Raw genomic sequence first — 57671 nt, forward strand, 5'->3', positions numbered from 1 at the left:
TTGATCTGGCGCGCCTTCTGGGATCTTGTTCAGTGCTTTTAACCAGCGGCCAAAGTCACCGTGTTCGGCATTTTGCCAATCGGTCAACTGCTGTGGCAGAACATTCAGCCAAGGTTGCAGACGCGTGTCTTGAGCGATGAGTTGATAGAAATCGGCAAAATTAAACATGAAAACAAGGTCCTCGTTGATAAAGGCATGTCCCTAGATGTTTAAGGTTGCTCGCGGCCTCTAGGGACTCGGCGCGTGCAAATGTGAAAATGGGTGTCGTACAACACTATGCGTTGATGGACACCATATGCGCGTGATGACTACTTAATCGCGAACATAGAACCAAAGTTAAAACACTGAAACCAAACGTCAAAACTACTAAAGCCAATCTTGGCAAAGCGCTCTTTATGCGCTTTGATGGAATCAGGACGCATGACGTTTTCAATCGCGCTGCGCTTTTGGCTGATCTCGAGTTCGCTATAGCCATTGGCGCGTTTAAAGTCATGGTGCAAATCAATTAATAGCTCGTTGGCGCCGACATCATCAAAGACAAATTTCTCGGACAAAATGAGAATACCGCCAGGTCTTAAACCCGCGTAAATCTTCTCTAGCAAACTGTAGCGGTCTTGTGGTGAGAGAAATTGCAGCGTGAAGTTCAAGACCACCACAGACGCGTTGTCGATGTCGATGTGTCGAATATCGGCTTCAACCACCTCAACAGGCGTATCGCTGCGATAGGCGTTGACGTGCAGTTTGCATCGCTCAACCATGGCTTGCGAGTTATCGACAGCGACAATCTTGCAGCCTTCTTGCTGGATGTGGCGACGCATAGAGAGGGTCGCGGCACCCAATGAACAACCTAAATCGTAAATGTTGGAGTGAGGCTTAACGAAGCGCTCGGCCAACATGCCAATCGCTGAAATGATGTTGCTGTAGCCTGGTACCGAGCGCTGGATCATGTCAGGGAACACTTCTGCGACACGTTCATCAAACGTGAAGTCACCAATTTTGTCGATTGGCGCCGAAAAAATGGTATCTGGGTTGCTCTTAGGGTTCATCACACACTCTCGCTACGGCCGATGCAAACAGTCAAGCATGCCATCGTCAGATGTCAAAAAAGGCGCGTATTTTATGAGATCTTTGCGCGCTTGTCATGTGACTTAAAACATTGATATTTGCGCGTGGTCGCCTTGGCTTGGAAATGGCGCTAAATCGGGCAATGACACCTGCTGTTGCAAACGTCGATAGAGCTTCGCGGCTAGCTCGGGCGCAATCAGGTTGTCGGCGGTATGGATCATCAGGTAAGGCTGCTTTCCTTCACCTATCCACTGCGGCAATTTATCGAGCCAAGGAGTAAAAAAAGCGTCATTGAGTGGTTCATCAGGATGGCCAATAAAACGCACCATAGGATGCGCTCCGGTGGCAATGGCGTGCACGGGAACGCGCGGTTTCTTCTCTTGGGCATCAATTAGGGCAGCAAAAAAGGGGGAGCGCCTGTCTGGCTGAGTCGAAAAAACAGGGCGACTGTCCATAATGATGCGATCGCAATTGCGCTCCAGCAGCCACTGATTGAGTCGCTTTTCGGCGTCACCTTTGGCGAAAAAGGCGGGGTGGCGCACTTCAACACCGATGGGAAAGTCCGGTGGCAGCATGGCGCAGAAGGTCGTCAACTGTGAAAAGTGTTCCGGTCCAAAGGCAGCGGGGAGTTGAATAGTCCATTGCCCAATGCGCGGTATCAGTGGCGCCATAATGCGCATAAAGTCGGCGAGCAGTGCTTGGCAGCCTTGCAACTGATGCTGGTGGGTGATGGCTCTGGGAAGCTTAAAGGTAAAGCGAAAATCATCGTGCGTGGCGGCTTTCCAGTTGCTCACGGTCGATGGCGTTGGCGTGGCGTAAAACGTGGTGTTACCTTCAACGGTATGGAACACGTCAGCATACTTTTCAAGGCGTTGTGAGGCCTGCGTGCCACTACCATAAAACGCCTGCTGCCAGTGGTTGTTTGACCACATCGTCAAGCCTAATCTTAGCGGTAACTTGTCCATATTCCCCTCAATACGCATCGGATGTCTCTACTCTACGAGAGTTTTGAAGAAAAAGGTAATCTGGCGTTATAATCGGGTCAATTTGACGGCGAAATCGGCTTTTTTGGCCATTTGTTGGTGTAAAAATCATCAAAGCACGATAAAACGCAATAAATTGTCGCTGCAACAGTCGATTTAAAATGACTTTCAGCGTATAAATGGACCTTTGCTCTGGCGGCAGTCAGCTAGGGCGTCATCAACTTATTACTAGAGAGATTGGGAATTTCATTATGCGTACCCATTACTGTGGTCACCTGAACAAGTCCCTAGCAGGACAAACTGTAGAACTGTGCGGCTGGGTAAACCGTCGCCGTGATTTAGGCGGTCTTATTTTTATCGATATGCGAGATCGCGAAGGTATCGTACAGGTAGTGGTGGATCCAGACATGGCGGACGCGTACGAAGTGGCGAATACCCTTCGTAGTGAATTCTGTATCAAGCTAACGGGTGAAGTGCGTGTTCGTCCAGAAAGCCAAGTCAACAAAGACATGGCCACCGGTGAGGTTGAGGTCCTTGCGAAAGGTCTTGAGATCATCAACCGCAGCGACGTTCTGCCTCTAGACTTCAACCAAAAGAACTCGGAAGAACAACGTCTAAAATACCGTTACCTAGACCTGCGTCGCCCTGAAATGAGCGACCGCATCAAGCTGCGTGCGAAAGCGTCTAGCTTTGTTCGCCGTTTCCTAGACGACAACGGCTTCCTAGACATCGAAACACCTGTACTGACCAAAGCGACACCAGAAGGTGCGCGTGATTACCTAGTACCAAGCCGTGTTCACAAAGGCAGCTTCTACGCGCTTCCTCAGTCTCCACAGCTATTTAAACAGCTGCTGATGATGTCGGGTTTTGATCGTTACTACCAAATCGTTAAGTGTTTCCGTGATGAAGACTTGCGTGCTGACCGTCAACCTGAATTCACTCAGATCGATATCGAAACGTCATTCATGACCGCTGACGAAGTGCGTGCAACCACAGAGAAAATGGTTCGCGACATGTGGCTAGAGCTACTGAACGTTGACCTCGGTGAGTTCCCTGTCATGCCATTTAGCGAAGCGATTCGCCGTTTTGGCTCTGACAAGCCTGACCTACGTAACCCACTAGAGCTTGTTGATGTTGCTGACCTAGTGAAAGACGTTGAGTTCAAAGTCTTCTCTGGTCCAGCCAATGACGAGAAAGGCCGCGTTGCTGTGATTCGTGTACCGGGCGGTGCGTCACTCACTCGTAAGCAAATTGACGGCTACGGCGAGTTTGTTGGTATCTACGGTGCGAAAGGTTTGGCATGGATGAAGGTCAACGATCGCGCAGCGGGCATGGAAGGTATCCAATCTCCTGTGGCTAAATTCCTCAGCGAAGAGGTGATCAATGGCATCCTTGAGCGCACGCAAGCGGAATCTGGCGACATTATTTTGTTCGGCGCAGATAAAGCGAACATCGTGGCTGAAGCGCTGGGTGCACTGCGTCTGAAATTGGGCAAAGACCTAGAGCTGACAAAAGAAGGCACTTGGGCGCCTCTATGGGTTGTTGACTTCCCAATGTTTGAAGAAGACGACGAAGGCAACTTGCACGCGATGCACCACCCATTCACATCGCCTCTCGGTGTGACGGCAGAAGAGCTAAAAGCGAACCCTGCAGCGGCGAACTCTAACGCCTACGACATGGTACTCAACGGCTACGAAGTGGGCGGCGGTTCTGTTCGTATCCACAACGCGGAGATGCAAGCGGCGGTATTCGATATTCTTGGTATCGATGCGGATGAGCAACGTCTGAAGTTTGGCTTCCTATTGGACGCACTGAAATTTGGTACGCCGCCGCACGCGGGGCTTGCATTTGGTCTCGACCGTCTTGTTATGCTGTTGTGTGGTACCGAGAACATCCGTGATGTGATTGCGTTCCCGAAAACGACGGCAGCGGCTTGTCTATTGACCGACGCGCCTAGCCTTGCTAACCCTGCCGCGCTTGAAGAGCTAGCGATTGCAGTGACCGCAGCGAAAGATAAAGAGTAATCCCTTTACGGGTGACGAAACCAAAAATACCGCTCAATAGAGCGGTATTTTTTTATCCTAAGTTACTCTGAGAGGGTAACGAAGAATCATTTATAACAAGGGCAGTTACAAGTCGACGGTTTGCCACTCGCCTGGCTGCAAATCGCCTAAGGTGATGTCACCCATAGAGTAGCGCACAAGCCTAAGAGTCGGAAAGCCGATGTGCGCGGTCATGCGTCTGACTTGGCGATTACGACCTTCGATGATGGTGATGGCGAGCCAAGTCGTTGGAATCGAGGCGCGAAAACGCACCGGTGGGTTGCGCTCCCAAATATCAGGCGCGTCCATGCGTTCGATGGTGGCCGGCAGTGTCATGCCATCTTTTAATTCAACCCCTTGGCGAAGCTTATCGAGATCCGCGTCGCTCGGCTCACCTTCTACTTGTACCCAATAGGTTTTAGGGGCTTTCGATTTGGGCGAGGTCAGTTTGGCTTGGAAGATGCCGTCATTCGTCAGCACCATCAGCCCTTCACTGTCACGATCGAGTCTTCCAGCGGCGTACACATCTTTGACATCGATGAAGTCGGCTAGGGTTTTTCTTCCCTCCCCATCGGTGAACTGGCTCAAGGTGTCATAGGGTTTATTGAAGACGATCACCTTACGTTCTGATGGCGCGATCTTCGCTTTTTGACTTGGCTTTTTTCTGCGATGTTTAGACGAGCTGCGCTTGGCATCTTGCGCGCCAAACGGTCGTTTTAAACGTGTTTGACCGTTGCGTGGTGAAGCGGGCTGAGACTCGCGTCTTGAGCGTGGTGACATGTTAACTACCTTGCAAAAATGTAAACGAAGTGTGGGCGAAAGTTTCGATCTATCTCGAATTACGCTATGATGTGCGCGCCTCGAATCAGGATTGGCGCACAAGATAATAGACTATTTTGCCGATTTTGTTTAATTATAACGATTACGTTCTCATGGACGCCGAGTCAGCGAAACACAAAGTTTCAACGGCGATGGCCAAACAAAAAAAGAGACATCTAAATCGCAACAAGTGAGGGGATGACGATACCAAGGCAACTACATTCGTGTTGGTATTATCTACTTGTCGCGGACAGACCACAAAAGCCCATGCATCCAATGGGTTTGTCAGAACAAATAGGGAAATTTCATGCCTACAGAAAAGCCTACAATTATTTACACGATCACCGATGAAGCGCCAGCGCTAGCGACCTACTCACTACTGCCAATTATCCAGTCTTTCACTGCCTCCTCAGGCATTGACGTAGACACACGCGATATTTCACTCGCCGGTCGTATCATCGCGAGCTTCCCTGAGCACCTGACGCCAGAACAGCGTATCGGTGATGCGCTTGCTGAATTGGGCGAGTTGGCGAAAACACCTGACGCCAACATCATTAAACTGCCGAACATTTCGGCGTCTATCCCACAGTTAAAAGCCGCAATTAAAGAGCTGCAAGCCAAAGGCTACAACCTGCCGAACTACCCTGAAGAGCCAAGTACATACGAAGAGGAAGCGATCAAAGCGACCTACGACAAGATCAAAGGCAGTGCAGTGAACCCGGTGCTACGTGAAGGTAACTCTGACCGCCGTGCGCCGCTTTCAGTCAAGAACTACGCAAAGAAAAACCCACATTCAATGGGCGCGTGGTCAAAAGAGTCGAAGTCTCATGTCTCTAGTATGGATGACAAAGATTTCTTCGGTAGCGAGAAGTCGGTGACGGTCGAGCATGCGACCAAAGTGACCATCGAATTTGTCGCGAAAGACGGCAGCACAAAACAACTGAAAGCGCCGTTCGCCCTGCAAGATAAAGAGATCATTGATTGCGCGGTGATGAACAAAAACGCACTCGTGGCGTACTTTGAGCAAGAGATTGCAGACGCGAAGCAAAAAGATGTGCTGCTATCACTGCACATGAAAGCGACCATGATGAAAGTCTCTGACCCAGTGATTTTCGGTCATGCCGTGAAAGTCTACTACAAAGACGTGTTTGCTAAGTATGGTGAGCTGTTTGAGAAACTCGGCGTTGATGTCAAAAATGGTATCGGCGATGTGTACAGCAAGATTGAAGCCTTGCCGCAAGATCAAAAAGCCGAGATTGAAGCCGCGCTTCAAGCTGTGTATGAAACTCAACCACCATTAGCTATGGTCGATTCTGATCGCGGTATCACCAACCTTCACGTGCCAAGTGACATCATCGTTGATGCCTCGATGCCGGCCATGCTTCGTGCATCCGGTCAAATGTGGGGCCCTGATGGCAAACAGAAAGACACCAAAGCGATGATTCCAGATCGCAGCTACGCGGGTATCTACCAAGCGGTGATTGATTTCTGTAAAGAGCACGGCGCGTTTGATCCAACCACTATGGGTAGCGTGCCTAACGTGGGTTTGATGGCGCAGAAAGCGGAAGAGTACGGCTCACACGATAAGACCTTTATTCTCGACGCCGATGGTGCTGTCCGTGTTGTTGACAGCAACGGCCAGGTGCTGCTTGAGCAATCGGTGGAAGCGGGTGACATCTTCCGTATGTGCCAAGTGAAAGATGCACCGATTCAAGACTGGGTAAAACTTGCGGTGACACGTGCACGCGCAACCGGCGTCCCTGCGGTATTCTGGTTGGATGAAAATCGTGCTCATGATGCTCAGCTGATCAAAAAAGTGAATGCATACTTACCTGAGCACGACACCACTGGTCTAGAGATCAAGATCCTGGCACCACTTGAGGCGTGCAAATACTCGCTAGAGCGTATTAAAGAAGGTCTTGATACCATCTCTGTGACAGGTAACGTGCTGCGTGACTACTTGACGGACTTGTTCCCAATTCTTGAGTTGGGCACCTCGGCAAAAATGTTGTCTATCGTACCGCTAATGAACGGCGGTGGTCTGTTTGAAACAGGGGCGGGCGGCAGCGCGCCGAAGCACGTTCAACAGGTGGAAAAAGAGAACCATTTGCGTTGGGATTCCTTAGGTGAGTTTTTGGCATTAGCGGCGTCACTGGAACACCTCAGCGTCGTGACAGGCAATGCTAAAGCGCAAGTGCTGGCCGATGCCCTCGATAAGGCGACCGGTGAGTTCCTCGACAACAACAAGTCACCGTCTCGCCGAGTTGGCGAGCTTGATAACCGTGGCAGCCATTACTACCTTGCTAGCTACTGGGCAAAAGCGTTAGCAGAGCAGACCGCTGATGCGGATCTTGCGGCTGAATTTGCGCCGATTGCGAAGTCGTTACAAGACAACGAAGAGGCCATTATCGCTGAGCTCAATGGCGCTCAAGGTGTCACGGGCGATCTGGGTGGCTACTACGCACCAGCACTTGAGAAGGCCGCGACGCTAATGCGACCAAGCGCAACACTCAACAGCATCATTAATCGCTAATAGACTGGCGAACCGATAAACAAAAACCCGCTGACAAAGCGGGTTTTTTATTGCGTTTGATTTGCGGCGCCGAAGAATCGGGCGAAGTTTTTTGGCAGCGGTTATTTAGCTGGTTGAGCGTCCACTGGTGTCACCACGCTGGCGTGGTAGCCTTTGGGACCTTCTTCCACTTCAAAATTGACTTGTTGGCCTGCTTTCAGAGTACGATACCCATCCATTTGAATGGTTGAGTAGTGCGCAAACACATCACTCTCTTCACCTTCTGGACAGATAAAACCAAATCCCTTGGCATTGTTAAACCATTTTACTGTACCTGTAGCCATGCTATACATCCCTCATGCATTGTTTACTGACGTTGTTGGTGGTTACACGACCGATTTCAACTCCGCTCTATACTGCCGCCATTCCTGTTGCCATTTGATGACCGTCTAGCGCGGAATGTTGTCAAAATGTGACGTGTAAACAAAAAGTGAATTTCCATTCAGCCGCTGCCAAATTTTTACTCACTATTTGACCAATGTAGCCAATGATTGAACACAGTCAATAGAAAAAACGTATTACACTCTACATATTTGCAAACAAATCACTTTTGAGATTTACATTTTTGCAACGGTTTTCAATTTCTAGTCTACGGGGTGATTTTGACAATTTAGCGATTTTGCCTGCTTTTTAATCAATCAGATAGAGGGCTTGAGAGAATAAAAATCTTTTATTTGCAGGCTTGGAAATGGTGGATTAGTCTCTAAGTAAGCGTGAAATTTTTGTTGTGCTTAAATGGTCTAAATTACAAGAGCAAAATCTAAAACTTCTCTTCCATGAAGTGGTAAACTGAAACCAGATAAACCTAATTGTTGAAGAGTCATGAGCAAGCAGTTTGAATGGGTGACTCCAGATTCTGACTTACTGGAGCAAGAAAGAACAGAAATTAAGCCACCGTCCATGTATAACGTTGTATTGAACAATGATGATTACACCCCCATGGACTTTGTCATCGAAATCCTAGAGCGTTTTTTCTCTATGGATATTGATAAGGCAACTCAGGTGATGCTCAAAGTGCATTATGAAGGTAAAGCGGTCTGCGGCACCTACACCGCGGAAGTCGCTGAAACCAAAGTGGCGCAAGTCACAATGTATTCAAAGGAAAATGAGCATCCCCTGCTTTGTACAATGGAACAAGCGTAACGTTTGTTCGAGCAACCATCGTTGTTCTATTTAGGAGGTACTTATGCTGAACAAAGAATTAGAGTCGAGTCTAAACGGCGCGTTCTCACGTGCACGTGACAAACGACATGAGTTTATGACTGTCGAGCACCTCCTGCTAGCATTGTTAGAAAATGATGCTGCGCGAGAGGCATTGAAAGCCTGCCAGGCTGACATCGATGCACTTCGTGCCGAGTTGGACATTTTCATCGATCAAACCACCCCCCTGATTCCTGATAACGACGAAACCCGTGAAACGCAGCCAACGTTGAGCTTCCAGCGTGTGCTGCAGCGAGCCGTTTTTCACGTGCAATCGTCCGGTCGCAGCGAAGTGACTGGCGCGAATGTTCTCGTTGCTATCTTTAGCGAGCAAGAATCCCATGCTGCTTATCTGTTGAAGAAAAACGACATCAGCCGCTTGGACATCGTCAACTTTATCTCTCACGGCATTACTAAAGCGTCCAGTTCGGGTGATGAGTCCTCTTCATCGGATTCCTTTGGCAGTGACAGTGTCGAAGAGTCAGGCTCTGAAGAACGTCTAGAAAGTTTCGCGACCAACCTCAATCAAGTGGCGAAGCAAGGCCAAATTGACCCATTGATTGGGCGCGATAAAGAGTTAGAACGGACTATCCAAGTCCTGTGTCGCCGACGTAAAAATAACCCACTGTTGGTGGGTGAAGCGGGCGTTGGTAAAACGGCGATCGCGGAAGGCTTGGCGTGGAGAATCGTCGAAGGGCAAGTGCCTGAGATCATCGCCAACAGCGTGATCTACTCCCTCGATATCGGTTCGCTGCTGGCGGGCACCAAATACCGCGGTGACTTTGAAAAACGTTTCAAAACCATCTTAAAGCAGCTTGAAAAAGAGCAAGATGCCATCCTATTTATTGATGAGATTCACACCATCATCGGTGCGGGTGCGGCATCTGGTGGTCAAGTGGACGCCGCTAACCTCATCAAACCGCTCCTCAGCAGTGGCAAGTTACGCTGTATTGGCTCCACTACGTACCAAGAGTACAGCAACATCTTTGAAAAAGAGCGAGCGTTGTCTCGTCGCTTCCAAAAAATTGACGTGGTGGAACCTTCGCTTGATGACACCACTAAGATCTTGATGGGACTGAAACCCAAATATGAAGCGCACCACGAAGTGCGTTACACCAACAAAGCCTTGCGTGCGGCGGTTGAGTTGTCGGCAAAATACATTAACGAGCGTCATTTGCCAGACAAAGCGATTGACGTCATTGATGAAGCGGGTGCGCGCAGCCGTTTAGCCCCAGCCAGTCGACGTAAGAAAACCGTCGGTGTGGCTGACATCGAAGCTATGGTTGCCAAAATGGCGCGCATCCCAGAGAAATCGGTCTCCTCTTCTGACAAAGAAATTTTGCAGAACTTGGATGAGAAGATGAAGATGTTGGTGTTTGGTCAAGACGATGCCATCGATGCCTTGAGTGAGGCGATTAAGCTGACTCGCGCTGGGCTAGGTAACGACAACAAACCGGTCGGTTCTTTCTTGTTTGCGGGCCCAACCGGGGTGGGTAAAACCGAGGTCACTGTGCAGCTTTCTAAACTCATGGGTATCGAACTGCTTCGTTTTGATATGTCTGAGTATGGTGAGCGTCATTCGGTGAGCCGTTTAATCGGTGCGCCTCCAGGTTACGTTGGCTACGATCAAGGCGGTTTGTTGACCGATGCGGTTATTAAACATCCACACTCCGTTGTCTTGCTGGATGAGATTGAAAAAGCGCATCCAGATATCTTCAACTTGTTACTGCAAGTGATGGATAACGGCACACTGACGGACAACAATGGCCGTAAAGCGGATTTTCGTAACGTGATTCTTGTGATGACCACGAATGCGGGCGTGAAAGAAACCGAGAAGAAATCCATCGGTCTCATTCAGCAAGATCACAGCCATGATGCGATGGCAGAAATTAAGAAGGTCTTTACACCTGAGTTTCGAAATCGCTTGGATAACATCATCTGGTTTAACAGCCTGGATGAACATGTTATTCATCAGGTGGTTGATAAGTTCATCGTTGAATTGCAAGCACAGCTGGATGCACGCGGCGTTTCGTTGGAAGTCTCTGATGATGCTCGTCATTGGCTATCGCTCAAAGGTTACGATAAGGCGATGGGCGCACGTCCAATGGGTCGCGTGATCCAAGAGCAGTTGAAGAAACCTTTGGCGAACGAGCTGCTCTTTGGCTCCTTAGTTAACGGTGGCACAGTGAAAGTCGATCTTGATGGCGACGCGCTGACCTTCAAATACTTAGGCGAGCAAGAAGAAGCGGTCCACTAAATCCAAACACGAATAAGACCAAGGCCAGAACATCGCGATCTGGCCTTGTTGTTTTGCTATGAGGCTAAACTGTCGTTCAATCAAAGATGGCTTTGAGTGCACGATACGCCTGTTCGACGGAATCTGGCACCACTTGCTCGACCTGAAACCCAAGCTGTGGATAGGTTTTTATTCGCTCGAAATCGCCAAGCATTGCCCGCACTGTGGTATCAAGGTCAATCTCTTCATTGAAATAGTCCCAGATCGTTAATTCCGGCGAAGTGACGAACACCTGCCGATAGGGTAGAGGCCACTGTTTTAAAAACGCGGCATAGCAGCGCCGCTCCATATATGGTTTTTGTACCAATAGGATCGAATCGAGCTGAATGTTCAATCGTTGGAGCTTTTCAGCGCTAAACAGCAGGTTTTCGCCGGTATTCGTGGCTTGGCTTTCTATCACAATATCACGGCGTGGAACGCCCATATCGATGGCAATTTGAGCAAAGGTGTCGGCTTCACTGTCGGCAAAAAGACCCTGCGTCAAGCGCCCGGCACCGCCGCTGAAGATTACCGTCTTGGCCCAGCCGTCGAGGTAGAGCTTGGCGGCGTGCTCTGCAACACGCACATCATTACTGCCAAGAACCAACAAACCGTCACATTGCTCTAACGGTTGGTTGAGTCTCATATACGCCCATAGGTGCTCTAGATGTTGATACAGTCTCATGGTGTGACTCACAGCGCCTCTAGCGTATGTTGGAAATGAAAACGGTAACCGAGCTCTAGCAAACGGTCCGCCATAATCCGTTTATCTTCCACGTCGACAATCGGTGGTAGGGGCTCTGATAGCCCAGCTCTTTCTAACGCAGTTTGATAAAATTGCGCTTTGCTCACGGTATTTGGCGTTGTGGCATTGACCACCATATTGTTGTCATGCAGGGCTGCAAAGCTGACTGCACCTATGGCATCGAGTAGGTGAATCATATTAGCGGGCGCAAGGCGACTGACTTGGCGAAGCTTGGCTGCAAATCGAGAAGGGTGACGCTCAGGGCCAATAAGACCGCTGCAACGAACGATGGCAAAACGCAACCCAGAATCTTGAACGTGTTGCTCAGCACGGAGCATGATTTTGGCATTGTCAGAAAAGGTACTGTGCGTGTTGGCCAATGCTAACGTCGCGTCGTCCTCATACATCTCTTTCGCCACTGATGGGTAAACCGTGGTCGAACTGACCATTACCAGCTTGTTGACCCCGATATTGACACAGGCTGTGGCGAGTTTTTTCCACTGCTCGGCATATTCATCACCCTTACCTTTACGAAAACCTGGCGGAAAACAACCGATCACGATCGAAGGTTGAATCGCGCTGAGTGAGCGTTCCACCTCAGACTGCGGACTCTCGAGCTGGCAGATAAAGCCATCGAGGTGCGCTGCTTTGAGCTCATCTGCCCCCGCCTCACTAGTGCGGCTGACCGATACCTGATGGCCAATGGATTCCAAGTATTGAGCAAGTGGGCGACCTAACCATCCGCCGCCAATAACCGCTATATGACTCATGACATCCTTCCTTCATTTGTTTCCTTTACTCTATCTTGCGTTAGGTGTAATGGAAAGCATTGTGAAAGTGTTCGCAACCGTATCGCAAGGCCTCGTAGAGGTGTTGGCCAAAATGAATCTAGCGAATTGAGTCAATCACGCTAATATTAAAAGTGAGACAATGGGGGGGCAATGGGCACCAAACCTTGAATGTCACCCGCTTGAATAGCGATGGCTGCTAAGGCGTTGAATGCTAGGGCGTTGAAAAAGGAAGGTAAGATGATCAAGTGGTGGTTTGCTTTGTTTTTACTGACATGGCAGGTACAGGCTAATCAACGTGTCGTGATGACGTCACTCAACTGGCCACCGTATTCAGGTGAAGAGCTGATTGAGCAGGGTATCTCCGTCGCCATTGCCAAGGAAGCGTTTGCCGCCATGGGCTACCAGTTAGTGGTTGAGTTCAAGCCTTGGGTCAGAACGGTGACGACGGCCAGTCGCAAAGCGCAGTACATCGGTTACTTCCCCGAATATTATTTTGATACACGAGAGTTTGTGTTTTCAGAACCGATTGGTCGCGGACCGCTAGGGTTGGTGGAAAACACCCAATCCCCCATTCGTTGGAGCACACTCAGCGATCTCACTCAATACCGCGTTGGAACCGTGAAAGGGTATGTCAACACACCAGAATTTGATCAAATGGTCGCTTCCGGCTCCCTAACAGTGGAAGAGACGCTCGATGATTTACGTAATGTTTATAAAGTGGCAAAAGGGCGATTGGATGCGGCGGTGATTGATGCCAATGTGCTCGATTTTTTGATTCGGCGTGATTCACGCTCCGCTTTATTGTCAAAGCGATTGCGAATGAACCCCACCTTATTGGCGGAAAAAGATCTCTTTTTGGCGTTTAACAACAGTGAAGAGGGGCGAAAGTGGCGAGACATCTTTAATCAAGGCCTCGCCAAAGTCGATCCACTGGCGATCGCGGCCAGTGTTCAGAAAAGACAACAAGAACCGGGTAACGTGACTCAGTTACCCGTGGCGGATAATTAGCTGCACAGCACGCGAAGAATCTTATCAGCGTGCTCGGCCACTTCAATGCCTTCGTCCGTCAGGTAGCCACCATCAGGTAGCGTACAAAGCCCCTTTTGATACAGACGAGCCACCGCGGATTGCATCTCTTGCGACGCCTCGTGGTGCACTTTGATGCCAGTCGCTGCGCTGCTGATATCGAACTGAAGTAAGAGATTCAGTTCAGAAAGGTGCTCGCTGGAGTATTTCATAGACGGTTTCCTTCTGTTTCTATCGTCGATCTCACCATAAGCGCCCAGCCCCGTTAGAACAACGCCTTGCGGCGAGTTTTGTTAGCTCAACCACTCTTTTTTAGTGGCCAATGATCACTTCTGAAAGCTAAATCTTATTTCCTTATTTTTAGTGCTTGAGTTTGATCACATTTAGAAACACCGTCTGGATGTTTAGTTGAGTCAAAAAACCTAGCTCGCGCTAGGTTTTTTCGTATCGTCTCTGATTAATCGAGGCTTTGATGATAGGGCTCATCAAATGGCAGCAGCTCTTTGGGCAAAGAGACCAACCAATCGCGCAGCTCTTCACTGCCTACCTCTTCTTGATCGCACGTTTGGTGTAATGGATTCACTATCATAACAACACTCCTTTGCAGTTACCGATTGCATCCTATGGTCATTTTGTGACCTGTTTATTACAGTTATCGAGATAAATCATACTCGGATGAAAGTAAAGGAATTTTTCTATAATCGTTAAAATTTACGTTTTGCGTCTCGACCAAGGCTAGGTATCACCACGGTTATCCACAGAATCTGTGGATAAGATCTATTCTTGTTCAGGCTCGATCCTTTTGACCCGTGTTTGACCCGATTGGCTAAAGTTGACCGCAATATTCAGCCGAAGCGTGGTGGTAATGGAGATGGTCATCATGACAAATATCGCCACCATGATCATCACTTGGTATTTGATCGCAATAATAGGGCTTGCTCCGCCTAAAATTTGACCAGTCATCATTCCTGGTAACGTGACCAATCCGCTGGTGGTCATTGAGGCTAATGTGGGTGCCACGGATTTTTGAATCGCTTCGCGAACAAAAGGCAGGGTAGCAAAGCTGGGTGGCGCGCCCAGTGAGATAGCCGCTTGGTACTCTGAATTGCGTTGCTCAAAGGCGGTGTAAAAATGTTGCAGCGCGACGATATTGCCGCTCAAACTGTTGCCCAGAAGCATGCCAGCGAGGGGAATTAAGTACTGAGCGTGATAAAACGGCGTGGGTCTCACGACCAAAGCGGTGATAATCAGCAACACTGGCGTCAGGCCGACGATGAGGCTTGTGGTGACGACCGCCATCAATGGGCGGCGAGGTAAACGTGCTTTGTTGATGATGGAACTGGCGCCAATCAAAATCATCACGGCGAGCCAGAGCACATTGACCAGCGCGCTATTGAGCTCAAACAGATATTCGAGATAGATCCCAACCAGGGCCAGTTGCAGCGTCATTCTCGCGACGCCTATGAGCGCATCTTTGCCAATGTTCAGTTGATAGTAGCGACTGATAGAGAGCGGAACGCTCAAAGTAAGAAAAAACAGCCCAAGAATGGGCCAAGGAATATCCACCACACTGCTCATTATTCATCTCCATATTCGCGCTTATTCTACACCATTGCGTTCATTGTGACAGATTGGCCGCTGCGCTCGGATTGAGCCCATCATTCCCGTTTCTTATTAATAATAATTTAACAATTTGTTGGGAAGTTGAGTGCTTAGACTTGCGTTTTTTAAGCCAATTTGAAAGTGAAATGTTATGTGAGTAACCATTTTTTAACTCTTTCTTCTTGTTCATATTTCTTCACAAATGCACCTTATTTAACACATAAAATCGCAATCCATCACATCTCTGTATCAGCTCAAAAAAGTGTCGAATAGTCGCTGTGATGGGCTTGAATTCGATTGAACCCCACAGAATGTGTGGTCTACCATTACGTGTATCAGTTGTATGAAATTTGTGCGTATCGATCAGCGCTCAAAGTGAGCATCAGTGACAGGGCAGGCAAATGTATGAGTAATGTTAACAAAATAGAGAGTGGCGAAAAGCGCTCCTTGGAGTGGAAATCGTTCCTCTTCATCACAGTGATTCTTTTCCCCGTGTTGAGTGTCGTACTGGTGGGTGGATACGGATTCATCGTCTGGATGCTACAGGTCTTTTTCATGGGACCACCGGGAACGCACGGTTAATGACGCACGGTTAAACCAAGAACCGTCACTGACGTTAAGAATAAGATGAAAGAGAAAGAATGATGAAAGCACTAATTGTTAAGCTGTGGCGAACCATGACTCGCCCTGCAGTTCATATCAGCCTAGGTGTGCTCACCATGGGTGGCTTTATTGCTGGGGTGATTTTCTGGGGTGGATTCAACACAGCGCTAGAAGCGACCAACACCGAAGAGTTCTGTATTAGTTGTCACACCATGCGTGACAACGTCTATGTTGAGCTGCAAGAAACCGTGCACTGGAAAAACCATTCAGGGGTTCGCGCAACCTGTCCTGACTGTCACGTACCTCACAACTGGACGGATAAAATTGCACGTAAAATGCAGGCCTCCAAAGAGGTGTTTGCGCAGGTGTTTGGTGATCTCGATACGCCTGAGAAATTTGAAGCGCGCCGTCTTGAGTTAGCGCGTCACGAATGGGACCGTTTCTCGGCCAATGGATCACTGGAGTGTAAAAACTGTCACAACTACGAGTCGATGGATTTTGATTTGATGTCACCCACTGCGCGCATTCAAATGCAATCCGCGGCTGAGCGCGATCAAAGCTGTGTGGATTGTCACAAAGGCATTGCGCACCACTTACCGAATAACATGGAAGCGGCGAGCGGCATTGTGGGGGATCTTGAACAGGTCGCCAACGGCACCTCATACAATGTGGGCAACTCTGTGGTTTCGATTCGTCACTTGCCTCTCTATACCGACGAAAGCGCGGCCACCGAAGCGGGCCTACTTAGCCCAGCAAGCCAAGTGGCAATTGTGGAAACGAAGGGCGACATGATCAAAGTAGAGATCGACGGCTGGCGCAAGGCGAAAGGCTTTGGACGTGTCATTCAAGAAGACTTTGGTATGAACATCTCAACGGCCATTTTGACGCGCGATGTTTCTCAAGGTGACCAAGTGGTGACAGGGGAAAGCAAAGAAGACGAACTCACGGGTTTGCCATGGGAAAAAGTGGCCGTGGACTTGTGGATGAAAAAAGAGTCGATGGTCTCGGATTTCGAGCCGATTTGGAGCGCTGCCGGCCAAGCGTATCAAACCAACTGCTCGACGTGTCATACGCAGCCTGATGAGGCGCACTTTAGTGCCAATGGGTGGGTGGGGATGCTCGATGGCATGATTGCCTTCGTCAACTTTGACACTGATACCGAAGCCTTGGTGCTCAAATACCTGCAAAAACACTCTTCTGATTTCTCAGATGGTCACCACTAATTCGCGGCAATGGAGTAACAAATAATGGCAATCACAAGAAGAAGTTTTCTAAAAGGTGTCGCGGGAACCAGTGCTGCCTCCTTGATTGGGCCGAGCTTATTGACGTCGGCTGCGGCGAACGCCGGAGAAGTGGAGGGTACCTGGAAGGTATCTGGCTCACACTGGGGCGCATTTCGCGCCCGTATCTGGGGCGGGAAAGTACAAGAAATCAAGCCGCTTGAAGTCGATAAATACCCAACCGATATGCTGAATGGCATCAAAGGGATCATCTACAGTCCCTCTCGTGTACGCTACCCTATGGTACGTTTGGATTGGTTGAAAAAGCATAAGTACTCGACCGATACACGCGGCAACAATCGTTTTGTTCGAGTCACTTGGGATGAGGCTCTGGATCTTTTCTATCGTGAGTTGGAACGCGTGCAAAAAGAGTATGGCCCTTGGGCTTTGCACACTGGACAAACTGGTTGGCGTCAAACCGGTCAGATGCACAGTTGTAACAACCATATGCAGCGTGCGATGGGTTTGCATGGTTACTCCGTGAAAAAGGTCGGCGACTATTCAACCGGCGCAGGGCAAACTATTTTGCCTTATGTGTTGGGTTCCACCGAGGTGTACGCGCAAGGCACATCATGGGAGCTGATCCTCGAAAACAGCGACAACATCGTGTTGTGGGGTAACGATCCGGTCAAAAACCTACAAGTGGGCTGGACATGTGAAACACACGAGTCGTTTGCCTATCTTGAGCAGTTGAAAGAAAAAGTCGCGCAGAAGCGCGTCAATGTCATCTCCGTTGATCCAGTACGCAACAAAACTGCGCGCTATCTAGGTAATGAGTTGCAATACATCCACCCGCAAACGGATGTGCCTTTTATGCTTGCAATCGCGCACGTGCTGTACAACGAAGATCTGTACGACAAAGACTTCATTGATACCTACTGTCTTGGTTTTGAAGAGTTTATTGACTACGTGCAAGGTAAGACCAAAGACAAGGTCGAAAAAACACCCGAGTGGGCGGCAGAGATTTGCGGCGCATCCGCCGACGAGATTCGCCAATTTGCGCGTATGCTTGTGAATGGCCGCACTCAGATTTTGGTCGGTTGGAGTATCCAACGTCAGGAGCACGGTGAGCAGCCATATTGGATGTGCGCCGTGATTGCTGCAATGGTGGGGCAGATTGGTTTGCCTGGTGGCGGTATCTCTTACGGTCACCATTACTCGGGCATCGGTGTATCCTCGACGGGATTTGCCGCGCCAGGATCGTTTCCGCTCAACATCGATCAAGGTCAAGAGCCGAAACATACTAATCAAGATTTCAACGGCTATAGCCGCGTGATTCCAGTGGCGCGTTGGGTGGATGCCTTGCTTGAGCCGGGTAAGAAGATCAACGCCAATGGCGCTGTGGTTACCTTGCCAGACATCAAAATGATGGTGTTCAGTGGCAACAACCCTTGGCATCACCATCAAGACCGCAACAAAATGCGCCAAGCGTTCAAAACGCTGCAAACCGTGGTCGCGATTGATTTTGCTTGGACGGCCACTTGCCGTCACGCTGACATCGTCTTGCCCGCCTGTACTCAGTTTGAGCGTAACGATATTGATGGTTACGGTGCGTACTCTGGCCGTGGCTTAATCGCTATGCATAAGTTGGTTGATCCGCTGTTCCAGTCGAAAACCGACTTTGACATCATGACGGAACTGACGCGCCGTTGGGGTCGTTCTGAGGATTACACGCGTGGTATGAGCGAGATGGAGTGGGTAAAATCGCTCTATGATAACTGCCGCGACGCCAACAAAGGCAAGTTTGATATGCCTGAATTTGACGTGTTCTGGCAGCAAGGTTTCCTCGATTTTGGTCAAGGTCAACCTTGGGTTCGTCACGCTTCTTTCCGTGAAGACCCGGAAATCAACGCGCTGGGCACGCCATCGGGCTTTATTGAAATCACCAGCCGCACCATCGGCAATATGGGCTATGAGTTCTGCCAAGAACACCCAATGTGGTTTGAAAAATCCGAGCGCTCGCACGGCGGCCCAGGTTCAGAGCAGTACCCGTACTGGCTACAATCGTGCCACCCGGACAAGCGCCTGCACTCACAGATGTGTGAATCTGAAGCGTTTCGTGCGACCTACGCGGTGCAAGGGCGTGAGCCTATCTACATCAACCCAACTGATGCTAAACGCAAAGGCATCAAAGAGGGCGATGTGGTCCGAGTGTTCAACGGCCGAGGTCAGCTACTTGCTGGCGCCGTGTTGACCGATAGCTATGCCCCAGGCGTGGTACGTATCGAAGAGGGCGCATGGTATGGGCCACTCAACGAAAAAGTGGGCGCGTTGGATACCTACGGCGATCCGAATACGCTGACTCAAGACATCCCGTCCTCTGAGCTAGCGCAAGCGACCTCTGCCAACACTTGTCTGGTGGACTTCGAAAAATACACCGGCACATTACCGCCAGTGACCGCCTTCGGTGGGCCTATTGAGGTCATGTAGCACCCATGTAGCCAGCAAAGACCAGCATCGCGCTGGTCTTTTTCTATTTTAGTGATCTGATCACTCCCTGTTTTGGGAATAATGGTTATTCCTATCAGTTCGAGCACGATAACCGCATAATTCGCCACGTTTAATTCCAATAATCAGTGAAAGGGACATCGCTGAACAACTTTGTGGAGATGGCGATGAGCAACAAACCTCTATTCGCACTGAGCGCGTTGGCGTTGGTGCACTTTAATGCAGTAGCCAATGAAGATGTGCAGGACATGTCGGATCCGTTGGCGGTCTATACCCAGGCGGGTGTGGGTTATACCGACAAAGGTCTGAACCTGAAACTCGGTCAAGCGTACGACACCGGTAATCCAACCACGATGGCGATGCACATCGCAGAGGTGAAAGGCTTCCTTGGTGAAGATCTTGGCTGGAATGGCGGCACACGTTCAGACAACGACAACAGCATCGATAGTTTACGCTACCGCCACTTCAGCGTGGATATGACTAACGGTCGTGGCTCGCAGGTGGACGTGAATCTTGGATTCCAAAACACAACGCCAAACGGCGAGGCAAAGGGTACTCAAGGCAGCGTCTCTTACAGTTTTATTCAAGCGTTGCCTAAAATGGGCCCCGTAAACTTCTACCCATTGGCAGGAGCGGGCGTCGCATTTGGTGAAGATCGCCAAGCTGCGACAGACAACCAAGCGCAAGATCGCTGGGACATTCACGGCACATTCTATGTTGTGGGTATGTACAGCAAAATCGAAGTGACTGAGAGCATCTGGATCAACTACAACCCAATGTACCTAGGCACCATGTCTGGCTCAAGCTTCTACAAAGACAATGCTTTTGGTGCAGGTGAAGATACCCTGTACGCGCACGAAGCGGCGGTCTCTTACCAAATCAACCCACGCGCCAACGTTCGTTACTTTGCCAACTGGAACGAGAACGTCAACTACGCGAAAGGCGATCACCGCATCGAATTTAACTACCAGTTCTAACGTTAAATACGTTTTGTATGGTCAATGCCGCTTCCTGTGAAGCGGCATTTTTCGTTGCGTCGAATTTGGCGAAAACAAAAACCATCACATATAGTGATAAAAGTGTGATTTGTAATAGATTTGTTGGTTAGACAGGCACGGTGAGCAGTGCTGTAATGTCAATCGTTGTGGTGAGAGGTAACGAGATGGGCCAAGTGATTCGATTAGATAACGAGCAGGTGCTGTATGTGCCGAGTCGCGATCTTGATGCGGTGGTAGAGGGCAACGAAGTCCACTTTCGCTTCCAAGGCTTAAGTAATGATCCATTCGGCTCACACTACGCACTGTTCTCAACGGATTTTCAGTTTGAGCGTCAGGCAATGGTACTTGGCGATGGCTTTCAAATGCTCGCTCAAACCACCGGCACCATCGACAAGCCGGTGGATATCGGTCGCTGCCCCGACAACAGCGCGAGCTATCGGCTCTATGGCTCCAACGAACCTAAGCGCTATTACAACTATTTGGTGGTCGAAGACTCGCTGGGCTACACCTTGTTTGGCTTTACCTCTTGTCGGCGTTTCGCCGGCTATTTTGAGGTGAGAGAGCAGAAGGGTACGCGCACCCTCACGGCTTACATTGATGGTGAAAATACCCACCCTAGTGATTGGAGTCATAGCGAACTTGAATCGGTTGTTGTGCTGAAAGGCTCGTCACTTTCCGGACTGTATGAAACCTTCAGTGACTGCATTGCCAAACATCATCCAAGGCGTGCAGGTGTTGATGGTGTCGCGCCGCTGGGTTGGTGCTCTTGGTATGCCTATTATGCACAAGTCAAAGAGCAGCAGATTCGCGACAATGTGCGCTGCATGAAAGAGAACATTAAGCCGCTCGAGTACGTGTTAATTGATGATGGCTATCAAGCGTTTATGGGCGATTGGCTCTCGCCATCTGCGCAGTTTCCGTCTGGGCTTGCGTCCTTGATTGAGGAGATAAAGCGCAGCGGCAAAAAGCCCGCGATTTGGGTCGCGCCTTTTATTGCCGAGGGCAACTCAACCATTTTTCGCCAGCATCCAGATTGGTTTGTCACCCATGACAATGGCCAGATCATGAAAGCAGAAGACGTCACCTATGCGGGCTGGCGATGCACGCCTTGGTATCTGCTCGATACGACTCACTCGGATGTGCAAGATCATCTCACCCATGTGTTTAAGACCATGCGTGAAGAGTGGGGGATTGAGCTATTTAAGCTTGATGCTAACTATTGGGGAGCGTTAAAAGGTCGCCGTTGGCAGTCAGGCATTACTGGGGTGGAAGCCTACCGAATGGGGATGGATGCCATTGCTCAAGGGGCAGGCGATGCGTGGTTACTGGGCTGCAATGCTCCAATGTGGCCGTCGCTAGGCATGGTAGATGCGATGCGCGTGTCAGATGATGTCGAGCGAGACCCAAGGCGATTTGAGCAAATCGCCAAAGAGACCTTCTACCGCAGTTGGCAGCATCGCAAACTGTGGCAAATCGATCCCGATTGCGCGACGTTGGTCTCGTTGCCCAATCAAGCTGCGGAACGTCAAGCGTATGAATTCCATCGTGATGTACTACTCGCCAGTGGCGGATTACTGCTCTCTGGTGACCCGTTACCGGATCTCACCACATTCGCGAAAAAGACCCTAGCGAAACTGGTGATGCGACACAACCACAATCAAGACGCCGCCAAGTTTACCGCGTTTAACCTGCATCATGGGTTTTTGAAACTGACTGAGCGTAACGACTTACACTGCTTATTTAACTACCACCAAACCGGCCGAGAAGTCACGCTGACCTCCGATTACCCGGTGTATTGGTTTGATTATTGGAGTGGCGAGAAGCTGACCGCTGAGCCTGAGCAAGTGATTGAAGTGACGCTTGAGGCGGGCTTATCGAGCCGCGCGATCATTACCGCCCCGTCATGATGCTTTGCGCTACATATTCCCCCATCGATTGGGTAGAATGACGTTTTTGCCAATCTAGGATCTCAATGTCGATAATTTTAGGAATCGATCCGGGCTCAAGAATTACCGGATATGGCGTGATTCGCCAAACAGGTCGACATCTTCACTACCTCGGCAGCGGTTGTATACGCACGTCAGAATCGGAATTACCCGGTAGGCTCAAGCAAATTTACGCGGGCGTTTCGGAGATCATCACCCAGTTTCAGCCCGATGTGTTCGCTATTGAACAGGTCTTTATGGCGCGCAATGCCGACTCCGCACTTAAATTAGGTCAAGCCCGCGGTAGCGCTATTGTGGCGGCGGTGAATGCTGAGTTGCCGGTGTACGAATACGCTGCGCGTCTGATTAAACAAGCTGTGGTGGGTAATGGCGGCGCGGATAAAGAGCAAGTGCAGCACATGGTTCAGTCGATGCTCAAACTGCCAGCCAAACCACAGGCGGACGCCGCCGATGCGCTGGGTGTGGCGATTTGTCATGCCAATACCAACAAAACCTTAGTGGCGCTTGCAGGAAAAGCGACCAGCGCACGACGAGGACGCTACCGCTAGTTTTTTACTGGCTATACATCCAGTTCTTTATTATCATCAAACCACTTTTATACAGCGAATAGGACGAACCAGTGATTGGACGATTGCGCGGCATTTTAATTGAGAAACAACCCCCAGAACTGCTGATTGAAGTCAGCGGGATAGGCTACGAAGTTCAAATGCCCATGAGCTGCTTTTATGAATTGCCCAACATTGGTGAAGAAGCGATCATCTACACACACTTTGTGGTTCGTGAAGATGCGCAGTTGTTGTACGGCTTTAATACCGTTAAAGAGAGAGCGCTGTTTCGTGAAGTGATCAAAGCCAATGGCGTAGGGCCAAAACTGGGGCTTGGCATTTTATCGGGTATGACGGCGAGTCAGTTTGTCGCCTGTGTCGAGCGAGAAGATGTCTCTACCTTGGTCAAGTTGCCTGGAGTAGGCAAAAAAACCGCAGAACGATTGGTGGTTGAGATGAAGGATCGCCTCAAAGGCTGGGGGGCGGGCGACTTGTTCACGCCACATACGGATGCCGCGCCGATGGATTCGGCGACACACTCAAGCCAATCGAACGCGGAAGAAGAGGCGATCAGTGCGCTGCTTGCGCTTGGCTATAAGCCAACCCAGGCGTCTAAAGTGGTATCGCAGGTGAAAACGGCAGAGATGAGCAGCGAAGAATTGATTCGTGAAGCGCTCAAATCTATGGTCTAGCCCATTGAAAGGTAAACAGTCATGATTGAAGCGGATCGCCTGATTGCCCCAGACAATGCTGTCTACAAAGAAGAAGACGTCATTGACCGTGCAATACGCCCGAAAAAGCTCGAAGATTACCAAGGGCAGGATCATGTCCGTGATCAAATGGAAATTTTCATCAAAGCCGCTAATTTGCGTAGCGAAGCCCTTGATCACTTGTTGATCTTTGGTCCTCCGGGTCTGGGTAAAACCACGCTGGCGAACATTGTGGCTAACGAGATGGGCGTTAACATTCGTACCACCTCGGGGCCGGTACTTGAAAAAGCGGGCGATTTGGCCGCCTTGTTAACCAATCTCGAAGAAAATGATGTGTTGTTTATTGATGAGATACACCGCTTGAGCCCAATGGTTGAAGAGGTGCTCTATCCTGCAATGGAAGACTATCAGCTTGATATCATGATTGGTGAAGGCCCGGCGGCGCGGTCGATTAAAATTGATTTGCCTCCGTTCACCCTGATTGGCGCTACCACGAGAGCCGGGTCGTTGACGTCGCCACTGCGCGATCGTTTTGGTATTACTCAGCGTTTGGAGTATTACAAAATCGCCGATTTGCAGCACATTGTCCAGCGAAGTGCTGATTGTCTAGGGCTGTCGATGGATGCGGAAGGGGCGCTTGAAGTCGCGCGCCGTGCGCGAGGCACGCCTCGTATCGCCAACCGACTGCTACGCCGCGTACGTGACTACGCTGAAGTAAAAGGCAATGGCCATATTTGCGCTGACACCGCAGACAAAGCGCTCAATATGCTTGATGTTGATGCCAAAGGCTTCGATTACATGGATAGGAAATTACTGCTCGCCATTATGGAGAAATTTGGTGGCGGACCGGTTGGCCTCGACAACATGGCGGCAGCGATAGGTGAAGAGAAAGACACCATCGAAGACGTTCTTGAACCTTACCTCATTCAACAGGGGTATCTGCAACGCACACCAAGAGGTCGTATTGCGACCGATCGAGCTTATCTCCATTTTGGTATCGACAAGTCTTAGCGAGTCAATGCCCAATCGTGAATGAAAACTAAGTTTGCATAACCAGCTCCGATGAGCTGGTTTTCTATTTTTGGTGATCAATGTCACAAATGTAAATTCTTTACTACCCCTTTATGGTTAATGAAATAAGGTGTTTTGTTAATCGCTTGTTCTGCATAAAAATGAATTCGACCAGTCTAATTACGCCCCATTAACATCCGCGCTGATTTTCTTTTGATACAGATCAATTTGATGGAAAATTAATCAAAAATGCGGCACTAAAGTTGATACAAATCAAAGCGGACAGTTTCTATAAACCTTTTGAAACGCAGAATTTTTAGCAGTAATATTAGTTCCAGCTATATTAGCTGATGCTTAACAATTAACTAACTGTTACGGTACATTTTTGCAACAGTAAGCCGCTATCTGATAACAACCTTTAAGATTGGGTAACGAATAATCATGCTGCATCAATGGAAGTAAAGTGTCTTCAGCCGGCACAAAAGGAGTAATCAATGTTCGATATTGACGTAGTGGATCTGTCGCGGTTGCAGTTTGCATTAACCGCGATGTATCACTTCCTCTTCGTACCGTTGACTCTCGGAATGGCGTTCTTACTCGCCATCATGGAGTCTCTGTACGTGATGACCGATAAGCAAATCTACAAGGACATGACCAAGTTCTGGGGTAAGCTGTTTGGTATTAACTTCGCCCTAGGTGTAGCAACGGGCCTGACCATGGAATTCCAATTCGGAACCAACTGGTCTTACTATTCTCACTACGTAGGTGACATCTTTGGTGCGCCTTTGGCCATCGAAGCACTGGTTGCCTTTTTCCTCGAATCCACCTTTGTCGGCTTATTCTTCTTTGGCTGGGACAGGCTCTCTAAGCGTCAACACTTAGCCGTCACTTGGCTCGTTGCGCTTGGCTCCAACTTTTCGGCGTTGTGGATCTTGGTGGCCAACGGTTGGATGCAAAACCCAGTCGGCGCAGAGTTCAACTTCGAAACCATGCGTATGGAAATGGTGAGCTTTGCCGAAGTGGTGCTCAACCCAGTGGCGCAAGTCAAATTCGTTCACACGGTCGCTTCAGGTTACACGACGGGCGCGATGTTCGTGCTAGGCATCAGCTCTTACTACCTATTGAAAGGTCGTGACATTGCGTTTGCGCGTCGTTCGTTTGCGATTGCGGCTTCTTTCGGTATGGCGGCGATTTTGTCGACTATCGTCCTTGGCGATGAGTCAGGTTACGAATTGGGTGAAGTGCAGAAAGTGAAACTTGCGGCAGTTGAAGCTGAGTGGCACACAGAGCCAGCCCCTGCGGCCTTTACTTTGTTTGGTGTCCCGAACCAAGAGACCATGCACACCGATTACGCGATTAAGATCCCTTACGTCATGGGCATCATCGCGACACGTTCGTTTGATGAGGAAGTGACGGGTCTTCGTGATTTACGTGATCAGCACGTCGAGCGTATCCGCACGGGTATGCTTGCTTATGAGCTGTTAGAGAAGCTGCGCGCTGGTGACAAATCTGCTGAAAACGTCGCGGCGTTTGATGAAGTGAAGGGCGACCTTGGCTACGGTTTGCTGCTCAAGCGTTACACTGACAACGTTGTCGATGCGTCAGAAGAGCAAATTCAAGCGGCGGCGGATGACTCCATTCCTACTGTTTGGCCTCTATTCTGGTCGTTCCGTATCATGGTGGCGTGTGGTTTCATCATGTTGTTTGTCTTTGGCGCGGCGTTTATCCAGACCTGTCGTCAGAAAATCGAACAGAAAGCGTGGATCCACAAAGCGGCGCTATTTAGCATCCCACTGCCTTGGATTGCGGTTGAAGCGGGTTGGTTTGTCGCCGAGTTTGGTCGTCAGCCTTGGGCCGTTGGTGAAATCCTACCGGTTCACGTTGCTGCATCCGCGTTGACTGCGGGTGAAATCTGGACGTCGCTGTTTGCCATTTTGGCGCTTTACACCGTGTTCTTGATTGCAGAGGTCTACCTGATGGTGAAATTTGCACGCAAGGGACCGAGCAGCCTGAAAACAGGTCGCTACCACTTCGAGCAAGATGCTAACTCTGTTGAAGACAAAGTTAGTCGCCAAGTAGAAGCTTAAGGCAAGGAGAAACACAGATGTTTGAATACGAAATCTTGCGATTGATTTGGTGGGTACTGATTGGTGTTCTACTAATAGGCTTCGCCATTACTGACGGTTTCGATATGGGGGTCGGTGCGCTGGTCCCTGTTATCGGCAAAAATGATAACGAGCGCCGTGTCATGATCAACTCGATCGCCCCGCACTGGGACGGTAACCAAGTGTGGTTGATCACCGCGGGTGGCGCGCTGTTTGCCGCTTGGCCACTGGTGTACGCGACCTCGTTCTCCGGTTTCTATCTGGCGATGATCGTGACGTTGGCAGCACTCTGGTTGCGTCCGATTGGTCTCGATTACCGCTCTAAAATTGAAGATCCTAAATGGCGTAACACTTGGGATATCTGTATCTCAATCAGCGGCTTTGTCCCACCGATTATCTTTGGTGTGGCGTTTGGTAACTTGCTGCAAGGGGTTCCGTTCCAGCTCAATGAGTTCTTGATGCCGACCTATCACGGTTCCTTCTTTGGCTTGTTGAACCCATTTGCTCTGCTGTGTGGCCTAGTGAGCTTGTTTATGATCATCTTGCAAGGCGCAACCTGGCTACAGATGAAAACCACCGATGACGTGCACGCTCGTGCTCGTGGCGTGGCTCAACTGATGGGTCTACTGACAGCAGCCGCCTTTGTGGGCGCGGGCTTTTGGGTACAAAGTATTGATGGTTATGTGATCACTAGCGTCATCGATGGCAATGCGGCGTCAAACCCACTCAACAAAGAAGTGGTGCGTGAAGCTGGCGCATGGATGAGTAACTTTGAAACCTACCCACTGATGTGGCTAGCGCCAGCACTGGGTGTGGCGATGCCTCTGTTGGCGGTAGTGGCGTCTCGATTTGAAAAAGGCGGCTTTGCCTTCTTGGCATCGAGCCTTGGTAATGCGGGCGTCATCTTGACCGCAGGTTTTGCGATGTTCCCATTCGTAATGCCATCGGACTTAATGCCAAGTCACAGCCTAACCATGTGGGATGCGACGTCATCTGAGCTCACACTGAACCTAATGACCGCGGTTGCGGCCGTGATGGTACCTGTGATTTTGGGTTACACATCGTGGACCTACTACAAAATGTTTGGCCGTCTCGATAATAAATACATCGAAGACAACAAAAACTCACTCTACTAAGGAGCAACAATTATGTGGTATTTCGCATGGATTCTGGGTGTACTCTTAGCGTGTGCGTTCGGCATCATTAACGCGCTTTGGTTAGAGCACTCAGAAATGATGGACAAAGACAGTGAGTAATCTCACTGCGCGTGTCACTAAGTGGCATGCGCCAATGGATAAGACCCTATTTCGGGTTTTATCTTTGTTGTTGGGTTTTTACCATGTCGCTATGGTGATGTGGGATCCAGAACGCTACGCTGCCTCCATTGGCGGTTTTAATGCCGTGATCTCACCGCTGATGATTTGGGCCATTTGCTCAAGCATGGTGTATGGCATTGGCTTTAAGCCGCACAAATGGGTTTGGCAGTGTCTGTTTAGCCCCTATTTCTGTTTGAGCATTTTGGGCTACCTCACCGCAGTGAGATTGCTCTAAACGCGATCCCCTCACCGCAGGAGAACCCGTATGCTCATTCCATGAGCGAAATAGCACTACCGATTGAAAGGTAGTGCTATTTTTTTGTTTCAATCTTTGAAAAGCGCTGATAAGCCCTTGCGTAAACCCCAATGAGTTGCGTTATAGTAACAAACCGTTTGTGATGGGCTTGCGCCCTTTCTCCGCTGGGAGCAATAGGCACAAGGAGCCGAGATGACATTTGAATGGCCAGTGACGGTCTACTACGAAGATACCGATGCCGGTGGCGTGGTATATCACTCCAACTACTTAAAGTACTTTGAACGCGCGCGAACCGAGCTACTTCGCACTATCGGCGTATCGCAACAGCGTTTACTGGAACAAAAGTTGGGTTTTGTAGTCCGACACATGGATATCGACTTTTTACACGGCGCGCGTCTAGACGACCACCTCAAGGTGCTGACGCGCGTCGAAGAAATCAAAAAAGCATCGCTCACATTCTGTCAGGAAATCGTTAATCCTGAAGGAAGGTCATTGTGTAAAACAATGGTTAAGGTAGCATGTATTGATAATGAGAAAATGAGGCCAACGGCGATACCTCAGTCAATAATTACGGAGTTTACACACGGTGACCGCTGATATTTCCATGCTGGATCTGTTCCTGCAAGCAAGCTTGCTGGTAAAAATGGTCATGCTGATTCTTTTGGGCATGTCGATAGCCTCTTGGGCGATGATCATCAAGCGCAGCAAAGTGCTCTCAAAAGCCGCGAAAGAAGCGGAGACGTTTGAAGATAAGTTCTGGTCGGGCACCGATCTTTCTGTCCTTTATCAAGCGGCCCATAAGCGCAAAGATGAACTGGCCGGTACGGAAGAGATTTTCTACTCGGGCTTCACCGAGTTTGCTCGCCTACGCAAATCCAACGCTGATTCGCCAGACTACATTATGGAAGGCACGGGGCGCTCGATGCGCGTCGCAGTCGCTCGCGAAGTCGATGAGCTAGAAACACATCTGCCGTTTCTGGCGACCGTTGGCTCAATCAGCCCTTATATTGGTTTGTTTGGCACGGTTTGGGGCATCATGCACGCCTTCATTGCGCTGGGTGAAGTGAAGCAAGCGTCGTTAGCCATGGTGGCGCCAGGTATCGCCGAAGCATTGGTGGCGACTGCGATGGGTCTGTTTGCTGCTATTCCTGCGGTAATGGCTTACAACCGCCTGAGCAACAAAGTGGGCAAGCTTGAGCACAACTACGCCACCTTCTCTGAAGAATTCCACAGTATCTTGCATCGTCAAGCGATGGCCGGAAGAGACAAAGCGTCCAAGGAATAAGCGCGATGGCAGGCTATCAACCGAAAAAGCGTAAGATGACCGCAGAGATCAACGTCGTGCCCTACATTGACGTGATGTTGGTACTGCTGATCATCTTTATGGTGACTTCACCGTTTGTGACGCAAGGGGTCGATGTCGAGTTACCTAAGACCTCCACCGCCAAACCTGCCTCAGAAATGGCGGGAGACAGCGACGCGAGCTTCATCATTGTCGAAATCGACAGAGATGGAAACTTGGGGCTAAGTGTCAACGACGAAGACGTGGTGCGCGGCTTATCACTGCAAGACATTATCGTGCGAGTTAAAGCGGAGCTCTCGCTTAAGCCAGACTCACCGGTTGCGGTGGGCGGCGACGCGGCCACCCCTTATGCCGAAGTTGTCTTGGTGCTGGATGAGCTCAGCCGCGCGGGCATTCCTAAAGTCGGCCTCCTGACAGACATCAAAGAGTAAGTGCTCCTAATCTATGAAAGAAAAGAAGTCTCTATTTCGTGAATACAAAAAGCCCATACTGATTTCAGTTGGGCTTCATGCGGCTTTGGTGGTGGCACTGATTTGGGGAACGGATTTCACCATGTCGACGCCAAAACCAACGGGCCAGCTCGTGCAAGCGGTGGTCATAGACCCCAGTGCGGTGCGCGCGCAAGCACAGCAAATTCGCAGCCAGCGTGAAGAGGCCGCGAAAAAAGAGCAAGAGCGTCTCGATAAGCTGCGCCGAGAAAGTGAAAAGCTTGAGCAGAACCGTAAAGCGGAAGAAGAGCGCATTCGCAAGCTAAAAGAGCAGCAAGCGCAAGAAGCCAAAGCGGCGCGCGAAGCAGAAAAACGCCGTGTTGAGAAAGAAAAGCAGCGCGAAGCGGAAGAGCAGCGCGTAGCCAAACTTGAGGCGGAGCGCAAAGCGAAAGAAGAAGCGGTGAAGAAAGCAGAGCAAGAACGCTTAGCCAAAGAGGCGGCGATTGCTAAAGCAGAACAAGAGCGTGTCGCTCGTGAGAAAGCCGCGCAAGAGGCGCAAGAAAAGGCGCGTCGTGAACGTGAAGCGGCGGAAAAAGCGGAACAAGAACGCATAGCGAAACAAGAAGCAGCGAAGAAGGCTGAGCAAGAGCGGATTGAAAAAGAGCGTGCAGCCAAAGAAGCCGCAGAAAAAGCGCGTCAAGAGCAGGAGCGTTTGCAGCGACTGGAACGTGAGCGCAAAGAGCAAGAGGCGGCGCTTAACGATATCTTCGCTGGCCTGGAGTCAGAGTCACAGAGTAACAGCAGTGCGCGTTCACGCCATGTAGCCAGTGAAGCGGACCGCTACGGAGCGATTTACACCCAGCTGATCCAGCAGAATTTATTGCTTGAGGACAGTTTTCGGGGAAAGTCTTGTTTGGTTAACCTGCGCTTGATACCCACTGGATCGGGCGCGATTGTTGGTAATTTGAGCGTTCGAGAGGGTGATAGCCGTTTGTGCGCCGCGACCAAGAGTGCGGTCGCCAAAGTCGGCACCTTTCCGCTACCAACCGATCAAGACATAGTGAACAAGTTAAAAGACATCAACTTACGAGTAATTCCTGAGTAATTCAGGATTGAGTAAAAGGAAATGCTTGTGTTAAAGCGATTAGTATTAGGATGGGTGCTCACCACTATGAGCCTGTTTCAAGTGGCCAACGCGGCCTTGGAACTTGTTATTACCGACGGTATTGATTCTGCGCGTCCCATCGCGATTGTGCCTTTCCAATGGGAAGGGGCAGGTAAGTTACCTGAAGATGTATCGAATGTGATTGCATCTGACTTGCAGCGCAGCGGTAAATTTAGCCCAGTTGCCACCAGTAAAATGCCACAAACGCCGTACAACGAATCTGACGTCAACTTTGATGCTTGGACGAGCATCGGCGTGGATGCTCTCGTCACCGGTAGCATTAGCCAAAATGCGGAAGGCAATTACGTGATTAACTACCAGCTAGTGGATGTGGTTCGTGGTCAGTTGACACAAGGGCAGAGCAAAGCGCTCAGCGACGATGGTCAACTGGTTCTATCAAAAGATCACGTGCTGTTTAACAAGCGTGCCACCGTGCCGGGCGATCGCATGCGTGAGTACGCGCACCGCATTGCCGACCTTGTCTACCAAGAGCTAACCGGTGAACGCGGCGCCTTTCTGACCCGTATTGCCTATGTGGTTGTCAATGACAAAGAGACGTTCCCTTATCAGCTTCGCGTCGCCGATTATGATGGCTACAACGAGCGTTTAGTGCTGCGCTCTAAACAACCATTGATGTCACCAGCTTGGTCACCGGACGGTCAGCAGCTTGCCTATGTGAGCTTCCAAAACGGCCAAGCAGAAATCTACATCATGAACATTTACACCGGCAAGCGTGAAAAAGTGACCTCTTATCCGCGTCACAATGGGGCGCCACGATTCTCACCAGACGGCAGTAAGCTGGCTTTGGTGCTGTCAAAAACCGGTAACTTGCATGTGTATACTCTGGACCTAAACAGTCGCAAGTTAACTCAGGTGACGACGGGCCGCTCGAATAATACGGAGCCGTTTTGGCACCCAGATGGTAAATCTCTGATCTTTACCTCGGATCGGGGTGGAAAACCTCAGATTTATCAAGTAGATTTGGCAAACGGTTCATCCAGCCGAATCACTTGGCAAGGAAGTCAAAATTTAGGTGGACAAATCACGCCTGATGGTCGTTTTCTTGTGATGGTTAACCAAAGCAACACCGGTTTTAACCTTGCAAAACAAGACCTAGAAACAGGGGCGGTACAAATCCTAACGAAAACACTGCTCGATGAATCTCCGAGCATAGCGCCAAACGGTGGCATGGTGATTTATAGTTCGATCTATAACAAAGCCAATGTGCTGTCCATGGTCTCCATCGATGGGCGTTTTAAAGCGAGATTACCAGCGACAAACGGACGTGTTCGTGCACCTGCATGGTCACCATTTTTGTAGCAAGTAAATACCTAAAATAAGGAAAATCAACAATGCAACTTAATAAAGTGTTTAAGGGGCTTCTAATTGCGCTTCCTGTCCTTGCAGTTACAGCATGTAGCTCAAGCGACGACGCAGCTAACGCTTCTGGTTCTGAAACTAACCAATCAGTTCAAGGTTCAGCGAACGGTACAGATACCACTATGGTCTCTCCTATCGATCAAAACGCTCAACTGTCTGAGCAAGAACTAAAAGAGCAAGCGCTACGTGAAACGCAAACTATCTACTTTGCTTTCGACAATGCAACTATCGCAGCAGATTACGAAGAGATGCTAGCAGCACACGCGGCATACCTAAGCAAAGATCCTGCGCTTAAAGTGACTATCGAAGGCCATGCGGATGAGCGCGGTACGCCTGAGTACAACATTGCCCTAGGTGAGCGCCGTGCGGAAGCCGTAGCGAAATACCTACAAGCACTTGGTGTTCAAGCTGATCAAATCGCTATCGTAAGCTACGGTGAAGAGAAACCTCTTCTTCTTGGTCAGTCAGAAGATGTTTACGCTAAGAACCGCCGCGCTGTTCTAGTGTACTAATTCGAGGATTGCCTCATGTTCAGTAACTTAAAGCGAGCGTTTACGCTGACGTTACTGGCAAGTGCAGCGAGCTCTGTGCTCGCTGCACCAGCCCCAGTATCTGATCTCGCCAGTAGTGGCAACGGCGCTGCGTCGACATCCGCTGTGCGTAGTAACGAGTCAGACGTAGAGCGTCTTGAACGCTTATTAGAAAACCGCAACCGTGTGCAGCTACAAATGCAGCAGCAACTTGATGGTATGGCGCTAGAAATCAGCGACCTTCGCGGACAAATCGAAAAGAATAATTACGACATGCAGCAAATGCTGCAACGTCAACGTGAGCTGTTTATCGAACTCGATAAGCTGCGCGCTCAAGCCAGCGCCGCCCCTGCTGTGGTCCCTGTGGATGCCGCAGACAACCAGCCGACCGGCACCTTCAGCTCCGATGCGAGCGAGCAAGAAGCCTATCAAAACGCCGCCGATCTCGTGCTGAAAAAGCGCGATTACACCGGCGCTATCGCTGCATTTAAACAGTTCCAGCAAGACTACCCAGATTCTAGTTTTGCGCCTAATGCCCACTACTGGTTAGGACAGCTCTATTTCGCGAAGAAAGAAGACAAAGAAGCCGTGAAAAGCTTTGCCGCTGTGATTGCCTATCCAGAGTCCAACAAGCGCGCAGACGCGCTGCTCAAATTGGGTGACATTGCCAAGCGCAACAACAATGAAGCGCAGGCGAACAAGTACTACCAACAGGTGGTCGATGAGTACCCTACCAGCGCATCCGCCAATATGGCAAAGGAACGCATGTAGACTCAGTCTCGCTACGTGTCTCGTCGCCCTGGGGCAATACATCATCAACAAGAAGGAGCGCGTGTCGCTCCTTCTTCATTTTGGATTCGATAGCCTTTGTCTCTTACGCATAAGCAGCGGTTCTAAGGATGAGGTGGAATCTACAACACACTTGGGGTTACAATATTCGGACTACTGGAAGTTGCGTAGAGCAAGAGCAATGAGCCACATACTCGATAAAATTGAAACCGTTTACCCATTCCCTCCTAAGCCCGTTCCGCTGACGGATGCAGAAAAGCAGGCCCACGTGGCCAATATTAAAGCGCTGCTGAAAGAAAAAGACGCGGTACTGATTGCCCACTACTACACTGATCCTGAAATTCAGGCGTTGGCAGAAGAAACCGGCGGCTTCGTGGGTGATTCGCTTGAGATGGCGAAGTTTGGTAACCGTCACCCAGCCAGCACTTTGATCATTGCGGGCGTTCGCTTTATGGGTGAGTCTGCAAAAATCCTCACACCTGAAAAGCGCATCTTAATGCCAACCCTAGAGGCGGAATGCTCTCTCGATTTAGGCTGCCCAGCGGATAAGTTCAGTGAGTTCTGTGATGCGCACCCCGATCATACGGTGGTGGTGTACGCCAACACGTCTGCTGCGGTAAAAGCGCGCGCTGATTGGGTGGTGACGTCGAGTATTGCACTCGAAATCGTCGAGCACTTAGACGAGCAAGATAAGCCGATCATCTGGGGCCCAGATCGTCACTTAGGCTCTTACATTGCCAACAAAACAGGCGCAGATATGTTGCTTTGGCAAGGGGAGTGCGTGGTGCATGACGAATTCTCCGCAGATGCACTGCGTAAGATGAAAGCCGTCTACCCTGATGCGGCGATTTTGGTCCACCCGGAATCTCCTGCTAGTGTGGTCGAATTGGCCGATGCGGTTGGCTCGACCAGCCAGCTGATTAAAGCCGCTAAGGCTCTGCCGCATAAGCAGATGATCGTCGCGACGGATAAAGGCATCTTCTTCAAAATGCAGCAATTGGTGCCAGAGAAAGAGCTGATTGAAGCTCCAACCGCTGGTGCGGGTGCAACGTGTCGCAGCTGTGCACACTGCCCTTGGATGGCGATGAATGGCCTTAAAGCGATTGAAACGGCCCTGCGTGATGGCGGCAAAGAACACGAAATCTTTGTGGATGAAGTGCTACGAGTGAAATCACTCATCCCGCTCAACCGCATGCTTGATTTTGCGGAGCAGCTTAACCTGCAAGTGAAAGGCAACGCCTAATCTTTGATGCGTTAAACGCCTACTGAGAGAACCAGCCATTGTGTTAGCGCATTGGCTGGTTTTTTTCGTTGTAGGGATCCGCTAGTATGAAAGCCATAGACGCCAATATCACAACAGTAGAGACTCAGCATGACATTGTGGCTCACCTTTAGAAAGTGGATGATGACGCACTTGTTCAAACTCAGTGCACGCAATGTGCTGATTTTGTTTTTTCTCTACGTGTTGATTGCATGGATCTTACTTGATGCCAGTGGTGAGCAAGCACTTACACAAGATCTTTCAACCTATTTTTATTTTTTGATGGTGACCGCCTCGACCGTGGGTTATGGCGATCACTCACCGCAGACTGCCGCAGGAAAATGGGTTGTGATGTTGTTTGTCATCCCTGGTGGATTAACCTTGTTCGCGGCCTTAATTGGACGACTGGCGGGCAGTGCGGTGGACTATTGGCGAGCCGGTGTATTAGGAAAACGGAGAGTGGGTGTGGAGAATCATATAGTACTGTTGGGGTGGAACGGGCAGCGCACGATGCATTTGATTCGGATGCTACAGCATGAGGAAGCGGGCAAACGCCCGATTGTACTGTGTAGCCGCTCAGACATCGAAAACCCATTGCCTGGTGAGATTGGCTTTGTGCGAGTGACCAGTTATACCGACCAGCAAGAGATGGCGAAAGCCTCCATCACCGAGGCGAGCTGTATCGTGGTCGACAATCTAGAAGATGACATCACGCTCTCTGCGGCTCTCTACGCGGCGAACGTGAACCCCAAGGCCCATCTACTCGCGTACTTTAAAGATGAGGCGCTCAGCCAGCTTCTTAGCCAACACTGCCCGAATGCCGAGTGTATACCCGCAGTAGGCGCAGAAATGCTCGCCAAAGCGGCCGTTGACCCGGGCTCTAGCGCTTTGCATCAAGAGTTGCTTGCTTCGACGCGGGGTATGACGCAGTACTCCACCACGTTACCAACTGGCTTTATTCAGCGCGATATCGCGCCTATTTTTGATTACATGAAGCGAACTCAACAAGCGACATTGATCGCGATTGATGTTGGTGAGGGGATTGAGCTGAACCCGGATTTAGATCGGCAAGTCAAAGCGGGCGATAAGCTGTTCTATATTTCAGATGAACGAATCGAGTCGTTCCAGTGGCAAAAGTTGGATTAAAAAACGCGGCGTGATGCCGCGTTGTTCGTTTCCATTCAGGAATTAATCTTGCTCCGCCAACATTGAGCCACGCATGGTAAGGCCGCATAGCATGGTAGGTACGGCGTTGAAAATCTCTTCAAACTGCTCTAAACCCTCAATACCTTGATCGGCTAAGGTGGCGATGGAGGTCTCGGGATCGTACAACATGCTGATAGAAAGCAGTACCCCGCCCAATAGCGCATTATCTTCGCTCTCTTCTGGCATGATGGTTTCCCAATCATCGCGCGCGAGTTGCCAGCCTTGCAGTAAGCCTTCGCAGAAATCGCGAGTCGCTTCGTTGACGATCTCTTCTTCATCAATCTGACAGCTCTCTGGCCATTGCCATTCATTGTTTAACAGGGCAGGACGGTACTCATTCCACATCGCGATCACCGCTTCAATGTAGGACTCAAGCTGCTCACCATCGGAAAACGGAGCGACGTCTTCACCGCCCCATAAGAATGGAAGCCACTCTTCCGGTGCCAGCACGTTGGGAGCCGCGGCCATGGAAGTCACAAAACCGCGAGTTTTGTTTTCGTTAATAAGTCGGCCTTCTAGTTCTGGCAGAGCAAGGATCTCTTGTAGCGTCAAAATGGGTTCCATTGAGTGTTTGAGTTGTGATGGAGCAATGTTAACAGTCTCTTTCTGAGAGAAAAAGGTTGAACCCTAGTGATATCCGCTATAATTTTTTAGAAACAGTAAAAATTCAGACGTTTATGAAAATTCGTTCTTCCCTCAAGCGCAAAAGTAGTTATGCGCTGGCGCTCTATTTGGCGCTGGCGGTGACGCTCATTGGTACCGTCAGCTACTTGGTGGTTGAGCCACCGATACGCGATCAGTTGGAAGCGAATTTGGATCTGCGCACTGAGCTCCTGTCGGCGCAAATCGAAGAACCGATCAATAGCTCGCTGGGCATTTTGCAAAGCATTGTCGCCATCGGCAGCAACAACGAGCCGCAAGATCATCAAGAACGGATTTTGTACAAACTGTTTGAAACGCTGCAGGGCATCACTGTCAGTGGTGGACTGTGGCCGGCCTCGAACCAAGAGGGCGCTCAAGATACGCGTGAGACACAGCTCCAAAGCCTGTTTTTTACCCGAGCCAGTGATGGCCTGATAGATAGAATACGCTCATGGGATAACCCTGCTTTAGGGGGTTATCAGCAAGAACCATGGTTTATAGCGGCGGTGGAAAAGCCTGCCGGTTACGTCGCATGGTCTGAAGTCTATATTGACCCGTTCACCCACATTCAGATGATCACCGCTTCCTCGCCATACTATGTGGACGGGCGCTTTGCCGGTGTTGCGACCGTCGATATTTCATTATCCAGCTTGGTGAAATTTGTTCGCCAACATGCCGAGCAGTACGATCTCGGCGTCATCTTGCGCGATGCCTACGGGGACTTGGTGACCGAGCACAATTTTCAAGTCGTCAGAGGGATGTACATCAGTCGCTTCCAATTTGGTGAGTTTAATTGGAGCGTGGATGTCATCAACGCCAAGCGCCTCGTGACCGAACAAGTCTATGAAGTCGTCTACAAAGTGGAGGCGGGAATTGTCCCCATCATGCTGATCTGCGTACTGATTGGGTACTTTTTGATTAACCGCTACCTCATTTCTCCCATCGTCTATATCGCCAAAAAAGTGGACGATTCTCGCGAAGGTGGCGTGATAGACATTACCTACAACAGCCAAGATGAAATTCGCCACCTTATCGACACGTTTAACCAAAAGACCGTGTATCTCGATGCGGAAAAACGCAAGGCGCAGGCATCCACCGAAGCGAAAAGTGCATTTTTAGCCTCGCTATCTCACGAAATACGCACACCGATGAATGGCGTCTTAGGTACGGCGCAGATTCTACTCAAAACCGATTTAGATGATGAGCAGCGCAAACACATGAAAACCCTCTATGACTCTGGGGATCACATGATGACGCTGCTCAATGAAATCCTCGATTTCTCCAAAATTGAGCAAGGTCGTCTAGAGCTCTCCAATCATCCTTTCCCGCTTGAATCTATCATCGGCAGCGTAAACAGCGTCTACTACACCCTATGTAATGAAAAGGGCCTCAAGTTTACTGTGCACAGTGATGTACCGGATGGGCGTTGGTACTGCGCCGACAAAGCGCGTCTAAGGCAGATCCTATTTAACTTGCTCAATAACGCGGTGAAGTTTACATCTCGCGGCTACGTGGAAGTGCATTTGAGTGAACAAAAATGTGATGGAAAGAACTACCTCAACGTCGAGGTCAGAGACTCGGGAATCGGCATCGCCAAAGAAGCGCAAGGGAAGATTTTTAATCCTTTTGAGCAAGCAGAGTCTTCAACGACACGACGTTACGGTGGAACAGGGCTTGGTCTCTCAATCGTTAAACAGATTTGTGAACTGATGAACGGCGAAGTAAGCGTAACCAGTGAGGTCGGGATTGGCTCGAGTTTTCACATCAGCATCGAAATGGCCATAAGTGATATTCAACCTGTCGAAATGGCTCAGCGGCGCAAAGTGGACTACAAAGGGCTCAAGGCGTTGATTGTGGAAGACAACCGCACCAACTCCGTCATCATGAGCACGTTTTTGGCCAACAAAGGCTTTACGTGTGATTGTGTCGATAATGGTCAAAAAGCCATTGATGCGATTGGCTCAACGCACTATGACTTGGTGCTGATGGACAACCACATGCCCGTAATGGATGGGATCGAGTCCACCACGGCGATTCGAGCGCTACCCGATGGCCATGCCAGCACCTTGATTTTTGGCTGCACGGCCGACTTGTTCAAAGAGACACAAGACAGAATGTACGCCGCAGGTGTGGACGCTATTATCTCCAAACCCATCGATGAAACTGAGCTTGACGACACACTGTTCCAGTTTACTCATCGTCTGTACGGTTCAATGAGCGCAGTCATTTCAAACGAAGAAGAGTTAGAGAAAGCACTGGTGAGTCTGTTCGTAGCGATTGAAAATCAACAGTTTGAAGAAGCACTGAACTACGTTAAAGCGATTCAAGCAAGTGTCGACTCATCGAAAAGTGCCAACTTACGTCAAGCCATCGACAACCTTCACGGTGACATAGAAGCCAAGCGTACGCCAAGCCAAATCGATTTGGATACTCTCGCCGTTGAGGCGAGTCAAAACCTCTAGGATTGGCTGCCACATTCACCTCAACACCACCTGAATGTTCGTTTTGCTCAGAAAACACACAAAGGTCAAAAAGGCAGTGAAAAATGCTACCTTGCTCACACTATTTGGTGGGTTATTGACCAAGCTCACTTAAATTCGAGATCTAAAACTGCAAATTTACTGCTCTAATAGCGCCATCAACTGGGTGGTGTTTTTATCTTGGTTGTATGTGTTGTTGTTTGTGTGTTGTCTTAGTTTATTATTTGGTGAGTAAAATGAGGCCTAGAGCGCCGTTTTGTATTCGTCATGCCGCTGCAGATACCTTTGCAATGGTCGTGTTTTGCTTTATTTCTGGAATGATCATTGAGATCTTTATCTCTGGTATGACATTCGAGCAGTCTCTTGCGTCAAGAACGCTGTCTATTCCCGTCAACATCGCCATCGCATGGCCTTATGGCGTGTTTCGTGACTTTGTGTTGCGTCAAGGGCGACGACTATCGCCATCAGGTGCAATGAAAAGCGTCTCAGACTTGCTGGCTTACGTGCTGTTTCAATCCCCAGTCTATGCCGGCATTCTTCTGGCCGTGGGGGCATCCACCGAGCAGATCATGACGGCCGTTGCCTCGAACGCTGTCATCTCATGTGGTATGGGTGTGTTGTACGGCTATTTTCTCGACCTATGCCGCAAGTGGTTCCGCGTTCCGGGTTACTACCAACGCGCGTAATTGCATGAACCTTAACCACTTAACCCAATAAGTAGTCAAACAAACCCAATGACTTGGCTTTTTTTGGGAATGGGTCTTGACCTAAGGTAATAGAATCATTAAATTAGCGCCTCGTTGGTGAGCAACACCAACCACAATTTGATTCGGTGAGTTGTCCGAGTGGCTGAAGGAGCACGCCTGGAAAGTGTGTATACGGCAACGTATCGAGAGTTCGAATCTCTCACTCACCGCCACATTCTATAAGCCCTTGTAGTGTAAGAACTTCTTATAATACAGGGGTTTGGTGTTTTAATGTAAGCTGCCTACTGGTACAAAGAGTAGGTACAATGTCGAACATCATGGCAAGTCCTTATAAGCATCCCCAAACTGGTGTTTACTACTTTAGAATGGCTGTCCCAAAAAAGCTGGTTCCTATAATCGGTAAGACAGTCTTCAAGAAATCTCTTCAAACGAAAAACCTTTCTGAAGCAAAGCAGCGCTTTCCTCAGCATCTTGATGATGCGCTCAAGCAAATCGACTTCGCTAATTTAAAGCTATCTAATTCATCTGATATTGAGCTTAATGTCCGTGATTGCGCGATCATTGCCGAGCGTTGGTATCTACGTGTCAAAGATGAGGTTGATGGTAATGGTAACTATGATTGCTATCTTCGGTATGAATGGTATGGCGTTGAGGGCGATAAGCGTCTCCACGTATTCGGCTTGTCTGACACATTTGAGTTTAGTGGTCTAGATGCATCAAAAGCTACGGAAGTAGAATACCAAGAGCTTTTGGAAGGCTTGAAAGATTTCATTGAAGAACAGCTAAAAATAGAAGGTTTAGTTGTATGTGAGACAAGCGCTTCATATAGACGTTTGGTTTACGCTTTTTACGATTACGCCCGTCGAGTTGAGTCTCTCTGTTTGGCTCGTCACAAGCGAGACTTTGGGTATGAGCCAGTGACCACTCCAATCGCTAGTGAGTCCCTTTCAGTACTTAAGCCTGATAAGATACCGTCTAGGGCTTTGAAACCATCTCAGAACTCCATTTCGAGCCTATTGAAGCGTTACCTTGAGTCTGCATCTATTAATGGCAAAGCTTCTCAATCCTTGGCAGAGGTTGAGTCTCAGATAGAGCGTCTTATAGAGATAATAGGGGATCTAGACGTTGCTGATGTAACGAGAGGTCATATCTCAAAATACAAAGATACCCTGTTACAATTGCCTAAGTCTAAAGCCAAAGAGATTAGAAACAAATCAGTACCTGAGCAGCTTGAGCTTGTTAAAACAAAAGGGCTTGAAACAATCGCTCCTTCAACCGTTAAGACTATTCTCAGAAAGACTTCTCCTGTATTTGGCTATGCTGTTGAGCTTGGTTTGATAAACGTCAACCCATACAAAGGCGTAACACTTCCTAAAGTACAGAATAAGTCTGCGGTAGCTGAAGCTAAAGGGTTTACGCCTAGCGAGATCAATCAGTTATTTAAGCTAGATATATTCACTGATGTTACTGCTAGTAAGCCTTATGGCATGGCTTGTTATTGGGTGCCTCTTCTATGCAGATATACGGGTTCTCGGATTGAAGAAATGGTTCAACTTAGAAGTTCAGATATACAACGATCAGACGAAGGTATTCACTTTATTTATGTTCGTGAGGGTGAAGAGCAGAACGTAAAAAACGTTAAGTCAGTTCGACAAGTGCCGATTCATGATCATCTCATTGATTTAGGTTTTTTGGATTATGTGGCGTCCTGTGGAGAGTTTCTATTCCCTGAGCACAAGCCAAACAAACACGGTAAAAGGTCTGGTGCTATTGGTAAGTGGTGGAGTAAACAGGTCAAGAGGTTAGGCATAACCAAGCAGCCATCACACTCGTTTAGGCACTCTTTGAGAACAGCTTTGCGTGGTCTAGGAGTAGTTGATTCTGTTAGTGATGCTATCACTGGTCACGCTCCGGCTAATATCGGAGCAGCATACGGTACGGTTGATATGAAGGCTAAGAAGAAAGCAATAGACTGTTTGCCTAGGCTGGCTGTCCCACGTCTTTGGTAGTTTTTCGTTAATGTCTTTACACTGTTGTGTACACCTAAAGTCTCCCCACTGTACACACGTGTACACTTTGGTTTGAATTAGCCCGTAGGCCTTGTGGTATAAGGCTTACGAGCTCACAATGTCATTTCTATAACTCGTAGTTTTCTGTTACGTTAGGGGCTTTATTTCCACTATTTTTATCTTGAATACTTCCTTCGATAGTCCCAGCTTTTTCCAGCCACTTACTCCGTTGAGATATCGAGATACCTAGTTGAGAGCCCCTAGTGAACTTCCTTAAGCCTTCCCTGAAGATGTCCTCTCCAAAGAACTCAACGAGGCGGCTGATGCTCTTTGAGACGTCTTTAATTTGCTTTTGCTCCCACTGTTCATCATCTTTGTCAGGCACATACTCCTTACCCTTAAAAGCATCTGAGAGTCGTCTAATCTTCGGGAAACCCTTAGAGTCCCAACAGCTTTGGGGTAGGTAATAACGTGACTCCAAGCCAAACTTGAGGTTTTCAACAAAGCTCTCTAAGTCGTTCATCTCGATGTCATTCCCTAATGCTTCTTTGCAAGCTTTTAAGCCGTTAGCGATGTGTCCAGCCTGACCACGGCTACACCCAACAAGCTCCTCTATTTGAGAGACGCTTAGGTCAAACTCTCGGTTAACAATTAGCTTGCGAAACTTAGCTTGCGTTGCTTCATCTTTAGTAACTCCAACCCCATGTGCTTGGTTGACATCTTGCGCTGCTGAGAATGCCTCAGCGTAGGTACGGTTTTCTATGATCAACGAGTTAATCATCAATTCAGCATCGGGTTTTTCTTCAAGGTACTTCAGACAAGCTCCAGTGCGGTGAAAACCATCCACTACGTAATACTTGTCATCAATCACAAAAACAGTGATAGGTTGCCTTATAGGCTGTCCATTACGAAGGTCTTCAAGAATCTCCTTACTTTGGCTCTCTTGCTTAATCTCTTGCGCTGAACGTTCTCGTTTGTCTTTTATGAGTTCAACGTCACGGGCTTGCATCGCGGGATCGAGTATGAGAGTTCGAGGGTCTAAATACGCAAATCTGCTATCTGCCATGAATTGGTTCATAGTGTGTTATGTACCTGTAGGTATATGATTAATTATTAATGTTTCTCTTTTTGGTTTGATTGGAACCCTAGGAGGGGGAGGGTTCGGAGTAATACATATCGAATACGATTGCGGCGTACCGTTACGCACACACAAAACGGGATTTATAAAACTTCATTTTTTTGGTAATTACGGTGTACTAAGTCTTTGCTAAGGCTCTTTGGACTGTGGATAAGGAGACTCCTATTTCGGAGGCAATCTTTCTCAAGGAAAAACCTTGTGAACGTAGCTCAGCGATACGCTGGTGGTTAGTTGTGTTAGTTGGTCTACCTTTATATTTCCCTGCTGCTTTAGCTTTCTCAATGCCTTCCTGACGTCTTTCCTGAATCATTGCTAACTCGAATTGAGCTACAGCTCCTAGCATGTTCAGCATGAGCTCAGACATATGATCACTTCCACCAGCATTAAAGCTTAGGTTTTCCTTGTGGAATCTCACGCTAACACCTTGGCTAGTCCAGTCGTTTATTAGTTGCTTCAAATCAACCAAATTACGAGCTAGGCGGTCGATGCTATGAACGTGGATTGTATCTCCTTCTCGAACGTAGTCTTTAAGAGCTTCTAATGCTGGTCGTTTAGTTGAGCCACCACTGCATTTATCTGTAAAGCTCTTATCAAAGGTGATACCAGAATCTGTAAGTTGACGGTCTGTATTTTGGTCTGTGGTCGAAACACGCAGATAAGCTATGTGTGCCATTAGGTGTACCCGTTTAACTCTAAGATGTTAGAAATTTTATTGTGGTCACAATGCAAATTCAACCCTATTGGGTACTGTTTGATCAAGGTTTGACCGTAGTCGTTTGGGTATACCTAATGGGTACTCCTGAATACATGGTGTTTATCCTTTGTACGACGACTTCTAATTTATATCAGTGTGTAGATCACACTTACTAGTAAACATGTTGAATATTTTGTTGAATGAGCAATGCTTACTTACGTTAGTAAACAAACATAAGGAAACGATAATGTCTTTCAGTAAAGGTGATGTTGTAAAACTCAAATCAGGAGGTCCTGAAATGACGGTCGTAGAAGTTGATGACGAAGAGTGCTTTTGTAGGTGGTTTGATAGTAAAGGGCAACAGATGTCTGATAATTTTGAACAGGTAGGCTTAGAGAAAGTAGAGCGCAATAAGCGAGAGTGTCCTGAATTCTGTGTAACTGTCTAGACTTAAGCCTTAAAGGCTAAGGATGGACAATATGGATAAGAAAGCACTCGAAGCTTTTGCTCGTGAAGCAGCAAAGTCAATTAAGACTGAATCTGATCTTGATGACTTCCGAAAAATGTTAACCAAGGTGACCGTTGAAACGGCGTTAAACGCTGAACTCGATGAGCACCTTGGGTATCAAAAACACCAACCTAGAACTAGCTCCAACTCCCGCAATGGCTACTCGGGTAAATCAATCATCACCGATGATGGAGAAGTCGATATCGACGTCCCTCGCGACCGTGAAGCTAGCTTTGAACCTCAACTCGTCCGCAAGCACCAAACTCGATTCCAATCCATGGACGACAAGATATTAAGCCTATATGCGAAAGGCATGACCACACGTGAAATCGTCGCAACGTTCAAGGAAATGTATGATGCAGACGTCTCACCAACGCTGATATCAAAGGTGACCGACTCGGTACTCGAGCAAGTGATTGAATGGCAGTCGCGACCTCTCGACGAAATTTACCCTATCGTCTATCTCGATTGCATCGTGGTTAAGGTGCGTCAAGACAAGCAAGTCATCAACAAAGCGGTCTATCTTGCGTTAGGCGTCAACATGGAAGGCCAGAAAGAACTGCTCGGCATGTGGCTCTCTGAAACGGAAGGCGCCAAGTTCTGGCTTAACGTGCTGACAGAGCTTCAAAACCGTGGGGTAAAAGACATCCTTATCGCTTGCGTTGACGGACTAAAAGGTTTTCCTGACGCCATCAATACTGCGTTCCCAGAGACGCAAATACAGCTCTGTATCGTCCACATGGTGCGAAACTCGGTCAAATACGTCCCTTGGAAAGACTACAAAGCGGTGACGGCTGACCTGAAGAAAATCTACCAATCAGCCACAGAAGATGAGGCACTGCTCGCTTTAGAGCAGTTCTCTGAACGATGGGATAGTAAGTATCCTCAAATCAGTCGCTCTTGGACGGCGCATTGGGACAACCTCAACACCCTGTTTAACTACCCAGAGGATATTCGCCGAGCCATTTACACGACTAACGCCATTGAATCCCTCAACAGCGTTATTAGAAAAGCGATCAAGAAGCGCAAGCTCTTCCCAACGGATGAATCAGCTAGAAAGGTGATCTACCTGGCTATCCGAGATGCTTCCAAGAAGTGGACGATGCCGATTAGAAACTGGCGACAAGCTCTAAACCGCTTTATGATTATGTTCGAAGACCGACTCACTGAATACATGTAACCCCCGACAGTTACACAGAATTATTTACAGGGTCCAATAAGCCTATGGGCTTTAGGACCTCAAGAGCTTAACTAGGGCGGTGCTTGTCACCGCTATCCTAACCTTGTGATAACTTCGTTCATTGTATAGTGGACGAACTCTCTTCCGAGTTCTGTAAGTTCATATCGTTTAGTGTCTTCAAATGGTGATTCCATAGTATTTGAGTTTGATCTGGTTTTAGTTTGTTCTTTCATAAACTGGCCTTGGTGATTTTTTCTTCTAGACTGTCGTAGAACTCCTCCAGTACTAAGGTCTCTAATCACAAGGCTGAATAAGCCAGCGTCAGAAGAGTCATCTCGCGGCACACTATCAGAAAAAGACAACCATATTTGTCTTCTTGTTATTCCATCTGTATTTACAATAGCCTTAATTACCATGAAATGAATTTCATTATACTTGTCTATCCATTCGTTGAAGTGGCGTATTTGGTCATCGGGGCAAATAGAACTAGTTGCGGCATTTGTTAATAAATTCATTATGTACTTACGCTTCTCTTCTGTTTCTGCGTGGTCCCATGAACGAAAGGCTTTTCGTACCAACGACAAATAGCTTTCTGACTCCAACCTTGAGTCCAACTCCTCTTGATACTCCTCAACCCTTACAGAAAACTCATGCAGGTCTTTATATAATGCTTCAATCTTGATTTTATGAGTGTTCAACCACTCTTGATAAAGTTGGTTTATTTGTCCTTGCTCTTTGTCATTATGGATTGCATTTCCTGCCGCAATTACACCACCTACCCAAGGAATGACGCTCATAGCGTTAGCTGCAACTTTAAGTTTCCCTTTATGTTTCCCACCTTCAAGCAAAGCTAGTTCGTGAACAATAAACTCTTCTGCTCGAGGTGTATTGCTAACTAAATCTGACACTTTATCACTCCCTTATTTTATCAGTTGTGCCGCTATGCACCTAAAGTCTAGCGTTTTTACGTAAGCCTAAGAGTGTGAGGTTCTTAAAATGTGGCTACCATCTCAGTATGCTCCTCAATTGGTATCTGGACTCTCAAGTCTGCTACTGGAGCACGCTTTAGTTGTACAAAAAACTGGTACAAACCTTTAAAGTGATATATCTTTAAGTGGTTGATTTTAATTATTTTTAACTTGGTAGCTTGCAATCGAGAGTTCGAATCTCTCACTCACCGCCACATTCTAAAGGTCTGATTTATCAGGCCTTTTTTCATATCTGAAGATTGAAGAAGATTTTAGATAACTACTCTAGAACCAACACATATCATTCAGCCCAAATCTAACTTCTCGTAAAGGTCGAACCTTTACAAATCAGGCTGAGTCCAGTCACATTCACTACAAAAAAGCGCACAATCCAGCGGCGGTAGTCCGAAAATTTCAAATTGAACATCATGCCAAACGTGACGTAAATCACCAAACCTAACCCATTTCTAAGACTTTATCGCCATATGCAATTGAGCTGTATATCATGCTTTTAGAATGATGATCGGCGCCTATTATGTTCCAGACCACCTCTTTTTATGATGCGCACGCAGATGTGCTAGCGAAGCAATACAACTCAGTGTCGTTTGAGTCTGTTCACCAGTCTTGGCGGGCTTATTGGCCGAGTGCGGGCGCGTCTGTGCTTGATGTGGGGGCCGGTTCTGGGCGAGATGCAAAGTGGTGTAGCGCACAAGGGTGTGAGGTCATTGCTATCGAGCCGAGTGATTTGCTGCGAGATATTGGCAAACACAGCACGGGCCCGAATGTCACTTGGCTGAAAGATTCACTCCCAGGGCTAGAGAACACGCTCACCCTAGGCATGCGTTTTGACCTGATCTTAGTTAGTGCAGTATGGATGCATATACCGAGTAGTAAACGGGAGCGCGCGTTCAGGAAACTCTCATATCTTCTTGCTCCCAATGGCAAGCTTGTGATCAGTTTACGTCATGGTGAGTTCGATGATGGGCGCCACAGCTTCCCTGTTTCGGTGGGCGAAATTAAGCGCTACGCAAACGAACGTGCGCTACAAATGGAGTTGGTCACTGATAGCGATGATTCTCTTCAACGCAGCGGTGTGCATTGGCAAACTGTCGTGCTATCCCTACCCGATGATCGCTCTGGAAGTCTCAACACCGTTCGCCGTATTGTGATCAATGACAGTAAGTCGGCCACCTACAAATTGGCTTTATTGCGCACACTTTTACGTATTGCTGATGCCCATCCCGGCGCAGTGATGGAGAGAGCCGATGGCAAGATAACGCTACCAGCTGGGTTAGTCGCGCTTTACTGGGTCAGGCAGTTTAAGCGACTCATTGATGTCGATATCCAAGGCATGGGGATTCAACAAAACTCCAATAGCAGTAAAGGCCTGGGTTTTGTAAAAGAAGATGGATGGCACCAACTTAACCATCTAGCGGCGGATGATTTTGCCATTGGTGCGCTCTTTATGGGTGATGACGCCAAAGCCATACAAAAGCTCTTCTCACACACACTGGCGACCATCAAATCAGGTCCCGTAACCTTTATTTATCAAGGCAGTAAAGACAATCGCTTGTTTGAGTTATGTTCACCTTCCTCTCGTCGCAAGCGTCAAGACTCAGTGGTATTGGATGGCGCGTTTTTCGCAAGTTACGGTGAGTTTGTGCTTGATGAGGGTTTGTGGGAGTGCTTTCGCTTGTATCACTCATGGATTGAGCCTTTAGTCGTCAACCAATGGGTTAAAGAGATGCAGCGATTCGAGTTAAATCGCCAGCGTGGAATAGCGCTACATACCTACCATGATTGTTTGGTCTGGATTGATGCCGCGCATGATACGCGTGATGTACGACAAAGAGTTGAGGAGCTCAAAGGTCAAGGGACGGAGATTGTCAGTGTGTGGAGCGGTAAGCCGCTCGCAGATGCGTATCACGTTGATCATTGCTTGCCTTTTGCGTACTGGCCAAACAATGATAAGTGGAACTTATTGCCGACGACATCAGCGGAAAACCTGAAAAAAAGTGACCGACTGCCAACAGTTAAACGCCTGCATGACTCGAGAGTGCGAATCCTGGATTGGTGGAACGTTGCGTGGGGAAATGATGCACATCGCCAGCGCCGTTTTTTCACTGAAGCCGCATTATCGCTGCCCAATTTACCCGCCGCGTGTACCGACTTTGAGGAGGTATTTGAAGCGATGGGGCTTCAAGTGAGAGGGGTCAAAAGCCGCTTACTTGTCTCTGAGTGGTAACCACCATGACCTACACCGGAATTGATGGCTGCAAAGCAGGCTGGTTGGCTTGGGTAGTGACAGAAAATGCACGGCCTAAAGTCGTGATTGGAGAGAGTTTGGACGCACTGGCGGCGCAGATTGGGGGCACTGGAGTGTGGCTGGTGGATATGCCAATCGGTTTTAGCACCCCAGATCAGCCAGATAGGTTATGTGATAAGGCCGCGAGGGCGTTGCTCAAAGGGCGCCGGGCGTCGGTGTTTTCCGTGCCTTGTCGTGAGGCGGTCTACAGTGAGAGCTACGAGCGCGCCTGCGAGCAAAATGTGGCGCGGTTGGGTAAAAAATTCTCGAAACAAACCTGGGGCATTGTCCCTAAAATGCGTGAATTGGATGCCTTTGTCCGATCTCGGCGCAGTACGTCACTGTCTGTACGTGAAGCGCATCCTGAGCTGGCCTTTGCGGGGCTATCTGGTCAACCGATGGCGTGGAATAAAAAGTGTGTTGAGGGGCATCAGGAGCGGTTAGCGCTGCTAAATCACATTGCCCCAGATTGGATGACGGTGCTCAACTCAGCGTTGGCGAGCGTACCGCGTAAAGTGGCGGAGAAAGATGACATTCTCGATGCGTTTGTTCTGATGTGTATTGCGATGCGACCAGAAGAGTGGGTGAGCGTACCAAACCCTGCCAGCGATTTAGAATCTGGCTTGCCGCGTGAGATTGTCTATCTACCGAACACCGATGTGAGCTGAGTACCCGTTTCACATCGGCGTCATCCGTTTAACGCCGGTTTATTGCGCTTTTTGAGTGTTGGATGGCTTGTTTGGATGGTTACCTGAACGGTTTGGCTTTCTTGCACCGTTGCCGCTTTTCCCTGCGGGTTTACCACCACGGTTTTCACCGTTCGCCGATTTTGGGCCGAAGTGACGCTTGTTTTTGCTGGCCGGTTTGTGGCCACGGGCGTTGTCTGCTGAGCGTTGTCCGTCGGTGTGTTCCGTTTTCGGTTTCTTCGGCTTTTTCGGTTTCTTTGGCTTAATCGGGCGTGTGTCGAGTTTGGATTCTGGCAGCACGTTGACTGGCGCATAGCCTTCTAAGGCAAGGCGTGGCAACAGCTGTTGAATCAATCGCTCGATGGCAAATAGCTCGCTCGCTTCTGCCGCTTCCACCAAAGAGATCGCACGGCCCACTTCGCCAGCTCGACCTGTACGGCCAATTCGGTGAACATAATCTTCGGCCACATGCGGCAGTTCAAAGTTAACCACTTGAGGCAGCTGTGGGATGTCGATGCCGCGCGCCGCAATGTCGGTGGCCACTAGGACGCGAACGTCGCCAGATTTAAAATCCGCTAGTGCTTTGGTGCGCGCACTTTGACTTTTATTACCGTGAATTGGCGCTGCGGTGATCCCTTGCTCATTGAGGTAATACGCTAAGCGGTTAGCACCGTGTTTGGTGCGGCAGAACACCAGAACTTGTTTCCAGTCGCCATCTTGAATCAGTTTGACCAACATCGGCGCTTTCTTGCGCTTGTCGGCCGGGTAGATGCACTGCTCGATGGTGGTTGCGGTCGAGTTAGCAGGCGCGACAGACACTTCAACAGGGTTGTTCACCAAGCCTTTTGCTAAGTCACGAATCTCCGCTGAGAACGTCGCTGAGAAGAGCAGGTTTTGGCGTTTTTCTGGTAGCAGCGCCAAAATCTTGCGGATATCGCGAATAAAGCCCATATCCAGCATGCGGTCTGCTTCATCAAGAACCAGCACTTCCAGTTGATCAAATTTCACCGCGTTCTGTTGGTAAAGATCGAGCAAGCGGCCCGGCGTGGCGACCAATATGTCCAACCCTTTGCGCAGCTTCATCATCTGCGGGTTGATTTTGACGCCGCCAAATACCACACCCGAGGTTAGGCGTTGGTAACGGCTGTACTTGAAGACGTTTTCTTGCACTTGCGCCGCCAATTCACGAGTCGGTGTAAGGACGAGCGCACGAATATGATTGCCTTTGACGCGCGTGCCGTTATCGAGGCGCTCTAGAATTGGCAGTGTAAAGCCTGCGGTTTTACCTGTGCCTGTCTGTGCTGCGGCCATGACATCTTGACCAGCAAGCACCGCTGGAATGGCTTGTTGCTGGATTGGTGATGGCTCACGGTAGCCTTGTTCATCAATGGCTTTAAGCAGCGGAGCAGAAAGACCTAAATCGGTAAAACCCATACGTTGTTCTCTGTTGTGATGTAATCACGCCCCAGCGTGTATGCGGGGGGCGAAAAAGTGGGCCATTCTGCGCCCTTTGTCTCTGAACATCAATAAAATTATTGAGACAAAGGGCACAAAGACCGGGCGTCAAGGAGGGCAGTGCAAGACGGCGGATGCGGCTGTGGCTGATTTGAGCGTGACTTATTTTAGCGTGATCGCGTCTTTGTTTTGTTGCGTGAGCAAGTGCATGACAAGCGCGAAGAGCAAGCCGGTCCCCGCGCCAAAGAGATGTGCATCAATGGCGACAGGTGCTTCAATCAGAGCGCTGGTGGATTCTGGCGCGCCCATGCTTTGCTCCCAAGCAATTTTTGCCAGCAAGCCAAGCACAAGTAGCCCGTTACTTTTTCGCCTTGGTAAATGGCTCTTGCTTGGTAAGTATTCACGTAAGGCGAAGTAGCCAAATAGTCCATGTAAAACGCCAGAGAGGCCAACATAGCCTTGCATCGTCGTTGTTAAGTTAAGTAAACCGACGCCAAGGCTACAGAGAAACAGGGCTAAAATAAGATCAAAGGGGCGAGGGCGGAATAGATAGCAAATCACCCACAGACCTGCGAGGTTCATCGCAAGGTGGGCAAGGTTGGTATGGGTAAAGTTTCCTGTTACGATCCGCCACCACTGACCTTGTTGGATATCGATCTGCTGCCAAGCGCTCCAAGTCGCGGCGGGTTCAGTTTGTAACACGGCACACACAAGGCTAATGAGCCCCAATAGGATAATTAAGCAGAAATGACGTTTCGGTACTGTACTCAATGTGGGAAATCACTCAAAGCGTGTCTATGCCAATGGATAGTGCCGCTATCCTCTCATGTGGAACTCATCATACTCCAACATAAAGCGGAAACCCACCGACCAATGGGCACCGCGCGGATCTTGACGCTCTCGCTCTCTAACAGTCGCTGTTACGTCGGGGAAGATTTCAGTAAGCATGAGGCGCTCAACGCCCTGCTTAGTGAACCCAACGTCGAGCATTGGGTACTGTTTCCCGGTGAAGGTGCGCAGAGCTATGAGCAAGTGAGAACGCGCCTCCAGCAAGCTGAGCCTAAGGTGCGTCTGCGCGTGATTCTATTGGATGGCACATGGAAGAAAGCCTATAAAATGTGGCAACTCTCGACCAATTTACACGCTTTGCCTAAAGTTGCGCTCCCCACGGATCTGGTGGGCAACTACCGCATTCGTAAATCGCCCAGTGCCAACAGTTTATCGACGGTGGAGGCAGGCTATCACATCTTGCGTCTGCTTGAGCCTCGGCAGGATTTCACCCCACTTATTAATGCGTTTGAGAAGATGATCGATTTCCAGATTGCGCAAATGCCGCCAGGCGTGTTCGAGAAAAACTACCAAGGCTAGGTGTTGCCACGCAGCAAAGGTTGGCAAAGTCTTCTATCTCGGTATATGCTTAACGCAATCGTTTTCACCGTAAGGCCATCATCGGCGCTGCGGTGCTTCGTATAATCCCACTGATACGGTGTGGGAGTCTCTACCTGGAGCCGTAAATTCCAGATTACGAAGAGATAAGTGCAAGTCGCTTTTCTCTTTGTATGTCTGAAATTCGTCAAGGGAAAAGCGTTTGTTGTGAAAGTGTCATTAAGAGGCGACAAACGTGAATCATACTGCTTTTATTCAAAACCTACCCAAAGTTGAACTCCACCTGCACATTGAAGGCACCTTAGAGCCCGAGATGATGTTTGAGCTGGCCAAGCGCAATCAGATAGACCTGCCCTTTGCGACGCCTGAAGCGGTCAAGCAAGCCTACCAGTTTACCAATCTTCAATCGTTTTTAGACATCTACTACCAAGGCGCCAATGTGCTGATTCAAGAGCAAGATTTCTACGATTTGACGTGGGCGTACTTGCTGCGCTGTGAGCAAGATAATGTGATGCACACTGAGATCTTTTTCGACCCGCAAACGCACACCGCGAGGGGTATAGCCTTCTCTACCGTGATCAACGGCATCACGCGAGCTTTGGATGACGGCCAGCACAAGCTCGGCATTACTAGCCAAGTGATTATGTGCTTTCTTCGTCATTTGGATGAAGAGAGCGCGATGGACACGCTTGAAGAAGCGATGCCGTTTAAAGAGAAGATCGTTGGCGTAGGACTCGATTCCTCAGAACTTGGCCATCCGCCAGAAAAGTTTGAACGCGTGTTTGCCAAGGCGCGTGAGGCGGGCTTTTTGACCGTCGCACACGCAGGCGAAGAGGGGCCAGTCGCTAACATCACCAACAGTTTAGATAAGCTGCATGTGGCGCGAATCGATCATGGAGTGCGTTGCAGTGATGATCCAAGCTTAGTCGCCTCGCTTGCACAATCGCGCGTGCCGTTGACGGTCTGCCCGCTATCAAACATCAAGTTAAAGGTCTTTGATGAGATGGCGCAGCACAACATTGTGGACCTATTGCGCCAAGGGCTTTGTGTGACGATCAACTCTGACGATCCCAGTTACTTTGGCGGTTACATGAGCGATAACTTTCTTGCGGTTGCCGGCAGCCACGCACTGAGCCGCGATGAACTGGCCATGTTCACTCGTAATGCGATTGAAGCCAGTTTCATTTCAGAGCAAGAAAAAGCGCGCCTGAATGCCCAGCTCCACGCCTATATGGAAGCAGGGCAGTCCGAGCGTAGCTAATCGCGTTAATGTGACGAAAACAGCTGTTGGTGCAGGCGCTGAGCGTGGCCATCGGTCATTGAGGAGATGTAGTCGGCTATCACGCGATAGCCGTCTGCGCTCTGTGTCCACTGTTGGCGCACTTCGATAGGCAGCAATCGCTCTGGATCGGCGCTCAGCGCTTCAAAGATATCCATAATGATCTGCTGGCCTTTATATTCGACCACCTGAACGTGGGGCACTTGAATCACATAGTCGCTGACAAAGCGCTTGAGAATATCCAGTGCTAGCGCCATTTGTGGCTCCAAAAAGGCATTGAAAGCCAATAAGTCACAATCGAATGGCGCATCCACCGGCTTGATAGAAACGCTGGTCAGCAGGGCGTTGACCATACCGCCAATGGCATCTTTGCGCTGAAAGTGCGTGCCGGCAAACAGCATTTCAGTGATGGAGTCGATGTGCTGCTCAAACCAACTCTCACCGCACTCCGACAACTGGCTCGCCGCGCCCTCTATCCATTGATGACGGGTGACCAGACCAAGCACTATGGCATCTTCCAGATCGTGTACGCCGTAGGCAATATCATCTGCCAGTTCCATAATGGAGCAATCGAGCGACTTAAAGCGCGTTTTGTGGTGTCCTTGGCCGCTTGGCGCTTCACGCAGTTCGCTAAAGCGCGTTTTGTCCGCTTGAGAGAGCGGTTGTAGCATCCAATCAAAGGTGACTTGGTCACAATCGTAATACCCTTTCGCAGGCGACCACTCTTTGGCTTTTAATCGCCGTTGATGAGAGACCGGCGGTGGCGTGTCGGCGGAGCAAGTTTGGCTGAGCGGCGCTGGGTATTTCATCAACCCAAGCAGAGTGCGCCGCGCGAGGTTCATACCAAAATGCTCGGTGTAGGGTTCAAGCTGGGTAACAATACGAAAAGTTTGCGCGTTGCCTTCAAAGCCGCCGTGGTCGCGCATCATGTAGTTCAGGGCGACTTCGCCGCCGTGCCCATAAGGCGGGTGGCCAATATCGTGCGCCAAACATAACGAATCAATTAAGCTATCGCTAGGCAGTAGGTCACGAAACTCAGGCTGCTTCTTTTTGATTTGCGCGACAATACCCGTGCCGAGCTGAGCGGCTTCAAGCGAATGGGTGAGACGGGTGCGGTGAAAATCATCAAAGCTGGTGCCATGCACTTGGGTTTTGGCCTGCAAACGACGAAACGCCGCAGAGTGGAGGATTCTTGCTCGATCGCGCTGGTATGGGCTGCGATGATCGTCACGGCGAATTTTATGTTCATCGTCGTGGCGCATCAGCCACGCCGGGTCCAAGTTGAAATCCATCAGCACATCACCTTTCGAACGTTACGTGTTTAAACCTCGAGTATGCCTAGCTTACGATGGATTGCCAATCTGCTTTATCAAATCCTCAATAGACAGAGGTTTGGCAAAGAAATATCCCTGACCTAAATTGCAGTCGTACTCGATCAACTGCTGGCTTTGCTCTTGCGTTTCTATCCCTTCGGCGACCACTTTCATCTTATGCGCTTTGCCGATGGCGATGATCGCTTTGACCAGCGCATCACTCTGTTTGTTTACCAGCATTTTATCGACGAAGCTGCGGTCAATCTTGATCTCGTTAATCGGTAGATTGCAGAGGTAGCTTAGAGACGAGAACCCAGTCCCAAAGTCATCCAACGAGACTGCAAACCCGCTCTCTCTGACTTGGTTAAGGATTGGGGTGACCATTTCTAAGTCATCAATCAGGACGTTCTCGGTAATTTCAACCGTGATGCGGCTGCGGTCGATCTGCAGTTCATCAATAATACGAGTGAGCTGATCGAGGAAGTTTTTCGCCATCAATTGGCTCGGCGAAATGTTAATGGAAAGACCCAGCGCATCCTGCCCATTGGGGAAGTGCGCAATGATGTGCTGGCACGCATGGCGAATGACAAACTCGCCGATTTGATGGATAAGACCGATCTCTTCTGCTTTACGTATCAGCTCAATCGGTGACACATGCCCAAGTTCAGGGTTGTGCCAACGCAGCAGCGCCTCTACCGATTCAAACTGGCCAGATTGCAGGTTGACCTGCGGTTGGAACACCATATAGAGCTCATTATTCCTGATGGCGTTTCTCAGCTCTTTTTCTAAAGTCAGCTCGTATTGAACACGCTTGTTAATTGACTCATCAAAGAACAACACGCGCCCTTTGCGGCGGGCTTTTGAGGTATAGAGCGCCGTGTCGGCGCGAGTGATAAGCTCTTCGGGATTCAAACCATCTTGCGGATAGATAGCGACACCGATACTACAACTGGTGGAGATCACTTTGCCATCCACCACCATTTCTTGTTTAAAAATATCGCGGATTTGATGGGCGATCTCTTCGGCATCGAGCACTGAGCCCAGTTGTGGGACGCAGAACACAAATTCATCGCCGCCAAAGCGCGCTACCAGTGAGTGATCATTGAGCATCTCGGTAAACTGATGGCCGACATAGGTTAGCAGCTTATCACCCACAGAGTGGCCAAAGGCGTCGTTGACCTTTTTAAAGTCATCAATGTCGACAAACATGATCGCCGTGAGCGGTGTTTCTTGATTGGCATTGCGAATCGCCTGTTGAATAAACTCAATCAAGAAGGTGCGGTTGGGCAACTCGGTTAAACTGTCGTGCAGGGCTTGATGTTGCAGCTCACTTTTGGCCTCTTGCAACTGGGTAAAGTCACGAGAAATCTGCTTTTGCATGATGCGATAACGTAGCCCAACACGTTTACCGACCACCCAAGAGAGCAAGCCTAAAATGCCACAGACCAGAATGCTCGCCAGCAAGACCTGATTGAGCTCTCGCTGATTGCTCTGCGTGATCTGTTGCTCCCGATCCATGAGAAAATCTTCGACGGGCTTGAGGTAAACACCTGTCCCGACAATCCAATCCCAGTCGGGCAGGTAGGTGACATAGCTGAGCTTGTAGGAATCTTCGCTACCGAGCGGCGTTTGGCTTGAGTGGTAACGGACAAAGCCACTGCCTTGGTGGGCGGTATCGACAATGGCTTGAATGTACTGAAAGCCGGTTTTATCGGTAGCGTCTAAGCGTTCAACACCGAGCAGCGCTTTGTTGGGGTGAGAGAGCATCGCCCCTTTGCTGTCCATGATGAAAATGTAGTCGTTGTTGCCGTAGCGATAATCTGAGATGCGTTCAATCAAACGTTGTTTGATATCTTGCTCGACATCCACCACGTACTCACCGGTACCAATAAACCAATCGTAGGGCTCAAACAGCGCCACATAGCCAATTTTGTCGAACTTTTGATCCAAAGCGTTGGGCTTGTTCCAGTGCCAGCGGTGGTAGACACGCTGTTGATTGCTGACCATTCGGGAGAGGTCTCGAGTGAGGTACGAACCATTGACATCTTGAAGATCCCACATGTCCGTTCCTTCTAACTGGGGAAGAATCGGATGCATGACATTGGTACCATCGAGCTGATAGACAAAGAAATACCCGCGCCCTTGATTGAATCGAATGGGTCTGAGCGCTTCGGTGATCGCCTTTTTGATGGTCTCTTCGGGTTGGCCTTCATACTGGCGATATAAGTTTTGTGCAATGGCGAGGGCTTCTTCAACGCGCTGTTTAATGTCTCGGCGAAGCAGATCTTCGGTGCGTTTTTTCTCAAACTCAATCTGATCGACAATATTGGTCACGCGATTTTGGATACTTTTGCGCTGTGTGGTGTAGAAGTTGTCGCGCAGGGAGTTGACGTCTTTTTCCAGCGCAAAGCGATTTTCGTTGACGATTAAGGCCACAATGACAATCGCAAATGTGACCATTAAGGTAAGCGGCACATACTGAATGAACATCAGCAGTTTTTTATCATTAGAGATACCGTCC

53 protein-coding genes, 1 tRNA gene and 1 riboswitch (2 of these 55 running past the window's edge) are annotated in these 57671 nt (G+C 49.2%); of the genes, 36 read left to right on the top strand and 18 right to left on the bottom strand.

The window, feature by feature from the left end:
- The 3 genes from cmoB to AC6R0R_RS04475 all read right to left on the bottom strand — a co-directional run.
- Positions 1-168, bottom strand: the 5' end (the start) of a protein-coding gene (cmoB, locus tag AC6R0R_RS04465) for a tRNA 5-methoxyuridine(34)/uridine 5-oxyacetic acid(34) synthase CmoB (RefSeq protein WP_334551001.1). Its footprint begins 807 nt before the window's first position; the window shows 168 of its 975 coding nt (coding positions 1-168); the start codon lies at positions 166-168; its stop codon lies off the left edge, out of view.
- Between the two features lie 140 nt (positions 169-308).
- Complete coding sequence (cmoA, locus tag AC6R0R_RS04470) at positions 309-1046, bottom strand: carboxy-S-adenosyl-L-methionine synthase CmoA (protein ID WP_487902693.1); 738 nt, start codon at positions 1044-1046, stop codon at positions 309-311.
- 102 nt (positions 1047-1148) lie between these two features.
- Entirely contained in the window at positions 1149-2030 is an 882-nt protein-coding gene (locus AC6R0R_RS04475; RefSeq protein WP_500625834.1) for a DUF72 domain-containing protein, read from the bottom strand.
- Positions 2031-2299: 269 nt separating this feature from the next.
- Between AC6R0R_RS04475 and aspS the strand changes: the two genes are divergently transcribed.
- Entirely contained in the window at positions 2300-4072 is a 1773-nt protein-coding gene (gene aspS, locus AC6R0R_RS04480) for an aspartate--tRNA ligase (RefSeq protein ID WP_500625835.1), read from the top strand.
- Between the two features lie 105 nt (positions 4073-4177).
- Here aspS and AC6R0R_RS04485 read toward each other — a convergent pair whose 3' ends face one another.
- Positions 4178-4870 (bottom strand): pseudouridine synthase, encoded by a 693-nt coding sequence (locus tag AC6R0R_RS04485; RefSeq protein WP_500625836.1) that lies wholly within the window; start codon positions 4868-4870, stop codon positions 4178-4180.
- 346 nt (positions 4871-5216) lie between these two features.
- On the opposite strand from AC6R0R_RS04485, the gene AC6R0R_RS04490 reads away from it, so the two are divergent.
- The gene (locus AC6R0R_RS04490; RefSeq protein WP_500625837.1) at positions 5217-7442 is read left to right on the top strand and encodes an NADP-dependent isocitrate dehydrogenase; all 2226 of its coding nucleotides are present in this window, start codon (positions 5217-5219) and stop codon (positions 7440-7442) included.
- A 101-nt stretch (positions 7443-7543) separates the two neighbouring features.
- Here the strand turns inward: AC6R0R_RS04490 and cspD are convergent, their stop codons facing one another.
- Entirely contained in the window at positions 7544-7765 is a 222-nt protein-coding gene (gene cspD / locus AC6R0R_RS04495; protein WP_334550993.1) for a cold shock domain-containing protein CspD, read from the bottom strand.
- A gap of 538 nt (positions 7766-8303) precedes the next feature.
- Between cspD and clpS the strand changes: the two genes are divergently transcribed.
- Positions 8304-8624 carry an ATP-dependent Clp protease adapter ClpS gene (clpS, locus tag AC6R0R_RS04500; RefSeq protein ID WP_334550991.1) on the top strand — a complete coding sequence of 107 codons (321 nt, stop codon included), beginning with the start codon at positions 8304-8306 and terminating at the stop codon, positions 8622-8624.
- A 43-nt stretch (positions 8625-8667) separates the two neighbouring features.
- Positions 8668-10938, top strand: a complete 2271-nt coding sequence (gene clpA, locus AC6R0R_RS04505; RefSeq protein WP_334550990.1) for an ATP-dependent Clp protease ATP-binding subunit ClpA — start codon at positions 8668-8670, stop codon at positions 10936-10938.
- A 76-nt stretch (positions 10939-11014) separates the two neighbouring features.
- Here the strand turns inward: clpA and AC6R0R_RS04510 are convergent, their stop codons facing one another.
- Together AC6R0R_RS04510 and AC6R0R_RS04515 are read right to left on the bottom strand one after the other, a co-directional pair.
- The gene (locus AC6R0R_RS04510) at positions 11015-11641 is read right to left on the bottom strand and encodes a YdcF family protein (protein ID WP_500625838.1); all 627 of its coding nucleotides are present in this window, start codon (positions 11639-11641) and stop codon (positions 11015-11017) included.
- A gap of 8 nt (positions 11642-11649) precedes the next feature.
- Positions 11650-12471, bottom strand: coding sequence for an NAD-dependent epimerase/dehydratase family protein (locus tag AC6R0R_RS04515; protein WP_500625839.1), 822 nt, complete (start codon positions 12469-12471; stop codon positions 11650-11652).
- 258 nt (positions 12472-12729) lie between these two features.
- Between AC6R0R_RS04515 and AC6R0R_RS04520 the strand changes: the two genes are divergently transcribed.
- Positions 12730-13500 carry a substrate-binding periplasmic protein gene (locus tag AC6R0R_RS04520; protein ID WP_500625840.1) on the top strand — a complete coding sequence of 257 codons (771 nt, stop codon included), beginning with the start codon at positions 12730-12732 and terminating at the stop codon, positions 13498-13500.
- Here AC6R0R_RS04520 and AC6R0R_RS04525 read toward each other — a convergent pair.
- The 3 genes from AC6R0R_RS04525 to AC6R0R_RS04535 all read right to left on the bottom strand — a co-directional run bounded on the left by AC6R0R_RS04525 (position 13497) and on the right by AC6R0R_RS04535 (position 15096).
- Positions 13497-13730: a TIGR02647 family protein gene (locus tag AC6R0R_RS04525; RefSeq protein WP_334550984.1), complete on the bottom strand. Its 234-nt coding sequence runs from the start codon at positions 13728-13730 to the stop codon at positions 13497-13499. The genes AC6R0R_RS04520 and AC6R0R_RS04525 overlap by 4 nt on opposite strands.
- A 245-nt stretch (positions 13731-13975) precedes the next feature.
- Positions 13976-14107, bottom strand: coding sequence for a hypothetical protein (locus AC6R0R_RS04530; RefSeq protein WP_334550981.1), 132 nt, complete (start codon positions 14105-14107; stop codon positions 13976-13978).
- Positions 14108-14295: 188 nt separating this feature from the next.
- A complete protein-coding gene (locus AC6R0R_RS04535; RefSeq protein WP_500625841.1) occupies positions 14296-15096 on the bottom strand; it encodes an ABC transporter permease in 801 nt (266 codons plus the stop codon).
- 429 nt (positions 15097-15525) lie between these two features.
- Between AC6R0R_RS04535 and torE the strand changes: the two genes are divergently transcribed.
- The 21 genes from torE (at position 15526) to AC6R0R_RS04640 (ending at position 36340) form a co-directional block, all read left to right on the top strand.
- Positions 15526-15702: a trimethylamine N-oxide reductase system protein TorE gene (gene torE / locus AC6R0R_RS04540; RefSeq protein WP_334550978.1), complete on the top strand. Its 177-nt coding sequence runs from the start codon at positions 15526-15528 to the stop codon at positions 15700-15702.
- A gap of 62 nt (positions 15703-15764) precedes the next feature.
- Positions 15765-16946 carry a pentaheme c-type cytochrome TorC gene (gene torC / locus AC6R0R_RS04545; RefSeq protein WP_500625896.1) on the top strand — a complete coding sequence of 394 codons (1182 nt, stop codon included), beginning with the start codon at positions 15765-15767 and terminating at the stop codon, positions 16944-16946.
- A gap of 24 nt (positions 16947-16970) precedes the next feature.
- Positions 16971-19433, top strand: a complete 2463-nt coding sequence (gene torA / locus AC6R0R_RS04550) for a trimethylamine-N-oxide reductase TorA (RefSeq protein WP_500625842.1) — start codon at positions 16971-16973, stop codon at positions 19431-19433.
- 185 nt (positions 19434-19618) lie between these two features.
- The gene (locus AC6R0R_RS04555) at positions 19619-20428 is read left to right on the top strand and encodes a hypothetical protein (RefSeq protein WP_500625843.1); all 810 of its coding nucleotides are present in this window, start codon (positions 19619-19621) and stop codon (positions 20426-20428) included.
- A gap of 185 nt (positions 20429-20613) precedes the next feature.
- On the top strand, positions 20614-22356 hold the full coding sequence (locus AC6R0R_RS04560; protein WP_500625897.1) for a glycoside hydrolase family 36 protein: 1743 nt from the start codon (positions 20614-20616) through the stop codon (positions 22354-22356).
- 65 nt (positions 22357-22421) lie between these two features.
- On the top strand, positions 22422-22943 hold the full coding sequence (gene ruvC / locus AC6R0R_RS04565; protein ID WP_487902666.1) for a crossover junction endodeoxyribonuclease RuvC: 522 nt from the start codon (positions 22422-22424) through the stop codon (positions 22941-22943).
- Between the two features lie 71 nt (positions 22944-23014).
- Complete coding sequence (gene ruvA / locus AC6R0R_RS04570) at positions 23015-23632, top strand: Holliday junction branch migration protein RuvA (protein ID WP_500625844.1); 618 nt, start codon at positions 23015-23017, stop codon at positions 23630-23632.
- Between the two features lie 21 nt (positions 23633-23653).
- Positions 23654-24661, top strand: a complete 1008-nt coding sequence (ruvB, locus tag AC6R0R_RS04575) for a Holliday junction branch migration DNA helicase RuvB (RefSeq protein ID WP_334550969.1) — start codon at positions 23654-23656, stop codon at positions 24659-24661.
- A gap of 494 nt (positions 24662-25155) precedes the next feature.
- Complete coding sequence (gene cydA, locus AC6R0R_RS04580; protein WP_500625845.1) at positions 25156-26748, top strand: cytochrome ubiquinol oxidase subunit I; 1593 nt, start codon at positions 25156-25158, stop codon at positions 26746-26748.
- Between the two features lie 17 nt (positions 26749-26765).
- The gene (gene cydB, locus AC6R0R_RS04585) at positions 26766-27902 is read left to right on the top strand and encodes a cytochrome d ubiquinol oxidase subunit II (protein ID WP_500625846.1); all 1137 of its coding nucleotides are present in this window, start codon (positions 26766-26768) and stop codon (positions 27900-27902) included.
- Positions 27903-27914: 12 nt separating this feature from the next.
- Positions 27915-28022: a cytochrome bd-I oxidase subunit CydX gene (cydX, locus tag AC6R0R_RS04590; RefSeq protein ID WP_000270284.1), complete on the top strand. Its 108-nt coding sequence runs from the start codon at positions 27915-27917 to the stop codon at positions 28020-28022.
- The gene (ybgE, locus tag AC6R0R_RS04595) at positions 28015-28317 is read left to right on the top strand and encodes a cyd operon protein YbgE (RefSeq protein WP_500625847.1); all 303 of its coding nucleotides are present in this window, start codon (positions 28015-28017) and stop codon (positions 28315-28317) included. Before cydX ends, ybgE begins: the two co-directional genes overlap by 8 nt.
- A 213-nt stretch (positions 28318-28530) precedes the next feature.
- Complete coding sequence (gene ybgC, locus AC6R0R_RS04600) at positions 28531-28935, top strand: tol-pal system-associated acyl-CoA thioesterase (RefSeq protein WP_334550962.1); 405 nt, start codon at positions 28531-28533, stop codon at positions 28933-28935.
- The gene (tolQ, locus tag AC6R0R_RS04605) at positions 28925-29623 is read left to right on the top strand and encodes a protein TolQ (protein WP_500625848.1); all 699 of its coding nucleotides are present in this window, start codon (positions 28925-28927) and stop codon (positions 29621-29623) included. Before ybgC ends, tolQ begins: the two co-directional genes overlap by 11 nt.
- 5 nt (positions 29624-29628) lie before the next feature.
- Entirely contained in the window at positions 29629-30072 is a 444-nt protein-coding gene (locus AC6R0R_RS04610) for an ExbD/TolR family protein (protein ID WP_487902661.1), read from the top strand.
- Between the two features lie 13 nt (positions 30073-30085).
- Positions 30086-31174: a cell envelope integrity protein TolA gene (tolA, locus tag AC6R0R_RS04615; protein WP_487902660.1), complete on the top strand. Its 1089-nt coding sequence runs from the start codon at positions 30086-30088 to the stop codon at positions 31172-31174.
- A gap of 27 nt (positions 31175-31201) precedes the next feature.
- On the top strand, positions 31202-32554 hold the full coding sequence (gene tolB / locus AC6R0R_RS04620) for a Tol-Pal system beta propeller repeat protein TolB (RefSeq protein ID WP_500625849.1): 1353 nt from the start codon (positions 31202-31204) through the stop codon (positions 32552-32554).
- A gap of 32 nt (positions 32555-32586) precedes the next feature.
- Entirely contained in the window at positions 32587-33126 is a 540-nt protein-coding gene (pal, locus tag AC6R0R_RS04625; RefSeq protein WP_334550954.1) for a peptidoglycan-associated lipoprotein Pal, read from the top strand.
- Positions 33127-33141: 15 nt separating this feature from the next.
- Complete coding sequence (ybgF, locus tag AC6R0R_RS04630) at positions 33142-33915, top strand: tol-pal system protein YbgF (protein WP_500625850.1); 774 nt, start codon at positions 33142-33144, stop codon at positions 33913-33915.
- Between the two features lie 199 nt (positions 33916-34114).
- The gene (gene nadA / locus AC6R0R_RS04635) at positions 34115-35176 is read left to right on the top strand and encodes a quinolinate synthase NadA (protein ID WP_500625851.1); all 1062 of its coding nucleotides are present in this window, start codon (positions 34115-34117) and stop codon (positions 35174-35176) included.
- A 129-nt stretch (positions 35177-35305) separates the two neighbouring features.
- Positions 35306-36340: an ion channel gene (locus AC6R0R_RS04640; RefSeq protein WP_500625852.1), complete on the top strand. Its 1035-nt coding sequence runs from the start codon at positions 35306-35308 to the stop codon at positions 36338-36340.
- A 42-nt stretch (positions 36341-36382) separates the two neighbouring features.
- On the opposite strand, the gene AC6R0R_RS04645 is transcribed toward AC6R0R_RS04640, so the two are convergent.
- Positions 36383-36952 carry a UPF0149 family protein gene (locus AC6R0R_RS04645; RefSeq protein ID WP_500625853.1) on the bottom strand — a complete coding sequence of 190 codons (570 nt, stop codon included), beginning with the start codon at positions 36950-36952 and terminating at the stop codon, positions 36383-36385.
- Between the two features lie 125 nt (positions 36953-37077).
- Here AC6R0R_RS04645 and AC6R0R_RS04650 point away from each other — a divergent pair, with 125 nt between their 5' ends.
- From AC6R0R_RS04650 to AC6R0R_RS04665, 4 genes are all read left to right on the top strand, one after another.
- Positions 37078-39504, top strand: a complete 2427-nt coding sequence (locus AC6R0R_RS04650) for a hybrid sensor histidine kinase/response regulator (RefSeq protein ID WP_500625854.1) — start codon at positions 37078-37080, stop codon at positions 39502-39504.
- A 254-nt stretch (positions 39505-39758) separates the two neighbouring features.
- Complete coding sequence (locus tag AC6R0R_RS04655) at positions 39759-40208, top strand: L-alanine exporter AlaE (RefSeq protein WP_500625855.1); 450 nt, start codon at positions 39759-39761, stop codon at positions 40206-40208.
- Positions 40209-40353: 145 nt separating this feature from the next.
- Positions 40354-40441: transfer RNA gene (locus AC6R0R_RS04660), tRNA-Ser, on the top strand.
- 93 nt (positions 40442-40534) lie between these two features.
- Complete coding sequence (locus AC6R0R_RS04665; RefSeq protein ID WP_394626656.1) at positions 40535-42238, top strand: DUF6538 domain-containing protein; 1704 nt, start codon at positions 40535-40537, stop codon at positions 42236-42238.
- 127 nt (positions 42239-42365) lie between these two features.
- On the opposite strand, the gene AC6R0R_RS04670 is transcribed toward AC6R0R_RS04665, so the two are convergent.
- Together AC6R0R_RS04670 and AC6R0R_RS04675 are read right to left on the bottom strand one after the other, a co-directional pair.
- A complete protein-coding gene (locus AC6R0R_RS04670) occupies positions 42366-43304 on the bottom strand; it encodes a hypothetical protein (protein ID WP_240703677.1) in 939 nt (312 codons plus the stop codon).
- A gap of 190 nt (positions 43305-43494) precedes the next feature.
- Positions 43495-44049: a recombinase family protein gene (locus AC6R0R_RS04675; protein WP_031781197.1), complete on the bottom strand. Its 555-nt coding sequence runs from the start codon at positions 44047-44049 to the stop codon at positions 43495-43497.
- Positions 44050-44317: 268 nt separating this feature from the next.
- Here AC6R0R_RS04675 and AC6R0R_RS04680 point away from each other — a divergent pair, with 268 nt between their 5' ends.
- Together AC6R0R_RS04680 and AC6R0R_RS04685 are read left to right on the top strand one after the other, a co-directional pair.
- The gene (locus tag AC6R0R_RS04680; RefSeq protein WP_500625856.1) at positions 44318-44518 is read left to right on the top strand and encodes a YodC family protein; all 201 of its coding nucleotides are present in this window, start codon (positions 44318-44320) and stop codon (positions 44516-44518) included.
- Positions 44519-44549: 31 nt separating this feature from the next.
- Positions 44550-45758 carry an IS256 family transposase gene (locus tag AC6R0R_RS04685; RefSeq protein WP_500625857.1) on the top strand — a complete coding sequence of 403 codons (1209 nt, stop codon included), beginning with the start codon at positions 44550-44552 and terminating at the stop codon, positions 45756-45758.
- Between the two features lie 92 nt (positions 45759-45850).
- Here AC6R0R_RS04685 and AC6R0R_RS04690 read toward each other — a convergent pair whose 3' ends face one another.
- Positions 45851-46666: a hypothetical protein gene (locus AC6R0R_RS04690; protein WP_258614903.1), complete on the bottom strand. Its 816-nt coding sequence runs from the start codon at positions 46664-46666 to the stop codon at positions 45851-45853.
- A 595-nt stretch (positions 46667-47261) separates the two neighbouring features.
- Here AC6R0R_RS04690 and AC6R0R_RS04695 point away from each other — a divergent pair.
- The gene (locus AC6R0R_RS04695) at positions 47262-48971 is read left to right on the top strand and encodes a class I SAM-dependent methyltransferase (RefSeq protein WP_500625858.1); all 1710 of its coding nucleotides are present in this window, start codon (positions 47262-47264) and stop codon (positions 48969-48971) included.
- A 5-nt stretch (positions 48972-48976) separates the two neighbouring features.
- The gene (locus tag AC6R0R_RS04700; protein WP_500625859.1) at positions 48977-49699 is read left to right on the top strand and encodes a DUF429 domain-containing protein; all 723 of its coding nucleotides are present in this window, start codon (positions 48977-48979) and stop codon (positions 49697-49699) included.
- Positions 49700-49738: 39 nt separating this feature from the next.
- Here the strand turns inward: AC6R0R_RS04700 and AC6R0R_RS04705 are convergent, their stop codons facing one another.
- Together AC6R0R_RS04705 and rrtA are read right to left on the bottom strand one after the other, a co-directional pair.
- Positions 49739-51151, bottom strand: a complete 1413-nt coding sequence (locus tag AC6R0R_RS04705; RefSeq protein ID WP_500625860.1) for a DEAD/DEAH box helicase — start codon at positions 51149-51151, stop codon at positions 49739-49741.
- Between the two features lie 183 nt (positions 51152-51334).
- A complete protein-coding gene (gene rrtA / locus AC6R0R_RS04710) occupies positions 51335-51874 on the bottom strand; it encodes a rhombosortase (RefSeq protein WP_500625861.1) in 540 nt (179 codons plus the stop codon).
- A gap of 45 nt (positions 51875-51919) precedes the next feature.
- On the opposite strand from rrtA, the gene AC6R0R_RS04715 reads away from it, so the two are divergent.
- Both AC6R0R_RS04715 and AC6R0R_RS04720 read left to right on the top strand, forming a co-directional pair.
- Positions 51920-52540, top strand: a complete 621-nt coding sequence (locus AC6R0R_RS04715; RefSeq protein ID WP_500625862.1) for a tRNA-uridine aminocarboxypropyltransferase — start codon at positions 51920-51922, stop codon at positions 52538-52540.
- 77 nt (positions 52541-52617) lie between these two features.
- A riboswitch (purine riboswitch) is annotated at positions 52618-52717 on the top strand.
- A 76-nt stretch (positions 52718-52793) separates the two neighbouring features.
- Positions 52794-53819 (top strand): adenosine deaminase, encoded by a 1026-nt coding sequence (locus AC6R0R_RS04720; protein ID WP_500625863.1) that lies wholly within the window; start codon positions 52794-52796, stop codon positions 53817-53819.
- Positions 53820-53824: 5 nt separating this feature from the next.
- Here the strand turns inward: AC6R0R_RS04720 and AC6R0R_RS04725 are convergent, their stop codons facing one another.
- Together AC6R0R_RS04725 and AC6R0R_RS04730 are read right to left on the bottom strand one after the other, a co-directional pair.
- Positions 53825-55129 carry an anti-phage deoxyguanosine triphosphatase gene (locus AC6R0R_RS04725; protein ID WP_500625864.1) on the bottom strand — a complete coding sequence of 435 codons (1305 nt, stop codon included), beginning with the start codon at positions 55127-55129 and terminating at the stop codon, positions 53825-53827.
- A 51-nt stretch (positions 55130-55180) separates the two neighbouring features.
- Positions 55181-57671 carry the 3' portion of a bifunctional diguanylate cyclase/phosphodiesterase gene (locus tag AC6R0R_RS04730; protein ID WP_500625865.1) on the bottom strand. It continues 5 nt past the right edge of the window, so only the last 2491 of its 2496 coding nucleotides appear in the window; its start codon lies beyond the right edge, outside the window; its stop codon occupies positions 55181-55183.

It is taken from the genome of Vibrio sp. R12-SW3-ISO1 (assembly GCF_059834005.1).

Excerpts from the sequence above, each read along its gene's own strand:
- ruvC (WP_487902666.1), top strand. The coding sequence starts at position 22,422 with ATGTCGATAATTTTAGGAATCGATCCGGGCTCAAGAATTACCGGATAT.
- AC6R0R_RS04510 (WP_500625838.1), bottom strand. The coding sequence starts at position 11,641 with ATGAGACTGTATCAACATCTAGAGCACCTATGGGCGTATATGAGACTC.
- cydA (WP_500625845.1), top strand. The coding sequence starts at position 25,156 with ATGTTCGATATTGACGTAGTGGATCTGTCGCGGTTGCAGTTTGCATTA.
- AC6R0R_RS04535 (WP_500625841.1), bottom strand. The coding sequence starts at position 15,096 with ATGAGCAGTGTGGTGGATATTCCTTGGCCCATTCTTGGGCTGTTTTTT.
- pal (WP_334550954.1), top strand. The coding sequence starts at position 32,587 with ATGCAACTTAATAAAGTGTTTAAGGGGCTTCTAATTGCGCTTCCTGTC.
- ruvB (WP_334550969.1), top strand. The coding sequence starts at position 23,654 with ATGATTGAAGCGGATCGCCTGATTGCCCCAGACAATGCTGTCTACAAA.
- AC6R0R_RS04650 (WP_500625854.1), top strand. The coding sequence starts at position 37,078 with ATGAAAATTCGTTCTTCCCTCAAGCGCAAAAGTAGTTATGCGCTGGCG.
- AC6R0R_RS04530 (WP_334550981.1), bottom strand. The coding sequence starts at position 14,107 with ATGATAGTGAATCCATTACACCAAACGTGCGATCAAGAAGAGGTAGGC.
- clpA (WP_334550990.1), top strand. The coding sequence starts at position 8,668 with ATGCTGAACAAAGAATTAGAGTCGAGTCTAAACGGCGCGTTCTCACGT.
- AC6R0R_RS04700 (WP_500625859.1), top strand. The coding sequence starts at position 48,977 with ATGACCTACACCGGAATTGATGGCTGCAAAGCAGGCTGGTTGGCTTGG.
- AC6R0R_RS04610 (WP_487902661.1), top strand. The coding sequence starts at position 29,629 with ATGGCAGGCTATCAACCGAAAAAGCGTAAGATGACCGCAGAGATCAAC.
- AC6R0R_RS04520 (WP_500625840.1), top strand. The coding sequence starts at position 12,730 with ATGATCAAGTGGTGGTTTGCTTTGTTTTTACTGACATGGCAGGTACAG.
- torA (WP_500625842.1), top strand. The coding sequence starts at position 16,971 with ATGGCAATCACAAGAAGAAGTTTTCTAAAAGGTGTCGCGGGAACCAGT.
- AC6R0R_RS04670 (WP_240703677.1), bottom strand. The coding sequence starts at position 43,304 with ATGGCAGATAGCAGATTTGCGTATTTAGACCCTCGAACTCTCATACTC.
- AC6R0R_RS04655 (WP_500625855.1), top strand. The coding sequence starts at position 39,759 with ATGAGGCCTAGAGCGCCGTTTTGTATTCGTCATGCCGCTGCAGATACC.
- AC6R0R_RS04525 (WP_334550984.1), bottom strand. The coding sequence starts at position 13,730 with ATGAAATACTCCAGCGAGCACCTTTCTGAACTGAATCTCTTACTTCAG.
- AC6R0R_RS04665 (WP_394626656.1), top strand. The coding sequence starts at position 40,535 with ATGTCGAACATCATGGCAAGTCCTTATAAGCATCCCCAAACTGGTGTT.
- nadA (WP_500625851.1), top strand. The coding sequence starts at position 34,115 with ATGAGCCACATACTCGATAAAATTGAAACCGTTTACCCATTCCCTCCT.
- AC6R0R_RS04555 (WP_500625843.1), top strand. The coding sequence starts at position 19,619 with ATGAGCAACAAACCTCTATTCGCACTGAGCGCGTTGGCGTTGGTGCAC.
- AC6R0R_RS04560 (WP_500625897.1), top strand. The coding sequence starts at position 20,614 with ATGGGCCAAGTGATTCGATTAGATAACGAGCAGGTGCTGTATGTGCCG.
- aspS (WP_500625835.1), top strand. The coding sequence starts at position 2,300 with ATGCGTACCCATTACTGTGGTCACCTGAACAAGTCCCTAGCAGGACAA.
- torC (WP_500625896.1), top strand. The coding sequence starts at position 15,765 with ATGAAAGCACTAATTGTTAAGCTGTGGCGAACCATGACTCGCCCTGCA.
- AC6R0R_RS04485 (WP_500625836.1), bottom strand. The coding sequence starts at position 4,870 with ATGTCACCACGCTCAAGACGCGAGTCTCAGCCCGCTTCACCACGCAAC.
- cspD (WP_334550993.1), bottom strand. The coding sequence starts at position 7,765 with ATGGCTACAGGTACAGTAAAATGGTTTAACAATGCCAAGGGATTTGGT.
- tolA (WP_487902660.1), top strand. The coding sequence starts at position 30,086 with ATGAAAGAAAAGAAGTCTCTATTTCGTGAATACAAAAAGCCCATACTG.
- ybgC (WP_334550962.1), top strand. The coding sequence starts at position 28,531 with ATGACATTTGAATGGCCAGTGACGGTCTACTACGAAGATACCGATGCC.
- AC6R0R_RS04695 (WP_500625858.1), top strand. The coding sequence starts at position 47,262 with ATGTTCCAGACCACCTCTTTTTATGATGCGCACGCAGATGTGCTAGCG.
- AC6R0R_RS04705 (WP_500625860.1), bottom strand. The coding sequence starts at position 51,151 with ATGGGTTTTACCGATTTAGGTCTTTCTGCTCCGCTGCTTAAAGCCATT.
- torE (WP_334550978.1), top strand. The coding sequence starts at position 15,526 with ATGAGTAATGTTAACAAAATAGAGAGTGGCGAAAAGCGCTCCTTGGAG.
- cydB (WP_500625846.1), top strand. The coding sequence starts at position 26,766 with ATGTTTGAATACGAAATCTTGCGATTGATTTGGTGGGTACTGATTGGT.
- AC6R0R_RS04675 (WP_031781197.1), bottom strand. The coding sequence starts at position 44,049 with ATGGCACACATAGCTTATCTGCGTGTTTCGACCACAGACCAAAATACA.
- ybgF (WP_500625850.1), top strand. The coding sequence starts at position 33,142 with ATGTTCAGTAACTTAAAGCGAGCGTTTACGCTGACGTTACTGGCAAGT.
- AC6R0R_RS04715 (WP_500625862.1), top strand. The coding sequence starts at position 51,920 with ATGACGTTTCGGTACTGTACTCAATGTGGGAAATCACTCAAAGCGTGT.
- cydX (WP_000270284.1), top strand. The coding sequence starts at position 27,915 with ATGTGGTATTTCGCATGGATTCTGGGTGTACTCTTAGCGTGTGCGTTC.
- AC6R0R_RS04640 (WP_500625852.1), top strand. The coding sequence starts at position 35,306 with ATGACATTGTGGCTCACCTTTAGAAAGTGGATGATGACGCACTTGTTC.
- clpS (WP_334550991.1), top strand. The coding sequence starts at position 8,304 with ATGAGCAAGCAGTTTGAATGGGTGACTCCAGATTCTGACTTACTGGAG.
- AC6R0R_RS04725 (WP_500625864.1), bottom strand. The coding sequence starts at position 55,129 with ATGGATTTCAACTTGGACCCGGCGTGGCTGATGCGCCACGACGATGAA.
- AC6R0R_RS04515 (WP_500625839.1), bottom strand. The coding sequence starts at position 12,471 with ATGAGTCATATAGCGGTTATTGGCGGCGGATGGTTAGGTCGCCCACTT.
- AC6R0R_RS04475 (WP_500625834.1), bottom strand. The coding sequence starts at position 2,030 with ATGGACAAGTTACCGCTAAGATTAGGCTTGACGATGTGGTCAAACAAC.
- AC6R0R_RS04680 (WP_500625856.1), top strand. The coding sequence starts at position 44,318 with ATGTCTTTCAGTAAAGGTGATGTTGTAAAACTCAAATCAGGAGGTCCT.
- AC6R0R_RS04490 (WP_500625837.1), top strand. The coding sequence starts at position 5,217 with ATGCCTACAGAAAAGCCTACAATTATTTACACGATCACCGATGAAGCG.
- AC6R0R_RS04685 (WP_500625857.1), top strand. The coding sequence starts at position 44,550 with ATGGATAAGAAAGCACTCGAAGCTTTTGCTCGTGAAGCAGCAAAGTCA.
- cmoA (WP_487902693.1), bottom strand. The coding sequence starts at position 1,046 with ATGAACCCTAAGAGCAACCCAGATACCATTTTTTCGGCGCCAATCGAC.